The following is a 57671-nucleotide window of genomic DNA, read 5'->3' on the forward strand; positions in this document are numbered from 1 at the left end:
GATAAACGAAAATATAACTGTTCGTCAAAGTTTGCGAAGATTATATAACAGAAAAGCAGTTATTGAAACCAAAGTCGTAAAAAAGAAAGCTGAAGAAGAAGAGGCTCAAAAATTTAAACAATATTTTGATTGGTCAGAACCTTTGTCAAAAGCGCCATCACACCGATTATTAGCAATGCTTCGTGCCGAAAACGAAGGTTTTATAAAACTGAAAATTGAAACCGATATTGATGAAACTTATGATTTGATTGATGAAATCGTAATCAAAAATGCGAATAGTCCATCGATTTCTCATTTGCAATTAGCTATTGAAGACAGTTACAAAAGATTACTTCATCCAGCAATTTCTAACGAAACGTTACAAGAAGCTAAGGCCAAAGCCGATATCAAAGCTATTGACGTTTTCGCAGGAAATTTAAGTCAGTTGTTACTTGCGCCACCATTAGGAGAAAAAAGAATTTTAGCCATTGATCCAGGTTATAGAAGTGGTTGCAAAATCGTCTGTTTAGATGAAAAAGGCGATTTGTTATATAACGAAACTATTTACCCACATCAGCCACAAAATGAAACTGCAATGGCGATGAAAAAGATAAAATCGATGGTAAATGCTTATAATATTGAAGCCATTTCTATTGGAAACGGAACTGCAAGTCGCGAAACTGAATTTTTTATCAAGAAAATTGCTTTCGATAAACCCGTTCAGGTTTTTGTGGTTTCAGAAGCTGGCGCATCGGTTTATTCTGCTAGTAAAATTGCGCGAGACGAATTTCCAAATTATGATGTAACGGTTCGTGGTTCGGTTTCTATTGGAAGAAGACTTTCTGATCCATTGGCAGAATTGGTAAAAATTGATGCAAAATCCATTGGAGTTGGACAATACCAACACGATGTAGATCAAATGAAATTGAAAGAAGAATTAGATACAGTTGTTGTTCGTTGTGTGAATTCGGTTGGAATAAATATCAATACAGCGAGTAAATCGTTGTTGAGTTATGTCAGCGGAATAGGAGAGAAGATGGCCGAAAATATAATTGCTTTTCGTTCAGAAAATGGTCCGTTTGAAGACAGAAAACAACTTAAAAAAGTACCAAGATTAGGTGAAAAAGCTTATCAACAAGCTGCGGCTTTCATTAGAATTCACAATGGGAAAAATCCTTTAGATAATTCTGCTGTTCACCCAGAAGCTTATCCAATTGTGGAGAAAATGGCAAAAGATTTAAAGATTTCAGTTAACGAATTAATTGCCAATAAAGAAAAAATTGCTTTAATAAAACCTGAAAATTATACCAATGAAACCATAGGAATTCTTGGTATAAAAGACATTTTAAAAGAATTAGTAAAACCGGGATTGGATCCAAGAAAAGCAGCTAAAGTTTTTGAATTTGACCCAAATGTAAAAACCATAAAAGACGTTCGTACGGGCATGATTTTACCAGGTATTGTAAACAACATTACTGCTTTTGGATGTTTTGTAGATATTGGTGTAAAGGAAAGTGGTTTGGTTCACATTTCGCAACTTAAAGCAGGTTTTGTCTCGGATGTCAATGAAGTAGTAAAACTCCACCAACACGTTCAAGTAAAAGTCGTTGAGGTTGATGAAGATAGAAAGCGTATTCAGTTGACGATGATTATATAAAAAAAGCAACTATTAAAGTTGCTTTTTTTATATCTACATTAAATTTTTCTTGTTTCTTCTTAAAAAAAGGATGACTAAAACTACTATAATAGGTATTCCAATTACTGCAAGAACAATCAAAATTTCCATAATACCTAATCTACCCATAACATAAGATTATTATTTAGTTTCTTCTTTTTTAGAATCTGCAGGTTGATCTTCACCTTTTGCTGCATTTTTAAATTCTTTAACTCCAGAACCTAATCCTTTCATTAATTCTGGAATTTTTTTACCTCCAAAAAGTAGTAAAACAATCACCAAGATTACTATTATTTCTGTTGTTCCTAATCTTCCCATGATATATAATTTTTTTGCTTTCGCAGATTTTAATTAAAAATAATATGCAAATGTAAAAAGAAAAAATAGGAATATTAATTTTCATTAAAATATTTACATTTTAACTACGTTAAATCTTTCACAAAGAAAACAATCACAAATTTTCTATATTTGTATGATAATATAAAAACATGTCTGAAAAACGCCTCAAAAAGGAAAAACTAAAGAAACACTTGTTTACCAAAAATCGTTTGGTAATTCTCAATGATGATACTTTTGAAGAAGTTTTTTCGCTTAGATTAACTTTAATGAATGTGTTTGTTTTTGCAACTCTTGGAGCAATTATAATCATTTTTTTAACGACATTATTTATTGCATTTACTCCTTTAAGAGAATATATTCCAGGTTATCCTTCAGGAAAACTTAAAAAAGAAGCTACTGAATTAGCTTTAAAATCGGATTCATTAGAATTTGCTATCAAAAAAAACGAAGCATATCTGGAATCTATAAAAAAAGTTTTGACCGGAAATTTAGAATATGCTAAAGTCAACAAAGACTCCATTTTAGCAATTTCTGTCGATACCTTACCCGATCTTGAACTAACAGCAACAGAGTCCGAAATGAATTTAAGAAAACAAGTTGCTGAAGAGGAAAAAAAGAAAATAGAGAAAAGAAAATAGAGAAAAGAAAAAACCTTTGCGACTTAGTGTCTTTGTGGCAAAAAAGCAAAATAGTGTCTTAACAATATGTCAATAAAATCAATTGCAGCTAAAATATTTGCAAAGAAAATTCATAAGCAAACTCAAAAGTGGGCTTCTAATCCTGTTGAAACGCAACAAAAAGTTTTTAATGATTTAATTCGTCAAGCGAAAGAAACACAGTTTGGAAAAGACCACAATTTCAATTCAATAAAAACTTTTGAAGATTTTGCTAAGCAAGTTCCTATAAGAGATTATGAGGAATTAAAACCTTACGTTGACCGCGTTGTAAAAGGTGAAGAAAATATTCTTTGGAAAGGAAAACCGCTTTATTTTGCTAAAACATCAGGCACAACATCAGGCGCAAAATACATTCCGCTGACGAAAGAATCAATGCCTTTTCATATTCAAGCGGCACGAAATGCTATTTTAAGTTACATTCACGAAACAGGAAAAGCCGATTTTGTTGATGGCAAAATGATTTTTTTACAAGGAAGTCCGATATTAGAAGAAAAAAACGGAATTAAATTAGGACGTCTTTCAGGAATTGTAGCGCACTTTGTTCCTAAATATTTACAAAAAAATAGAATGCCAAGTTGGGAAACTAATTGCATTGACGATTGGGAAACTAAAGTTGATGCTATTGTTCAAGAAACCTTCAAGGAAGACATGGCGGTGATTTCAGGAATTCCTTCTTGGGTGCAAATGTATTTCGAAAAATTGCATCAAAAAGCACAAAAACCTGTAGGAGAAATTTTTAAAAACTTTAGTTTATTTATTTATGGTGGCGTAAATTATGAACCCTATCGTGCCAAATTTGAAAATCTAATTGGACAAAAAGTAGATTCTATAGAGTTATTTCCAGCTTCAGAAGGATTTTTTGCTTACCAGTCCCGAAATTTCGGGATCAAGAATGAAGAAGGAATGTTGCTTTTGTTGAATTCAGGAATTTTCTACGAATTTGTAAAAGCCGACGAATTTTTTAAGGAAAATCCTAAACGATATACCATTGGCGAAGTGGAATTGAATGTGAATTACGTTTTAATTCTTTCTACCAACGCCGGACTTTGGGCTTATAATATTGGCGACACCATTCAATTTACAAGTTTAAAACCTTATCGAGTTATCGTTTCAGGTCGAATTAAACATTATATTTCTGCTTTTGGCGAACATGTAATAGGTAAGGAAGTGGAAACCGCTTTGCAAGAAGCTATGGAAAACACCGATATTCAGGTGAATGAATTTACAGTTGCGCCACAAATTGCACCACAATCAGGATTGCCTTATCACGAATGGTTTATAGAATTTGAAAACGAACCCAATAATCTCGAAGAATTTGCGTTAAAAATCGATAACGCTATGCGCAAGCAAAATGTGTATTACGATGATTTAATCGTTGGAAAAGTATTGCGAACATTAGTAATTACTAAAGTTTCTAAAAATGGATTCCAAGAATACATGAAATCCATAGGGAAATTAGGCGGTCAAAATAAATTACCGAGACTTTCTAATGATAGAAAGATTGCAGATTTTTTTGAAAAAACAGAGCAAAGATGATAGAGAAAAGACTAATTTGGGTTTTAATTTTAATTTCACAATTTACTTTTTCTCAAATCAAAGGAGTTGTAAAAGACAGTATTTCTGGTAAACCAGTATCTTTTGCTAATATTTGGATAGAAAACGAAAACAATGGCACAACAACCGAGGAAAATGGAGAATTTAATATCTCAATTTTAGAAAAAAGCAAAAATTTTATCGTTTCAGCCATTGGATATAAAAAGAAAACAATAAAAATTTCTGAAGCAAAACAAATTTTCCTCTCGCCATCAGATGTTCAAATTAAAGAGGTAATAATTTCCAATAGAAAAAATACTAAAGAGATTGAAATTGGAAAAACAAAGAGTTTGATTTCACAAGCATTTGAAAATGGTCCCAAAATTGACGTGAAATATTTTCCTTATTTGACATCATATAAAAAAACGAAATATTTAAAAAAAATCATTTTAAATACAGATAATAGAAAAGAGGAAGCAACCATCAGAATACATTTGTTTAGCGTTGGCAATGATGGTTTACCAGATAAAGAACTCTTGAATAAAGATTTAATAATCACAATAAAAAACGGAGTTAGAAACAATAAAATCGATATTACTTCATTTGATATAAAAATGCCTATAAACGGGGTTTTTGTTGGTTTTGAAAAACTAATGATTGAAAGTAACAGACTTGAAAAAACGTCATTTGATACCAATTCTCAAACCACAAAAATTCACAGAACCTATTGTCCTTACATTTTATATAACAATGTTGAAAGAGACACTAAGTTTATTTTTCAAGGAGGAAAATGGATAAAGAAAATGACAGATTCTTCATTAAAAACAACCATCGACGAACCTTCAATTAACCTAATCCTAACCAACTAAACCATAAAATCAGTATATTTGCAGGTTAGAAAACAAAATTTAATGAAAGAAATTAAAAACATTTCGCGTTCTCGAGCGCAAGAATCGTCGGCTGCTATCGAACGATTGTACATTACCATGAGGCATTTATTTAACAGAGGTTTTTATAAACCAATGGGTGTTTCAGGAGAAACTTTAAGAGAAGCATTATTAGAGCTTCGACCAGAAATTTATGGAAGTATTGCAGAAGAAAAAGTTGAGCTTAACGGTTTACTTTATGTAATTGAAAGACTTCCTGTAGGAATTGAAGAATGCCGTTACATTAACTTAACTTCAGATGAGGGTTATTCGAAATCACATTTTCAAGCTATTGTTCCGCCAAAAAGAAGAAGAAATTGCTATCGAATTGATGAAGAACAAATGAATGTTGAAATCACTCGTGGACGTTCTGACATTTATGACATTTTAACGCATCTTACCTTTATCTTTATAGAATCTCATAAAATTAAAGATAGAATTTTGATTGATGAAGAAGGAAGAATTTCACGCGATTGGCAAAAATTAGAACAAGCCGCTTTACAATCTAAAAAACTAACTCAAATAGAAAAAGAGAAAGCCATTTCTCACGCTGCAAACGTACTAGGAAGAACGTTTGTTGAGGTTTTAGATATTTATGATTCTTTTGGAACTAAAGAAAAGCCAGACAGATTTCTTCACATAATTTATTGGTTAGGGAAACTTGCCATTGAAGAAGTGCTTGATAACAACAAAAGAACAATTACATTCAGTCCGATATTAAGAGAACGTCTTGGACATCATATTCACGGTGAAATTTGGGCAACAAATATCAAAGAAGTTTTAAAAGAAAACAATTTATTAGGAAGGCCAATTCATATAATTAGTGCAAACATGCATAGTGTTATGAATTCAATTTTTGCAACACATGTTTTGGGTCCAAAATTTAAAGGTAAATCAGATTTTGATATTTTTGAAGAATTGAGTCGTCAAGGTGCGCATGATGTTCGTGATAAAGTAGAAGAATTTGCTTTAAAACACGGAATGATTTCACTACCAGATCAATCAGGAACTAATATTGACGTTCAAATATTTGATACTTCAAAAATTGATTGGATAAAATCGGCGTTTCCAAATGCTAAAGTTGGAAAAGATAATCCCGTAATTATTGTAATGGATTATGCTTTTGGAGAACAAGCTTATGAAACAATTGATGAATTATTAAAACCATATAAAAACGGGAAAGATAAAATTTTACTTAATGTAGAATCGGTTTCCATTATGGGTAAAGCAGGAATTCTTGAAGGAGGAAAAGGTGATATTATGATTCCAAATGCTCATATCAATGAAGGAACTGCCGACAATTATTTCTTCGAAAATGAATTAACTGCAGAAATGCTTGAAGGAAACGGAATACCGGTTTTTGCAGGACCAATGATAACCGTTTTAGGAACATCACTTCAAAATAAAGATTTGTTGAAATTCTTTCACGAATCAACTTGGAGTGTAATTGGTTTAGAAATGGAAGGTGCTTATTATCAAAAAGCAATTCAATCGGCATCAAAAATTAGAAAAAGCATTAATCCAAATGTAAAAGTTCGTTATGCATATTATGCTTCTGATAATCCTCTTGAAACAGGAAGTACTCTTGCATCTGGTGGACTTGGAACAACAGGAGTAAAGCCAACGTATTTAATTACTATCAAAATATTAGAACAAATTTTCAACGTAAAATAATATATTTTTATGAGTACAAATTCTCAAAACAATGATAATCAAGAAATTGATTTATCTGAAATTTCAAATAAAATAGGAGGATTATTTGATTCTGTTTTAATGTCTATTTTCAATGTAATCTTATTTTTAAAAAGAAAGGCCATAATTCTATTGATATTGCTTATTGTTGGAGCTGGATTAGGTTTCTTTTTAGATTCAAATAAAAGTTACAATAGTCAAATAATTGTATCTCCAAGTGGAGGAGTTGATTATTTATATTCTAAAATAGATTTGGTTAAATCAAGACTAACAGAAAAAGACAGAGCTTTTTTTAAGAGTATTGGAATAAATAATTCTGAAAAAATTGAAAATATAAAAATAGAACCAATAGTTGATTTGTATAATTTTGTTAATAATAACACTGCTATCGCAACAAATGCTCAAAACACTCAAAACTTTGAAGTAATAAAATTATTAGCTGAAAGCAATGATATTAATAAGGTAATAGAAGATGAACTTACAAGTAAAAATTATCCTTATCATTCAATTCTTATATCATCAAAAGGAAGAATCGCTTCAAAAGATGTAATTGAACCGTTGCTTAAATATTTAAACACGGATGATTACATGAACGAAATTTCAAAAATAAACAAAGAAAATATTTTAATAAAACTAAAAAAAAGTGAAGAGGAAATTGCTCAAATCGATTCACTCATAAATGTGATTTCAAAAAATATTTCACAAAACAATAAAAGCAACAATTTAATATACAATAATGAGAATAGTGAAATAAATGGATTATTTGATTTGAAAAATAAATTGATAAATGAAATTGCTTATCAAAAAATTCAATTAGTAAAAATTGATGTTTTCGTTAAAGACATTAGTATTACACCAAATGTTATAAATACTAAAGGAATAAAAGGTAAAATGAAATTGGTTTTACCAATTTTATTCATTTCTCTATTCGTGTTAATATCTTTATTTTTGTCTTTTTATAAAAATCAATTAGCTAAAACAAAATAGAAGGTTATGAAAGGAATTATATTAGCTGGAGGTTCAGGAACAAGATTGCATCCATTAACCCTTGCAGTTAGCAAACAGTTAATGCCAATCTATGATAAACCAATGATTTATTATCCATTATCAACATTGATGTGGGCAGGAATTAATGAAATATTAATTATTTCAACACCACACGATTTACCACTATTTAGACAATTATTGGGCGATGGTAAAAAATTTGGATGTCGTTTTGAATATGCTGTTCAAGAAAACCCAAATGGTCTTGCTGAAGCTTTTATTATTGGTAAAGAATTCATAGGAAATGATAAAGCAGCTCTAATTCTTGGTGATAATATTTTCTACGGAACAGGTTTAGCAGAATTATTACAAGCCAATAGTAATCCTGATGGTGGAATAATTTATGCCTATCATGTTCATGATCCTGAACGATATGGTGTTGTTGATTTTGATAAAGAAGGAAATGTTCTATCTATTGAAGAAAAACCTGAAAAACCAAAATCAAATTATGCAGTTCCAGGAATTTATTTCTATGATAATTCCATTATTGAAGTAGCCGCAAACATAAAACCAAGTCATAGAGGTGAACTTGAAATCACAGATGTTAATAAGGAATATTTGAAAAGAGGAAATCTAAAAGTTAGTATTTTAGACAGAGGAACAGCATGGCTTGACACAGGAACTTTCCAATCGTTGATGCAAGCGGGACAATTTGTTCAAGTTATTGAGGAACGCCAAGGATTAAAAATTGGAGCTATTGAAGAAGCTGCATATAAAATGGGCTTCATTGATGCAGCACAATTAAAAGAACTTGCATCACCTTTATTAAAAAGCGGATACGGATTACATTTAATGAGTTTATTAGAAGAATAAAAAAATAATTAAAGTTAAAATCAAGTTTATTTTTTTTGAAATTAACTTTGATTTTTGCTACTGAAATTGCTTTAGAATATGAATTTTATTGAAACCAAACTCAAAGGATGTTTTATAATTGAGCCAAAAATTATAAATGATGAACGTGGTTATTTTATGGAAAGTTTTAATGAATTAACATTCCAAAAAGGCGTTGGTCAAGAGGTTCACTTTGTTCAAGACAATCAGTCGTTTTCCTCTCGAGGAGTTTTAAGAGGATTACACTATCAAACAGGAGAAAATGCTCAGGCAAAATTAGTTAGAGTTATTCAAGGTGAAGTTTTAGATATAGCAGTTGATATAAGACCAAATTCTGAAACTTTTGGTCAATATGAATCCATTATACTTTCTTCAGAAAATAAAACACAATTTTTTATTCCTCGAGGTTTTGCTCATGGTTTTCTTGTGTTGTCTGAAACAGCAACTTTTTTTTATAAATGTGATAATTTTTACAATAAAGAAAGCGAAGGCGGAATAATTTTCAACGATAAAACAATCGATATTAACTGGCAATTTGATATAGAAAAGTTGATAATTTCAGAAAAAGATCAATTTTTACCAACATTAGAAAACTCCAAAAAAGTATGGTAGTCCTAGTATCAGGTGCAGCCGGACAATTAGGTCAAGCATTAAAATTAATATCTGATAAATATATTGATATAAATTTTATTTTTTGTTCTTCATCTGAATTAGATATTACTTCAAAGCAGAATTGTGATTCTGTTTTTAAAAAACACCAACCAAATTATTGTATCAACGCAGCAGCATATACAGCAGTTGACAAAGCAGAAAGCGAACCTGAAAAAGCACATTTAATTAATGTTATTGGTGCTAAAAATTTAGCTGAGGTTTGCAAAGAATATGATACTATTTTACTTCATATTTCTACTGATTTTGTTTTTGATGGCACTTCGACAAACTTTAGTAAAACAAACGGATATACAGAAGAAGACCAACCAAATCCAACAGGAGTATATGGTTTGACCAAATTACAAGGCGAAAAAGTCATTCAGGAAACTTTTGAAAATTATTTTATTATAAGAACATCTTGGGTTTATTCGCAATTTGGAAATAATTTCATGAAAACCATGCTTCGTTTAGCTTCAGAAAGAGAAAATCTATCTGTTGTTAATGACCAAATCGGAACTCCAACAAACGCAGTAGATTTAGCCGAAGTTTTGATAAAGATAATATGTCACACTGAGCATCTCACACTGAGCGTAGTCGATAGACCAAGTGCTACCAACTTCCAACTTCCAACTTCCAACCGTCAGACTGAGCTTGTCGAAGTCTTTGGAATCTATAACTTTTCAAACGAAGGACAATGTTCATGGTATGATTTTGCAAAGGAAATATTCAAAATCAATAATGTCAATATAACTTTAAACCCAATTACAACAACAAGTTTTCCAACACCTGCAAAACGACCTGCTTATAGTGTATTAGATAAAACTAAAATAAAAAGTGTTTTTCAAATTAAAATTAAGGATTGGAAAGAAAGTTTAAAAACAGTCAAAATATAATTTAATTTTTTTTTAGGAGTATATCAGTAGATAAAATATAAATTTACCAAAAAAAAATAAGTTTTGAGAAAGAATATATTCATATTGAGTTTGTTATTGATTAATACAGTATTTGTTTTTGCACAAAAAACAAATAAAGATGCTGTTAAGAATTCTGAATTTGGACAAAAAGCAAATAAAATTGTTATTGAAAATTCTGATTTTGCAGATATTAATCAAGTTGAAGTTCCAGACGCTGTACTCCTAACAGGTAATGTAAGAGTAAGTCATGATGGCGCGACGATGACTTGTAATAAAGCGTACTATTATCAAAGTGAAAATTATATTAAAGCTTTTGGAGATGTTCAAATGGTACAAGGCGATACGCTTTATTTAAATAGTAAATATGCCGAATATAACGGAAATATTAAAAAGGCATTTGCATCTGGAAACGTAGTAATGACTTCGCCAGAGTCAACAATGACAACCGATACGATTCATTTTGACCGAAACACGCAAGAAGCTTATTTCAATTCGAACGGAACCATTGTAAATAAAAACAATACGCTAAAAAGTAAAGCGGGACGTTATTATTTAAAGGATAAAAAATACCAATTTTTATCAGCAGTTGAATTAAAAAACCCAGAATATACTATAAAAACTAATCATTTAGATTATAAAACAACTCAAGGAAATTCTGACTTAAAAGGACCATCAACAATTGTTGGTAAAGAAACATTTATCTACACAGAAAACGGACATTATAATAGCAAGAATAACACTGGACATTTTCTCCAAAAGTCTTACATAAAATATAAAGACCGATTAATTGAAGGTGATAGTTTGTATTATGATAGAAAAATTGAATATGCCTCAGGAACTAATAATGTAAAAATTACAGATTCCATCAATAAAGCAATTATCAAAGGACATTATGGTGAAGTTTTTAAACAAAAAGATTCGGTTTATATAACGAAACACGCGTCAATTCGATATAAAATTGAAAACGATTCCATGTTTGTTCATGCTAAAAAAATATTTTTAACAGGTAAAGCAGGCGACAGAATTATTAGAGGACAAAGGAACGTTCGTTTTTTCAAAACCGATTTAAGTGGTAAATGTGATTCTATTCATTCTGATGAAAAGAGAGCATTAACACAAATGATAGGAAAACCAATTCTTTGGAATTTTGAAAACCAATTAACAGGCGATTTGATGCATTTAATTGGAAATAATAAAACTGAAAAATTGGACTCTTTAAAAGTTTTAAATAATGCTTTTATAATTTCAAAAGACACTATTGGATCGGGATTCAATCAAGTAAAAGGACAAAATTTATACGGTAAATTTAAGGACAACAAATTATACGAAGTTGATGTTGTTAAAAATACCGAAGTCATTTATTTCATGCGAAATGACAAACAAGAACTCATAGGAATTAACAAAAATAAAAGCAGTAGTATCAACATGACTATGGAAGAAAATGTAATTAACACTATTACATTTTTTAAAGAAGTTGATGGCGAAATTTATCCCGAAAAAGACTTACCCGAAAACGCCCGGAAGCTCCGTGGATTTGTATGGCGTGGCGATGAACGAATAAAAACCAAAGAGGATATTTTCCCAGAAGATGAGGTAGAATTGGATAAAATTATCACCAAAGAAAGTAAGGAAAAATATTTAGAAAAAAACAGCAAACAAGAAGCATCAGAAATCAATCAAATAATTTCGAGAATAAAACCAAATGAAACTTTTAAAGGTCAAGGTTTCATGAGTAATATCGAGACAATTGGTAACAGTAATAATTTAATTAAAGTATCTGGATGGGCATATTTTAGTGATCAATCACCAAATAAAACAAGAATAATAATATTGTTACTAAAAGATGGGATTACAACAAGATTAAATGTTCAAAAAATTGTAAGAACTGATGTTACAACCTATTTTAAACTGAGTTATAATGTTGATAATTGCGGATTTGATGCAACTATCAATAGTTCAGATTTAAAAAAAGGAACTTACCAAGTAGCAATTTATCTAAAAAATGAGGAAACAAATAAAGAAGGATTATTGATAACGGATAAAAAAATTGATATCAAATAAATCATAAAACCAGTTAAATTTAATTATGTTTGCAATTATGAGTTAATTTATATGAAACTCTCTAATGACAAAACAACATTTAAAATTATAAAAATTGGAATTAGACAAAACAAAAAAAGTTTATTGTTTGACACCCGTTTTTAACGATTGGGATAGTTTGAATGTTTTGACAACTCAAATAGAGAAAATACAAACTAAAAATTTTAACATTAGTTTCTCTATAATTGTAGTCAATGATGGCTCAACGGAAGAAAATAAATTTGTTATAAAAAACAAATTTGTTGACCAAACGATTTTAAATTTAAAGATAAATATAGGACATCAACGCGCAATTGCAGTTGGACTTCAGTATATTTATAATGAAACAAAGGATTATGACTATGTTGTTGTAATGGATTGTGATGGAGAAGACAAGCCTGAAGATATACTTTTGCTCTTAGAAAAAGGCATAGTAGAAGACTCAAAGAAAATTATTTTTGCACAAAGAAAAAAAAGGCAAGAATCAGTACTATTTAAAACAGGATATTTTTTTTATAAATACTTATTTTATTTTTTAACAGGACAAAAAATAAATTTCGGAAACTTCAGCTTAATTCCAAAAACACTTTTAGGTAAAGTAGTACATCAAAATAATATTTGGAATCATTATTCAGGCGGCATTATACAATCAAAAATATCCTTCGATAAAGTTTTGTTAGACAGAGGAAAACGATATCATGGAGTTTCAAAAATGAACTTCAATAACTTAATTATCCATGGATTAAGCTCTATTGCTGTTTATTTTGATTTTTTATCATTAAGAATTTTAAGATATTCTTTGTATGGAATTGGGTTATGTTTTATATCTGTTATGTATATTTTTTATCAAAAAATGTTTACTAATAATGCTATTCCTGGTTGGGCTTCAAGTTTAATATTAATCATTTCAGGAATTATACTTCAACTTTTTTCAGTAACATTAATTGTATTGTTGTTACAATTAAGTTCTAGAAAAAACATTAACGCTCCAAACCCAAAAATTTATTTAGATTTTATAGAAAATAAAGAAGAACTAAAATAAAAAACATTATGATTCAAAAAATAAAAGAAAACTATTTACTAATTACAATATTAGTATTTGCAGCAATATTAAGATTTTACCATATTGATTTTCAAAGTATTTGGTTAGATGAAATTCATACAATGAATGAAGCAAATCCAAACGTAGGATTTTTTGATTTGTATGATATAATTATGGCTGGAGAACAAATGCCACCATTATATTTTTATTCATTATATTTTTTATTTAAAATTTTTGGCTATACAACATTTGTTGCAAGAGTTTATTCAGCAATTGTTGGTGTTATCAGCGTGTTTTCTATCTTTTTATTAGGTAAAGAAATATTTAATAAAAAAACGGGAATATTTGCAGCTTTAATAATTACAATTAATCCATTCCATTTGTATTATTCTCAAGATGCAAGACCTTATATGTTCTTGTTTCTTTTTACAACATTAGCATTTTATTATTTAATAAAGTTCATAAAAAATAACAATCAAAAGAGTGCAATTTTATATGGTTTAGCTTCTGCATTGATGATTTATTCTCACTTTTTTGGTTTGTTTGTTTTGTTTACACAATATTTACTGATGTTGTTTTTTATTGTTATTTCAAAAACAGAAAACAGAAAAAAATTCTTTATAAATTCATTTCTTTCAGGAGTAATAACATTAATTCTTTTTATTCCTGCCATAAAAATATTTATAAAAGTAACTCAAATAAAAGAGTTTTGGATTCCAGCACCTACACTGGATGTTTATACACTTATCTTTAAAGAATTTTTTGGAAACTCAGAACTTGTTTTAACACTAATAGGATTATTAATTTTTGTTTATTTTATAAAATTATTCAAAGAAAAAGATTCTAAAGTTTCTTATGAATCAATTATTGAAAACAAAACCATTTTTAGTTTTATAATATTAATTCCTTGGATTGTTATTGTAACACTAATACCATTAATACGTTCTTATTTATCAATACCAATGATAATTAGCAGGTATTTTATTACAGTACTTCCTGCTGTTATTTTGATAATTGCGATAGCTTTTTATTATTTTAAAAATAGAATTTTTCAAACAAGTATTTTAGTATTATTAGTAATTTTTTCAATTACAGATATTGTTGTAGTTAAAAAATATTATTCAAGCATTAATAAGGCACAATTTAGAGAAGCAACAAATTTTATAATTCAAAATAACACCAAAAATGAAAAAGTAGTTAGTAGTTTGGGCTGGTATATGCCTTATTTTTTAAAGAATGACAAAGTTAATTATGAAATTATTGACAAGCCACTTGATGCATTTATCGTAGAGATGCAACAGGATTCAACTAAGATAAAACCTTTTTGGTATATTGATGGATTTGGTAGAGAATATAAACCAAGTGAGGCAACATTAGCCTTTATTAGTGCAAATTTTTACATTGAGAATAATTATGATGGTTTTCAAGCGTGGACAAAGCATTTTATTTTATTGAAAGACGTTCCAATGACCATTGACATATCAAAATTTAAAGAATTAAGTCAATATAATGGTGATGGATTTATGTTTAATGTTGAAACTTTTGAAACGGTAAACAATATTGTAAATACTTCAGGTTGGGCATATTTTGAAAAACAAGTAGCCGCTAAAACAGAAATGGAAATTATATTTATAAAAGATGGAAAAGCAAATAGATTAATGACAGAAAAAGTTATTAGACCTGACGTAACAACCTATTTTAAAAATGACTTTAATGTGGATAATTGCGGATTTAAATCAACTTATGATATTTCTAAGCTAGAATCAGGAAAACATCAATTAGCTATTTATTTAGTTGATAAAGAAACAAAAAAAGAAGGCCTTGTGTTAACAGATAAATATGTTACAAAGCCATAATTATGGTAAAACCATTTTTAAATACTCTAAAATATATATATTTGTAAAAAAATTAAATTAACATGAAAAAAATTATTTTAGCATTCATATTGTTCGCTTTTATTGGCTGTAAAGAAGAAAAAAAAGAAGAAAAAAAAGAAGAAAAAAAAGTTGAAATACCAACGTTTAATGTTTCGTTTAATCTAATTTTACAAAAAGATGATAAAATACATTTATATTATACCCAAGACGGAACAGTAAATTTTAATGAAGATAATTCTTCATGGTTAGATTTAAAGGGTAGTAGTACGCCGCAAACAATAACTTTTAAACTCCCTCAAGATGTTTTTCCAACTAATTTGAGAGTTGATTTTGGATCAGGAGTTAATGAATTACAATCAGATGTTGATTTAAAATCGTTTACTATGGAGTATGCGGGTAAAAAAGTGCTTGCAGAAGGCAATAAAATTTTCGAGTTCTTTTATATAAATGAGTCTAATACTAAAAGATTAGAAGGAACTACAATACTAAAAAAATTAGATAAAAAACAAGCTGTAGGTCCAATGTTATATCCTCATGCATTGCTTACTGAAAAGGCAAAAGAACTAGTTAAAAAATAAAAATTAAATTCCAATAAACAAAAAAAGCAAATCAATTTGATTTGTTTTTTTGTTTATAAAAACATCAAATATTGAAAACAAAAGTTCATAAACAACTCATTTATAGTCTAATTTTTAAATTTATTTCAATGGTTTTGGTTTTCTTAACCACTTCCATAACATTTAAATTTTTAGGCAATAATGAATATGGTCTTTGGGTTACAATATATTCTATAATATCTTGGGCATATTTATTGGATTTTGGATTTTCAAATGTTGTTAAAACAAAATTGCCAACACTATTAGACAAAAGTGAAAAAGAAGTAAGTACTTTAATTTCAACAATATATATAGGCATCATTATTATTTCTTTAGTAATTATAATTATTGCATTTTTATTACAGTTCTTTATTTCATATTCAGATTTTTTAAATATTGATGAATCGTTTTCAGGATTTAATACACTTCTCTTTTTAAATTTATTTTTTTCAGTATTGATACTAATAATAGGTAACTATAAAGCACTATATGCTGGAGCGATAAAAACACATGTTGTGGAGTTTTCAATGATGTTGATTCAGCTTCTAGTTTTTGTATTATTATTTATATTTTATTATTTTAATTTTTTATCAGATACTTCAAGAATTTGGATTGTATCGTTGGTTTTTGGAGTTGTTAATCTTTCAGTTGGAATTGGATTTACTTTGTTTTTTTTATACAGGCATCCAAAAATTAAAATTTCTCATAAATATTTTGATTTCAGCATTTTAAAAAAAAATACGTCGCTTGGGCTAAAATATTTCATTATACAAATTTGTATGATTATAATATATTCAACAGATTATGTTTTAATCACAAAATATTTTGGATCAAAAGAAGTTGCAAATTATGATGTTGTATTAAAACTTTTTCAAGCACCAATGTTATTAGTAATAGCAGGATTATCTCCATTTTGGTCTATATTTTCAAAAACATTTGAAGAAAAAAAATTTCATTGGATAAAAAAGACATTAACTATTTATAATTTTTTGTTTATTCTTTTTATCATTGGAATAATGATTTTAACATTAATAATTGACAAATTAATTTTTTGGTGGTTAAACGAAAATACACACACATCAAAGTTTCTATTACTAGTAATATCAATCTATATTATAATGAGAACCTATACAGCAATGTATAACTATTTTTTGAATGGAATTAATAAAATAAATTTATCTTTGTTACTTACAATTTTTGGGGCGATAATAAACATTCCAATTTGTATAATTTTGATAAAATTAGGTTATGGGGTTTCAGGAATTGTAATTGGAACATGTATAAGCATATTACCAACTACAATAGCACTACCAATTCAATCTTTTAGAATAATTAATAGTAAATTATAAAACACAATAATGATTAGATTTATTAAAGACAAAATAAAGCATCGCCTTAACAGACCACTACATAGAAGAAAAAAATTATTAAATCATTTTGGAATTACAAAAATTTTAGATGTTGGAGCTAATACAGGTCAATATGCTCAAGAAATAAGAAAAATAAAATTCGAAGGAGAAATTGTGTCTTTTGAACCTATTAGCAGTATTTTTGAAGTTTTAAAAAGTAACTTAAAAAACGAATCAAAATGTAAAGTAAAGAATTTTGCACTTGGAGATAAAAATGAGACGAAAACAATAAATATTGCTAAAAATTTAGCTTCGAGTTCATTTTTTTCAAGGACAAAATATTTTGAAGAAATAGCATCGCAAACTGACTATATAAGTGAAGAGCAAGTAGAAATAAAATGTTTAGATTCAATTTTTGATTCAATTTGTGAAGAAAACGATGTAGTATTTTTAAAACTTGACACACAAGGATATGAAAAAAATATTCTTGAAGGAGCAAAGGAGTCATTAAAAAAAATCAAAGGTGTTCAAATTGAATTAGCATTAAAGCCAACTTATGAGAATGCTCCAAATTTTAAGGAAATTTTTACAATTTTAGAAGAGGCTGGTTTTACTTTATATTCGTTGGAAGAAGGTTTTGAAAATGAAAAGACAGGTCAACTAATAGAAGTCGATGGACTATTTTTTAGAGAGTAAAATTTATGAGATTAAAATTTTCAATAATAATTGCAACATATAATTCTGATAAAACATTTAAAGCAACTCTTGATTCATTATTAGCACAAACCTATAAAGAGTTTGAGGTGATTGTAATTGATGGATTATCAAAAGACAACACAGTAACAATAATTAAGGAATATGAAAAGATTTTTTCAGATATAAACATTCCTTTTTATTGGATTTCGGAAAAAGATTCAGGTATTTATGATGCGTGGAATAAAGGATTAAAAAGAGTAAACACAAGTTGGATTGCATTTTTAGGCTCAGATGATACCTATTATCCTAATGCCTTAGAATTGTATAATAATGAAATTAATAAAAATCCTGTAATAAATTATATTTCTAGCCAAGTAGAATATATAGATAGCAATGGTAAAGTACTTAAAATTTTAGGTAATCCATATAAGTACAATCAAATGATTCGTTATATGAACATTGCTCACGTTGGTTCATTTCATAAAAAAGAGCTTTTCGATAATTTTGGAAATTATAATACAGATTATAAAATAGTTTCAGATTATGATTTTTTTATGAAATGTGGCAAAAGTATTAATTCGAGCTATTTTAAAACCATTACTGCTAGAATGTTAAATTCAGGAATTAGTAATAATAATACTAAAGTAGTTTACAATGAAATTTTAAAAATTCAATTATTTCATAAAAGAATACCAGAGTTACAGGCCTATTTTGAATATTATTTTGCATTTGTAAGAATTGCAAAAAATAAAATTACTCACAAATTATTAGGCAAAATGTAAAACAAAATGTATGAAAATAAATGCAACAAAATTTTATACCCTACTTTTCATAATTATAGTTTTTTTACAGTTATACGTATATTCATTTCGTTTTAACATTTTCTTACAATTTATCATATTATCATTTTTTTTAATATTAGAAAAACCAAGAATTTCAACAAAATTTTTAAAATTTTTATCACCGGTTGTTTATATTTTCATAATTGGTTTTTTCGGAACATTATTATATAAATATAATTGGTACAATATCGTTAAAGATATTTTTCATTTTATAAAACCTGTTCTAGGTCTCTTAATAGGGTATTGTTTTTATCGAAAAATTAATAATTTTAAATTATTTGTACAAGCTATCGTTTTAACAGGGCTTGTTTCAGCATTAGTACATTTTGGATTAATTATATCAATATCAAACATTTCAACTGTTGCCGACATTAGACAACATGGTACAGATAATTTTATTGAATTAGTTGCTGTTTTATTTCTTTCTTTTTATAAAAAATTTGAAAATGAAAACTTATTTCAAAAAAGGGCAAATCATAGAATCTTGTTTTGGACTATATTAATTTCTAGTATACTTTATTTTTCAAGAACAATGATTGTAACAGGTTTTATATCTTTACTTTCAATTTATGGTTATACCGTAATAAAACCAAAAACGATTAAAATTGCATCGATTTTATTACTCTCAATTGTACTTTTATATACAGTTTTATTTTCTGTTAATATAAGACGAGATAAGGATGGAATTACTTCGTTTTTATATAAAATAAAAAATGCACCTGCGGAAGTTTTTAAAACAAAAATTGACAGAGAAGACCATACTGATTTATGGGATCATTGGAGAGGATATGAAGCAAAAAGGGCAATTGAACTTATAAAAGAAAACCCAGAAGGAATAGTTTTTGGTCTAGGTTATGGTTCTTTGGTAAATTTAAAATTTTTCGCACCTTTATCAGATGATGAAAAAGGGATGAAATACATTTCTGAACTTCATAATGGTTATGCATATATTTTATATAAAGTTGGGATAGTTGGTTTATTTTTGTACTTGTTTTTTTTAAACAAATTATATAAAAAGATATATCAAAACAAGAATTTTAAGAATGTATTTATTTCTGCATTTGGATTATCTTTGTTTGTCTCTACTCTTGTAACAGTAGGTATTAATAATAGTAATGAAATTTTAATGTTTATAGTTGGAGCACTATTATTTTTTAGTGAGAAAAATGATTTTAAAACCCAAGAAATATGCTAAAAACAATATTTCAAAAACTCCTTAACAAATCTGGTAAAAAATATGAAATTGATAGTAGAATACCTAATCTGCTAATTTTTTATACTCTTTCAACTAGATTTTTTATGTTAATAAGAGGATTTTTAAAAACAGGAAAAAAAGTATTTGTCGGAAATAATACAAAAATATATAATACAAGAAATATTGTTTTTGGTAAGAATATAACTATAGGTAAAGAATGTGAAATTGATGGATTTTCATATGAGAAAATAATATTAGGAGATTGTGTTAAAATTGGTTCATTTTCAACATTAACTTCAACAAGCCATTTCTCAAAATATGGAAAAGGATTAAAAATGGGCAATAATTCCGCTATTGGAGATTATACTCATTTTGGCGCTTCAGGAGGAATATCAATAGGAGACGATGTAATTATGGGTTCTTATATTAGTTTTCATTCAGAAAATCATAATTTTAATGATGTTACAAAATTAATAAGAGAACAAGGTGTAACTTCTAAGGGAATTATTTTAGGGAATAATATTTGGGTAGGAGCAAAGGTCACTTTTCTTGACGGAAGTAAAGTTGGTAATAATTGTGTTGTCGCAGCAGGAGCTGTTGTCAATAACATTTTTCCAGATAATGTTGTTATTGGAGGTGTTCCTGCAAAAATTTTAAAACATATTGAATAGTGAAAAATATACTTTTCATACATCAATCAGCTGAACTTTATGGTTCTGATAAAACATTACTTTTATTATTAAAGCATATTGATAAATCAAAGTTTAATCCAATTGTTATTTTACCATTTGAAGGACCTTTGAAAGTTGAATTAGAAAACAACAGAATAAAAGTTGTTATAGCTCCTGTTTTAAAATTATATAGAAAAATGTTTACCCCAAAAAATATTTTTCAGTTTTTCAAGGACATAAAAAAAAGTTTTAATGTAATTAATGATTTAAATGAGCAATATAACTTTGATTTAATTTACTCTAATACATTAGCTGTTTTATTAGGTGTTTTTTATGCTAAAAAAAGTGGTATAAAACATCTTTGGCATGTTCATGAGATTATTGAATCTCCTAAATTTTTTACAAAGATATTTTGTAAAATGTTATCATTAAACTCTAATTCTAAAATTGTTTACAATTCTATTGCAACAAAGAAATTTTGGGATGTGACCAAAAAAATTTCTTTAAAATCTGAAGTAGTTTGGAATGGTTTAGAGGTGAATCAAAACAATATTTCAAAAGAGGAAAAAGAAGATGTTAGAAAACTAATTTTCAAATGTAATTCTTCAGAAATAATTATTGCTTTAGTAGGAAGAATAAGTCGATGGAAAGGACAAAAAATACTTTTAAATTCCTTTAATGAAGTTTTAAAGACACATCAAAATATTAAACTCGCATTAATAGGTTCAACACCACCTAATCAAGAATTTTTTCTTTATGAACTTGAAAAGATTATTATTGAATTAAATATTTCAGATAAAGTCATTCATATTCCTTTTACAAAAGAAATTGCGAAAATTTGGCAATGCATAGACATTGCAGTTGTTCCATCAATAGAACCAGAACCATTTGGATTAGTAGCTGTAGAAGCAATGTTAGCAAAAAAACCTGTTATTGGTTCTAATCATGGTGGTTTAACAGAAATTATTTTAAATAACGAAACAGGGTTTTTAGTAAAGCCTAAAGATGAAATAGAGTTAGAAAACGCAATTTCAAAACTTATTGAAGATCCAAAATTAAGACAAGAATTTGGAGAAAACGGATACAATCGCGCTGTAGAAAACTTTTCGATTTCAAATTATGTATCTAGTTTCGAAAAAATATTTATAAATATTTAATTAAAACGATTAAAATTAGTTTCTTCTAACCACATAATTGTTTTTAAAATACCTTGTTTTACATCATTTTCATGTTTCCACCCTAGTTTATTAATTTTCGAAACATCCAATAGTTTACGTGGTGTCCCATCAGGCTTTGAACTATCGAAAACAAGATTTCCACTAAAACCAACAATTTCTTTAATTAAAATTGATAATTCTTTAATTGATAAATCCTCTCCAGTTCCAATATTAATTATTTCAGGACTATTGTAATTTTGCATCAAAAACAAACAAGCTTTTGCTAAATCATCAACATATAAAAATTCTCTTTTGGGCAAACCGCTTCCCCAAATAGTTACTGATTCAGAGTTATTATTTTTTGCTTCAATTACTTTTCTTAATAATGCAGGAAGAACATGAGAATTATTTAAATCAAAATTATCATTTATACCATATAAATTTGTAGGCATTGCAGAAATAAAGTTTGAACCATATTGTCTATTGTAAAACTTACACATTTCTATTCCTGAAATTTTAGCAACTGCATATGCTTCATTTGTTGGTTCTAAACTACCTGTTAACAAACTATCTTCATTGATAGGTTGTTGAGAAAATTTAGGATAAATACATGAACTTCCTAAAAACAGTAGTTTTTCAACCTTATTCAAATAAGATTGATGAATTACATTATTTTGAATCATCATATTGTCATATAAAAACTCAGCAGGATAAGTATTATTAGCATGAATTCCGCCAACTTTTGCAGCAACTAAAAAAACAAATTCTGGTTTATTTGTTTCAAAAAAACTTGAAACTTCAGCTTGATTTCTTAAGTCTAGTTCTTTTGAACTAGGAGTTAGTAAATTATTAAATCCATTCTTTTTTAATTCTCTAATTATAGCAGAACCAACCATTCCATTTGCTCCTGCAACAAATATTTTAGAATTATTATTCATAATTAATATTTTTTTACAAATTCTAAATCATGTTGCATCATGATTTTCACTAATTCTTCTAATGAAGTTTTATTTGGATTCCAACCAAGATTTTGTTTTGCTTTTGTTGGGTTTCCTAATAAAGTTTCTACTTCTGCTGGTCTATAATAATTTGAATCTACTTCTATTATAGTTTTACCTGTTTGTTTACAAATTCCTTTTTCATTTTCATCTTTTCCTTCCCAAATTATTTCAAATCCAGCTTCTTTAAAAGCCAACTCACAAAATGTTCTCACAGAATGTTGAATCCCTGTTGCAATTACATAGTCTTCGGGCTTTTCTTGTTGTAACATTAACCACATACACTCTACATAATCTTTAGCATAACCCCAATCCCTTAAAGAGTTTAAATTACCTAAATACAATTTTTCTTGTAAACCATGTTTAATTCTTGCTGCTGCAAGAGTAATCTTTCTAGTAACGAAGGTTTCTCCTCTCCTTTCAGATTCATGATTAAAAAGAATACCATTTACTGCAAAAATACCATACGACTCTCTGTAATTTTTTGTTATCCAAAAAGCATAAATCTTAGCAACACCATATGGACTTCTTGGGTAAAATGGTGTTGTTTCTGATTGAGGTATTTCTTGTACTTTCCCAAATAATTCAGAAGTTGAAGCTTGATATATTTTTGTTTTAGATTCTAGCTCACAAATTCTAACAGCTTCAAGAAGTCTCAAGGTTCCAATACCATCTGTCTCAGCTGTATATTCAGGTAATTCAAAAGAAACTTTTACATGCGATTGTGCTGCAAGATTATATATTTCATCTGGTTTTATTTGTTGAACTAATCGAATTAAATTTGTTGAATCTGTCATATCACCATAATGCAATTTAATTTTTTGCTTATTATGTAAATCTTTTATCAAAGATTCAATATATAGATGTTCAATCCTTTCAGTATTAAAAGTCGAACTACGTCTTATAATTCCATGAACTTCGTATCCTTTATCTAATAATAATTCGGCTAAGTATGATCCATCTTGGCCATTTATTCCTGTAATTAATGCAACTTTCATCTAAAAAATTTAATATTCACAAAGATAAAACTATAATTATACTAATAAACGTTTTTTAAAACAATTATTTTAATTAAAAAATAGAATAAACAAGACTAGGGCAATATCTTGAAACCCTAAATAGAATTAATTAAATTTGGAATTAATTATAAAAATAAGAAAAGTTGACAAATTTCTGTATTTTTGCAATCCTAAAACCAATTAAATCTCTATGAAAATTGCTATTCTCGGAACTAGAGGAATTCCAAACTATTATGGAGGTTTTGAACAATTTGCCGAATTTTTTTCGGTGTACCTTGTAGAAAAAGGGCATGAAGTATATTGCTATAATTCTCATAATCATAAGTTTCAAGAAAAAACTTTTCACGGCGTAAACATTATTCACCAACACGATCCTGAGTATAAATATGGAACTTTTGGGCAGTTTATTTATGATTACAATTGCATCATGGATTCTCGCAAAAGAGATTTTGATATTATTCTTCAGTTAGGTTATACAAGTAATTCAATATGGTTTTTTCTACTTCCAAAAAAACCAATCATTATAACAAATATGGATGGTTTAGAGTGGAAAAGGACTAAATATTCTAGACCAGTTCAACAATTTCTAAAATTTGCCGAGAGACTTGCCGCAATTTCAAGTGACTATTTAGTTTCAGATTCTCTTGGAATTGAAAAATTTTTAAAAGAAAAATATAATAAAAATTCAACATACATTGCTTACGGAGCATATCCTTTTGATTCGCCTAATGAAGATTTTCTAAAAGAATACAATGTTGAAAAGGAAAATTTCAACATGATTATGGCTCGTTTTGAGCCTGAAAATAATCTTGACATGGTTCTTGAAGGTGTTGCTCAATCAAACGATGAAACACCAATTTTGGTCATTGGAAAACACGAAACAAAATATGGTGAATATTTAAAAAATAAATTCAAAAATAAAGAAAACATTAGATTTTTAGGAGGTATTTATAACCTTGAACACCTAAATAATCTTCGGTATTTTTCAAAATTATATTTCCATGGTCACTCAGTAGGTGGAACAAACCCATCTCTTTTAGAAGCTATGGCTTCACAAGCATTAGTTATTGCTCATAATAACGATTTCAATAAAGGAATTTTAAAAGAAAACGGCATCTATTTTTCTAATCCTTCAGAAGTGAAAAATATTTTAGAATCTGTCAAAAAAATTGATAACTTGCAAAAGGTTCAAAACAACTATCAAGCAATAATTAAAGATTTTAATTGGGAGAAAATAAATGGTCAATATTTACAACTTTTCGAAGAGTGTTTTTCAAGACATAAAACAAGAAAGTAAAAATAATATTTCTTTTCTTTTCGTTCTATTATTGCTTGTAACAATTCCTCTGCCATTTGCAGTAAACAACATTGCTTTAGGACTTTTAATTATCTCAGTTTTTGTTAATTTTAGAAAAACAGAATTTAATCAAAAACAGATTTTGTTACTACCAATAATGATGTTTTTATTAATGGCAGTTTCATATTTTTGGAGCATTAATAAACAAGAAACCCTCAGTGCTATTCCAAAAGAAATTGTTCTATTGTTACTACCACTTGTGTTTATGAAAATTCAAATTTCAAAATCACAAAAAGATAAACTATTAAAATATTATAGTTATTCAATGGTTATTCTTGTTGTTGTTTTTCTTTTAAGAGCAATTATTAGATACGCAATCAATCAAGACAGCCGCGCTTTTTTCTATCATGGAGAAGATTATAATGATTTCGGTTTGGTGCCAAAATTATTAAATGCAATTCATGTTTCTGTTTTTGTTGCACTAGCATTTTTTTATTTTTTTACAAAAGAAATCAAATCTAAAATTGATATAATTCTTTCTTTTCTTTTAGCAGCATTCATTGTTTTATTGTCTTCAAAAAATGTAATTTTAGTTTTTATATTTTTGATTTTAATCTATTATTTCTACTATTCAAAAGCATCTCATAAAATGAGATTAAGAAATCTTATAATTTTTGGAGGAATTATTGTAATTGGACTTTCTTTTGGCAAGATTAAGCAACGTTTTCAAGAGGAGTTTAGAAATAATGCACCAAATAGTTTAAGTCCAAATGTTACGTCAACACTAGAGAATGGAGTTCACAATATTAGTATTTATGAAGCTTGGAACAATGAAACATTTTCTCCAAATGACTTTTTTCCTGGAACGGCTTTTCGTGTATATCAAGCAAGAGTTTTCTTTGAACTTCTAAAAGAAGAACCAATTTTTTTAAATGGTTTTGGATTAAATGCATCAACAGAAAAACTTATAGAAAAAGAAAAAAAATATAACTTATATAATGGTTACGGAACTTTTAATTTTCACAATCAATATATTCAGAATTTTGCAGAAATTGGTGTAGTTGGATTTCTACTTTTAGTAATAATGCTTTTTATATCTCTAAAAAATGCAATAAATAACAAAGATTTTATACATTTTTCTTTTACAATTCTAATGATAAGTTTATTTTTGACAGAATCTTTTCTTTGGAGACAAAGAGGCGTTGTCTTTTTTACCTTATTGTTTTGTATTTTCAATTCAATAAATCACAAAGAAATATCTAACACAGAAACAAAATAATGAAAAGAATATTAATAACAGGTGCTGCGGGTTTTTTAGGTTCACATCTTTGTGATCGTTTTATAAAAGAGGGATATTTTGTAATTGGAATGGACAATCTCATAACAGGAGATTTAAAAAATATCGAACATTTATTCAAACTTGAAAATTTTGAGTTTTATCATCATGATGTTACAAAATTTGTTCATATTCCAGGAAAGTTAGATTATATTTTACATTTTGCTTCTCCAGCATCACCAATTGATTATCTGAAAATTCCTATTCAAACACTTAAAGTTGGTTCTTTAGGAACTCATAATCTTCTTGGTCTTGCAAGAGTAAAAAAAGCAAGAATTTTAATTGCATCAACATCAGAAATTTATGGTGATCCATTAGTTCATCCACAAACCGAAGAATATTATGGAAATGTAAACACTATTGGTCCACGAGGTGTTTATGACGAGGCAAAACGCTTTCAAGAATCAATAACAATGGCTTACCACACATTTCATGGTGTAGAAACAAGAATTGTTAGAATTTTTAATACTTACGGACCAAGAATGCGATTAAATGATGGACGTGTAATTCCGGCTTTTATAGGTCAAGCACTTCGTGGTGAGGACCTAACTATTTTTGGAGATGGAAGTCAAACACGCTCTTTCTGCTATGTTACTGATCAAGTTGAAGGAATTTTTAGATTACTACATTCTGACTATATTTATCCTGTGAATATTGGAAATCCTGATGAGATTACGATCAAAGATTTCGCCGATGAAATTATAAAACTTACTGGAACGAATCAAAAAGTAGTTTATCATCCGTTACCAATTAACGATCCTTTACAAAGACAACCAGACACTACTAAAGCCAAAGAAATTCTTGGTTGGGAAGCAAAAGTTAATAGAGAGGAAGGAATGAAATTGACTTATGATTATTTCAAATCTCTTTCATCTGAAGAGTTATTAAAAGAAGAGCACAAAGATTTCAAAGGATACATCCATTAATATATGGTTGCACAACAAACAGGTAGATATTCTAAATATATTAGACCCATAAGCATCATTCTTGATCTTTTGGTCATTACTTTTTTAAGTTTATTTTTCTTTAGAAATTTAAAACTTGATATGGTTTATTATATTGCATATCAAACTGTTGCTTGGGTTTTTATTGCTTTTTTGGTAAAGTTTTATGAAGTATATAGATTTACAACACCAGTTGAAATTATTACTAAATTAATTAAACAAGCGTCATTATTCCTTTTAGTTGTTATTGCTTTCTTTCCTTTTGTTAAAACAGCAATATTTAGTGGAAAAGCTATAGCACTTTTTATGTCTGTTAGTTTTTTAATAATAATTTCTTTAAAATATTTTTTCTTTTATTATCTTAAAAGGTATAGAATTACTACTAAAAATAATTTCAGAAATGCCGTAATTATTGGATACACACCTGAAGCTATTCGATTAAAAGAAGTTTTCGAAAACAGACAAGATTATGGATATCGTTTTCAAGGATTTTTTTCTGATAAAAAACAAAATGCCGAAGTTAAAGGGAAAATAGAAGATTTGAAGAAATTTGCGATAGATCAAAATATTGATGAAATCTATTGTTCTTTAAACGAAATTTCAAATGAAAAATTAAAGGATTTGGTTGAGTTCGCAGACGATAATAACAAGGCAATAAAGTTCATACCTGATACAAAAGAGATTTTTTCTAAAAACATGCGTATAGATTATTATGAGCTTTTTCCTGTTTTATCACTTCAAAAAACACAACTTCATAACCCAACAATAAAGGCAATAAAAAGAGCTTTTGATTTTATTTTTTCATTATTTATAATTGTTTTTATTCTTTCATGGCTAATACCAATAGTTGCTTTATTGATAAAACTTGAATCTAAAGGCCCAATTTTCTTTAAACAAGGAAGACCAGGAATTGATGAAAATGAATTCTTTTGCTATAAGTTTCGTTCGATGCAAGTTAATCAAACTACTGAAAAAGAAGCTTCTAAAAATGACCCAAGAGTTACAAAAATGGGAAGATTTATGCGTAAAACGAGTATTGATGAATTACCACAATTTTTCAATGTCTTACTTGGAGACATGTCAGTTGTTGGACCAAGACCTCACTTGTGGTCACAAAATAAATCGTATGCTAGTAAAGTAAAAAAATACATGGTTCGTCATTATGTAAAACCAGGAATTACAGGACTTGCTCAAGTAAAAGGATATCGTGGTGAAATAGAAACCGATGAAGACATGATAAACCGAATCAAATTTGATGTTTTCTACATTGAAAATTGGTCTTTAGTTATGGATATAAAAATTATCATTCAAACAGTTGTAAATATTTTTAAAGGAGAAGATAAAGCTTACTAAAACACATCCTCATTAATAAGTGACTTCATTTGAAGATCTAAATTAAAATTGATTTGAGATTCCCTGAAAATTCTTTCTTTCATTCCAAATAATTCCAATTTACTCGTTTTTGAAATTAATTGTATTTTGTTATTTAATTCAGTATAATCTTCAACAGAAGCAACCCAACCCATTTTGTTTTCCTCTACAATACTTTCTCCTTCACCACCACCAAAGTATAAAATAGGAAATCCAAGTGCTCCATATTCAAAAATTTTAGAAGGAACTGAACCATAAATTCTTGTTTTTAATGGTACGATAGCAATGTCAAATGTTTTTAAAGTTTCATGCAAATCTTTACGTTCCATCATGCCGTGAAAGAATATTTTATGTTGTTTTTTAGACGAAATTAATGCTTCTATTTCACTTTTTTCTGCTCCATCACCAAATATGTGTAATTCTATTTTGTCATTCTCCAAGGAATTAAAATCTATTTTTTCACACAATTCTAAAACACCTTGAGCAATTCCTAAAAGACCAGCATAAAATATTTTTATTGGTTGATTCTCTTCAAATTTCAAATCAAAATTTTCAACTTTATGGTCAGGAAAATTTCTGTATAAATAGCATTTTTTATTCGGAAATAAAGATTTTACATGAGTTATAATTTCATTTGATTGACCAATTATTAATGTTGATTTTTTATAGATAAATCGTTCTAAAAACAAAGAGAATTTATGAGAAAGTGAACCCTTTTTTAATGCCTTCAATTCAATTGCAGCTAATGGCCAAAGGTCTGAAATATTTAAAATAATCTTTTTATTTTTTAACGATAGTACAAAAATTGAAATAAAAGAAAGTAATAATGGTGGCGATTGAACTACAACTTTTTTAGGCGTTTTTTTAAACAATAAATAAAAAAATAAACTCATCGAAAAAGACAAAACAGAGAGTATTCTGACAATCAAATTTTTACTAACACTAGGGTAAATCCAAAGACGTTTTACAATTATATTATCCCGATTTTCAGTCACCGAAAATTTGCCTTTATATTCAGGAAACAATTCTCCTTTTGGGTAATTTCCAAGCGGACAAAGAACAGAAACTTTATAATTATTTTGATGCAATTTCAACGCTAACTGCTCAATTCTATTAGCAGCAGCGCCTTTTTCTGGCGGATAATAATTAGATATGATTAGGATTTCTTTCATTTTTTTCACACGAATTTCACAAATTTACACGAATTCTAAATATTTATATTTACACGAATATTGATTCCATTTTATCATTTTTGTTGCTTTAATTTTCAAATGAATTTTACGAAACCTCATGAATTTGTGAAATTTGAAGCAGTCAATATTCGTGCTAATTCGTGAAATTTGTGTCTAATAAAACAGCAATAATTCGTTCCGATGCTTTCCCGTCCCAAAGTTCAGGAATTCCAGCTTTTCTTGCACCATTTTGAAGAAATTCTCCAAATAAATTCTCTAGTTTTTCAATAGAAATTCCAACTAAATTATTTGTTCCAATTTCAATTGTTTCTGGTCTTTCCGTTGTGGTTCGCATGGTAAAGCAAGGAATTCCTAAAACCGTAGTTTCTTCAGAAATTCCACCAGAATCAGTAATTACAGCAAAGCTATTTTTTATTAAATACATAAAATTCAAATAGCCTTGAGGTTCTACAAATAATATGTTTTTTAAATTCAAATTAGTTTTCCCCAAAATTGCCTTAGTTCGCGGATGAATAGGAAAGATTATTTTTTTATCACCAACCATTTTATCAATGCCTTTCAATAAATCAATTAACGATTTTTCTTCATCAACATTGGATGGACGATGTAAAGTTAAGATGATATAATTTTTAGTTTCTAAACCAAATTCATCCCAAAAACTCGGAGCTGAAATTCTATCTAAATTTTGATATAATGTATCAATCATCACATTTCCAACAAAATGAACATTATTTGAATCAACACCATTTTTCAATAAATTTTCAGACGCAGATGTTGAAGTTGTAAAGAAATAATCGGTAATACTATCAGTTACAATTCTATTGATTTCTTCGGGCATAGTCATGTCTCCAGAACGAATTCCAGCTTCAACATGAGCTACTTTTATATTCATTTTCTTTGCTACAATGGCACAAGCCATAGTCGAATTAACATCACCAACAACCAAAACTAAATCACATGGATTTTGAAGTAATTCCTTTTCAAAAGCAATCATTATTGCTGCTGTTTGCTCTGCTTGCGAACCACTTTTTACTTCTAAGTTAGCATTTGGATGTGGAATATTCAATTCCTCAAAAAAAGTATCACTCAGGTTTTTATCATAATGCTGACCTGTGTGAACTAATCTATAAGAAATTTTTTTTCCTTCAGATAGCTTTTTTTCAATCGCTTTAATGATGGGTGCGATTTTAATAAAATTTGGTCTTGCACCTGCAATTATGGTTATTTTCATAATTTATTTTTTGTAACCAATTTTTGTTCTTGGTTTTTCATCTTCTTTTTTCTCTGTCAATTCATCCAAATAACTAAAAACCAATTCAATATTTTTATCGTGATTTTCAAGTTTTTTCTGAATTTGCATAATATCAATTTTCAAATCAGTTGTATCTAAAAGCATTTGACGCACTTTTGTAAATATCCTCATAATTTGAATATTGGTTTGAATAGCTTTATCACTATTTAAAACACTTGATAACATTAAAACGCCGTGTTCAGTAAAAGCCATTGGAACATAACGTAAACCCATTTTATCTGAATTGGAGGTCGCAAATTGCGACCTCCAATTTGCAAATTCATCCTTTGTTAATTCAAACATAAAATCTTCAGGAAATCTTGAAATATTTCGTTTAACTTGTTCTTTTAATCTTTTAGTTTCAATCCCATAAAGCATCGCTAAATCTCTGTCTAACATCACTTTTTGATTTCTAATAAAGTAAATTTTATCTGAAATCGTTTCTTCTGAAATAATTAAATTTTGGCTCATATAGTTATTTTAATGGTTTATATTTTATTTCATCATCGAAACAAATTGCTTCAATTTTCCGCTTTTACTTCTCGTTAATTTTTCTTTTCGGATAAAGCTAAAGTTTAAACCACTTTCTAAATAAGCAGTAATTGCTTTTTCAATATCACGAATTTGAATTTCAGTTAATGCATTTTTACTTACATATTCCACTTCAAAAGTATCGATTTTTGTTTGTTTAATAACAAATTCTTTTACATTTCCGTCGTCTTCAATAATACTTTTGGTTACATAGTAAAATGTCAATCCAGGCGATTTTTTTCCGCTTGGAAGAATAGCAATATCGTTAGTTCTGCCAATTAATTTTTTCAGAATTGGTTTTTTAAACGTGCTTTTTTCGTCAAGAATTCCAACATCACCAATATCATATCTAATAAATGGATGTGCTTTATTATATAAGGAAGTAATCACAATTCGACCTTCTTTTCCGTTGGGTAGAACGTTATTATTTTCATCTAATATTTCAACAAATAAAGTTTCAGAATTTACTTGCCATTCATCTTTTGTCCCGACATTTCGGGATTGAAAAGCAATTAAATCCAGCTCGGAAGCACCATATTCATTGACAATTGGAACTCCAAATTGTTTTTCCATCAAAATTTTATCTTCTTCAAATAACATTTCGGAAGTAACAACACAACATTTTAACGATGGACAAACTGAAGTTAAAACAATGTTTTTCTTTTGAAGGAATTTGGCAAATAAAACTATAGAAGATGTATAACCGTTGATATAATCAAATTTCTTACTTTGAAATTTAAGTAGTACTCTTTCAAGAACTTCATCAGATAAATCAAAGATGGTGAATCGGTAACTATTTTTAAAAAAGTCTTTTAATCGTTCTTTTTTATTTCCAATAAAATCAAGTGGAATTCCATAAAACCGTGCTTGTTTAGATGTATTAAAATCAATTCCAAACCATCCAAATCGGTTAATAATATTTGCCCAAGTCAAGGCATGACAAAATTTATCTTTAGCAAAAATAAATGGATCGCCACTCGAACCAGAAGTTTTATTGACGTAAACATTTTTAATTGTAAATCCATTTGAAAGTCTCTCAGATAAAGGTTTCTGAAAATCCTTTTTGGTCATAATTGGAAGTTCATTCCATCCAGAAGATTCTGGATTGGAATTTGATTTTCCAACAAATTCTTGATAGGATTTATTGTTTTTTAAATGATAGTCAACAATTTCCTTTCGTTTTAAATGTATGTAATTTTCATAATCAGCATCAGAAACGGCTTGAATTTTTTCAAATTCAGTAGTTGCTTCCTTCATTGGAAAACCATTTAACTTGAGCGATAAATTGAAAAGATGGAACACAAAAATCTATTTTGCTCAAAAATACTAAAAACAAAAACTTTTCTATCAATTAGCTTTAAATTCTTTTGAAAACAAACTATTTTTGCACAACAATTTACCCTAAGCTAGTTTATACTGAGTATATCGAAGTAAAGGGCACAACACAACACACAATGACAATTTTACTACTTGGTTCTGGCGGAAGAGAGCACGCACTTGCATGGAAAATGTTACAATCTGACAAATGTTCTAAACTTTTTGTAGCGCCAGGAAATGCTGGAACTTCTCAAATTGCAACGAATGTTTCTTTAAATATTTTAGATTTTGAAGCGATAAAAATATTTGCTTTAGCTGAAAAAGTAGATATGGTTGTTGTTGGTCCAGAAGATCCATTGGTTCACGGAATTTATGATTTTTTCAAAAACGATTCGCAACTAAATCATATACCTGTTATTGGTCCATCAAAAGTTGGTGCGCAATTAGAAGGAAGTAAAGAATTTGCTAAAGAATTTCTTATAAAACATAAAATTCCAACAGCAGCTTATGATAGTTTTACAAAAGAAACTGTTGAAAAAGGTTGCAAATTTTTAGAAACGTTACAACCACCATATGTTTTAAAAGCAGACGGTTTGGCTGCTGGAAAAGGCGTTTTAATTATTCAAGATTTAGAAGAAGCTAAAGCGGAATTAAGAAATATGTTGGTTCATGAAAAATTCGGTTCAGCAAGCGCAAAAGTAGTTATTGAAGAATTCCTTGATGGAATTGAACTAAGTTGTTTCGTTTTAACCGACGGAAAAAACTACAAAATTCTTCCAACGGCTAAAGATTATAAAAGAATAGGTGAAGGTGATACGGGTTTAAATACTGGCGGAATGGGAGCAGTTTCTCCAGTTCCATTTGCAGATGAAGTTTTGTTGGAAAAAATTGAAACTCGAATTGTAAAACCAACAATTGCTGGTTTGCAAAGCGACGGAATTGAATATAAAGGTTTCGTTTTTATTGGATTGATAAACGTAAAAGGCGAACCAATTGTTATAGAATACAACGTTAGAATGGGCGATCCTGAAACGGAAGTTGTAATTCCAAGATTGAAAAGTGATTTGGTAGAACTTTTTCAAGCGGTTGGAAATCAAACATTAGATCAAGTTTCTTTAGAAGTTGACGAAAGAAGCGCCACAACAATCATGGTAGTCTCTGGAGGTTATCCTGAAGATTATGGTAAAGGTTTTGAAATTTCGGGCATAGAAAAAATTGAAGATTCTGTTGTTTTCCACGCTGGTACAAAATTAGAAAACGGAAAAGTAGTTACTAATGGCGGTCGTGTTATTGCTATTACGTCATTTGGCGAAAGCTTTCAAGAAGCCATAAAAAAATCTTATCAAAACATAGACAAGCTACATTTTGATAAGATGTATTTTAGAAAAGATATCGGTTTCGACTTACTTTAAGAAAGAGTGAGCCGTTGTATCTTGGTTTTCAGTTCCTGCTTCGTCGAAAATACGTAATTGTTTAATCCAATAAACCATATAATAAGCACAAATTCCCATTAGAATCCAACTTACACTATTAGCTAACCACCAATTATCTAATTCTAATGCACGTAACCAATCAAGAGGTTTAAATAAAAAATCTACAAAAAGAGACTGTATTGCTTCGAAAAATGCTTTCATTTTTAAACAAGTGTTATATTTACATCCACAAAAGTATAAAATATCTTTATGATAACAAGCGTTTTTAAAAAATCTACACCAATAAATTACACATTAGTAGTAATTGCCGTCTTGTGCTTTTTTTTAATTTACCAATTTAAGCAACCAAATTGGACAGATTCCTTATTTACTATTGCGCAAAAAACAGGTTTGTTAGTGATTATTGTGGCTTCTTTTTTTCTAACAAATTTTATTGCAAAAAAGAATGCATTGACTAAAGATAGTTCATATTCATTGCTTTTTTTCTTATTAATGCTTTGTTTTTTTCCTTCAGTTTGGGATAACTATAACTTAATAATCTCAAACTTTTTTATTTTACTTGCATCAAGAAGACTGGTTTCATTACAAACATTGAAAGCTCCAAAAGAGAAAATATTTGATGCCTCTCTTTGGATTTTTATTGCTTCCCTTTTTCATTTTTGGGCAATACTTTTTATTTTATTGGTTTACATTTCAATAATTTTTCACGTTTCAAGAGATTACAGAAATTGGTTAATTCCTTTTGTTTCCTTTTTTTTCACCTCAATTGTATTTGTTTTTTATTCGTTGTTGATAGATAAAACAGCAATTGATTATTATTTGAGTGAGCAAGTAATCAACACGGGTATTGATTATTTTCAAAATGATTTTCAGAATATTGCCTTATCTATTTTTGTGGTTTTTGTAGTATTTTTTGGTTTTTCTTCTGTTTTTACATTGACAAGCAAACCATTAAATATGCAGGCTTCTTACAAGAAAATTATATTTTCACTTTTAATTGGTGGGGTAATTTATTTTATCTCTCCAAATAAAAATAATGATGTTTTAATTTTTACTTTTTTCTCTTTAGCAATAATGGCTACTAATTTTATTGAGAATTCACAAAATAAAATTCAGCAAGAAATTGTTCTTGCTGTTTCAATTATTTTAAGTTTTTTCTGTTTCTTTTCGCAGTTATAATTTACTTCCGTAAGCTAAATCTCCAGCGTCTCCAAGTCCAGGAATGATGTAGTTTTTTTCATTTAGTTTTTCATCTAAAGCTGCAACCCACAAATGACAATTATTAGGAAGATTTTCTTCAAGATAAGCGATGCCTTCTGGCGCAGCAATAACAACTGCAAGGTGAATTTCTTTTGGTTTTTGTTCTAAATGGAGTTTGTTTAAAACAGCAACTATCGATTGACCTGTTGCTAACATAGGATCAATTAGAATTAAGTTTTTATTTTCAAACGATGGTGCTGCTTGATATTCAACCAAAATTTCAAAAGAATCATCATTGTTTGGATGATGTCTGTAAGCAGAGACAAATCCGTTTTCGGCATTGTCAAAAATATTCATAAATCCTTGATGCAAAGCTAATCCTGCTCGAAGAATAGAACATAAAACGACATTATCTGCAATAGTTGTTGTGTGTTTTATACCAAGTGGAGTTTGAACATCAATAGCTTTATACTCTAACGTTTTACTCAATTCATACGCCATAATTTCTCCAATACGTTCGATGTTTTTTCTAAAACGCATACTATCTTTTTGAATGTTGACATCACGAATTTCTGCCAAAAAATGATTAAGAATACTATTATTTTCAGAGATGTAATGAATTTGCATGATAATGAATTAAAGTTTCAATTTTAAAGTTTCAAGTCAAAAGTATAAAAACTATATTTGTAAAAAAATTATAATAGTATGTTTTCAAAATTTGCCTATTCTATATTTGAACAAAGTATCAAGGATTATCACGTTTACGACAATGTAAACCAACCTATTAACAATCCCTATCCAAAGGATAAGATAGAGCATTTATTATATTTTAAAAATTGGATTGACACGGTTCAATGGCATTATGAAGACATTATTCGTGATCCAAATATCGATCCTGTAGCGGCATTAACTTTGAAAAGAAAAATCGACGCTTCTAATCAAGAACGTACCGATATGGTAGAATATATTGATAGTTATTTTCTTCAAAAATATGCTCATGTTGAGGTAAAACCAACAGCTAAAATCAATTCAGAATCACCAGCTTGGACAATTGACAGATTGTCTATTTTGGCTTTGAAAATTTATCACATGAATGAAGAGGCAACTCGTGCAGAAGCTTCACAAGAACACAGAGATAAATGTCAAGAGAAATTAAACGTACTTCTTGAACAAAGAACCGATTTATCAACTGCTATCGACGATTTATTAACGGATATTGAAAGTGGTGATAAATTCATGAAAGTGTACAAACAAATGAAAATGTACAACGACGATGATTTGAATCCTGTTTTATATCAGAATAAAAAGTAAGCTAACCTATATTTGAACCATTAAGGTATTAAGTTGCATTAAGTTTTTTCTTAATTTTTCTTAATACCTTAATGATTTAAAAAAATATATTAATTGTCACACAAACTTGAACATATCGCCGTCATTCGTCTCTCAGCAATGGGCGATGTTGCTATGACAGTTCCTGTTATTAGAGCTTTTGTGGAACAAAATAAAAATGTAAAAATCACTATAGTTTCTCGTCCGTTTTTCAAACCTTTTTTTGATGGAATCGACAATGTAAACTTTTTTGCAGTAGATGTAAAAGAACGTCACAAAGGTTTCGTTGGATTATTGAAATTATATTCTGATTTGAAACAATTGAATATCGATGCCATTGCCGATTTACACAATGTTTTACGTTCTAAAGTGATCAGAGCGCTATTTGCCTTGAGCGGGAAAAAAGTAGCATTTACAGATAAAGGAAGAAAAGAGAAGAAGCAACTTACTCGATCTGAAAACAAGATTTTCAAACCTTTAAAATCTATGTTTGAAAGACACGTTAATACGTTTTCTAAACTTGGTTTTTCTATTGATTTATCGTCGACTAATTTCCCTAAAAAAGCTATTTTATCAAATGAGATTGTAACGATTTCAGAAGAAAAACAAAATTCAAGTTGGATAGGAATTGCACCTTTTGCTCAATACGAGTCGAAAGTGTATCCAAAGGATTTAATGCAACAAGTAATCGATGAATTGGCATTAAATAATAACAATAAAATCTTTCTTTTTGGTGGAGGAAACAAAGAAATTGAAATATTAAATCAATTTGCTTCAAATAAAAATAATGTAATTGTTGTAGCTGGAAAACTAAACTTGCAACAAGAATTACAACTCATTTCAAATCTAGATGTAATGCTTTCTATGGATTCTGGAAATGCCCATATTGCTGCAATGTTGGGCATAAAAGTGATCACGCTTTGGGGCGCAACACATCCGTATGCGGGATTTTCCCCGTTTAATCAACCTTTAGAAAATTGTTTGGTTTCGGATAGAAATCAATTTCCATTATTACCAACTTCGGTTTATGGAAATAAAAAAATTGCTGGTTATGAAGATGTGATGCGAAGTATTTCTGTTGAAAAAGTAGTTTTCAGTATTCAGTCGCAGTTGGCAGAAGAATAATTTTTCACACGAATTTCACCAATTCACACAAATTCTTAATAGTTAATTATTTCAAGAATTTATTTTTGTTGGAATTTTTAATTCGTGAAAATTCGTGCAATTCGTGTCAACTTTTTCACAAATAAATCTGATTATCTCTACAAATCTCTAAAATATAGCTTTTTAAATTAGAAATAGTTGCTTGATAATTTGGAGCTTCGTAGCCAAAACGCTCGTGTTCCATTTGTTCTTTTTCGATAGCGTTGCAACCTTTTACAACTTCCTTAATCATATCGAGCAAGATTAATTCTTTGTTTTTATTTTTCTCAAATTTGAAATCAACCAACTCGTCTTCTAACTTTTCACAATATTCTAAAAGCTCTTGAACTTCTGGTTCGTCCAAAAGATCTTGAGCTTTTTTAAATATTTCGAGTTTGTTTTTCAAAGTTTGATTCTATAAAAATTTAACACAATCTACGTAACTGAACACTGAAAACTGAACACTGCTAACGGAATTACACATCATCAAAGTCAACAAATATTTCACTACTTGTTGGATGTGCTTGACAAGTTAAAATTAATCCATCGGCAACTTCTTTATCAGTCAAAATGGAGTTCTTTTTCATTTCTGCTGTTCCTTTTGAAATTCGTGCTAAACAACTGCTACAAATTCCTCCTTGGCAAGAATAAGGTGCGTCGATACCTTGTTTTAAAGCAGCTTCTAGCAAAGTTTGCTTCTGACTCATTTCAAATGTTGCTTCATCGCCATCAACTAAAACCGTGATTTTTGTGTGACCATTTTCTGATGTAATAATTTCTTTTTCTTCTGAGGTTGAGGTTGAAAACAATTCAAATTTGATGTTTTTATCAGCAACATTATGTTCTTTTAAAACATTGGAAACCAAATTAATCATTTCTTCTGGACCACATAAATAGAATTTTGAGAATTCTTTTTCTTTATGTTTATTGTTCAAAACAAAGTTTACATTGGCTTTGTCAATTCTGCCAAAAAGTTCGTTTTCAACCTTAATTTGCGTGTAAGCATAATGTACAAAAAGTCTTCCAACATATTGTTGTTGCAAATCGTGCAATTCTTGATGAAATATCGTTTCGACGTTATTTTTATTTCCGTAAACCAACACAAAAGTGCTGTCTTTCTCGTTGTGTAAAACCGATTTTAGAATTGACATCACTGGTGTAATTCCACTTCCGGCTACGAAAGCTGCATAGTTTCTTTGTCTGTCAATTTGCGGTTCGAAAGTAAATTTACCTTCGGGTTGCCCCACTTCAATAATATCGCCAACTTTCAAGTTTTCGTTTGCAAATTTTGAAAAATGCCCATTTTTAACCGATTTGATAGCGATACGCAATTCACCACTTTCTGGCGAAGAACATATTGAATAAGCACGACGTATTTCTTGTCCGTCAAGTGTAAGTTTTAAATTAATATATTGACCTGCAATAAATTGATAAGCTGATTGTAATTCAGATGGAACATTAAAAACTACAGAAACTGCATTAGGAGTTTCACGTTTTACTTCTTTAATATGTAATTTATAGAATTGTGACATGATGTTTAATAATTTTTACAAATGTAATAAATAGCAATTATTTACTTTTATTTAAAGTTTGAAAATGTTTGTAACAAATTTTTATATTTATCATCTAATACTTCATCCAAAACAATCAACTATGTTCAAACATTTTATTATGCTCGAATGGAAGTCATTTCTCCGTTCAGCGTCTTTAGGAACTAATATTGCAATGAAAATCTTTATTGGTTTTTTTGCAGTTTATTTTATGGTGATTTTTATTGCTGCTGGTGTTGGAGTTTTCTTCATTCTAAAAAAAGCAGAACTTGAACCACTTTCAACGGTAAATAAATTCATGATTTATTATTTGGTAATGGATTTGGTGGTTAGGTATTTTCTACAAAAAATGCCTGTAATGAATATTCGTCCATTATTGACTTTACCAATAAAAAGAAATACGATTGTTCATTTTACTCTAGGAAAAACAGCTTTGTCTTTTTTCAATTGGTCACATGCGTTGTTTTTCATTCCGTTTTCTATAGTTTTAATGATGAATGGCTATTCCGTTTTGAATGTAATTTTGTGGCATTTAGGAATTATGGCACTTTTTTATTTAAACAATTTTGTAAATGTTTTAATCAATAATAAGGACAGTGTTTTCTACTCGGTTTTGGCTGTAGTTGCAGGTTTAGGATTGGCGCATTATTATCAATTATTCGACATTACACTTTACACTCAACCTTTTTTTCAAGGTATGTACGAAACGGTTTTTGTGTTTTTGATTCCAATACTTTTAGTTGTTGCAACTTATTATTTTGCTTTTAATTATTTTAAAAGTAATCTTAATTTAGACGAAGGTTTGGCGAAGAAAAGTGACATTGCTAAAACCCAAAATTTTACTTTTCTTGACCAATTTGGAGTTTTAGGAACATTCTTAAAAAACGATCTTCGCTTACTAACGAGAAACAAACGCTCTAAAACTACATTGACAATGAGTTTTTTATTCATTTTTTATGGATTGTTGTTTTTCACTAACTCAATTGAAGCCTACAGAAGTCCAATGTTTCAGATTTTTGCAGGAATTTTTGTTTCTGGTGGATTTCTTTTCACTTTCGGACAATTTATACCAAGTTGGGACAGTGCTTATTATCAATTGATGATGAGTCAAAATATCCAATACAGAGAATACATCAGTTCAAAATGGTGGTTAATGGTTATCGGAACTTTAATTTCAACAATTTTAGCATCGTTTTATTTATTCTTTGGAGTTCATACGTACTTATTAATTGTTGTTGGTGCTATTTTCAATATTGGTGTAAACTCACATTTGGTAATGCTTGGCGGTGCATTTGTTAAGACACCAATCGATTTAACTACAGGAAAAGGAGCTTTTGGCGATAAACAAGCGTTTAATTTTAAAACGATGTTAATTGCTATACCTAAAATGCTTGTTCCAATGGCACTTTATGCAATAGGATATTATATTTTCTCACCAAACATAGGATTATTATTTGTGGCTTTGGCAGGAATTCTCGGATTTGCTTTTAGAAATTACGTTTTTAATCAAATCGAGAAAATCTACAAAAGAGAAAAATACGCCACTATCGCTGCATACAAGCAAAAGAATTAATATTAGATGTTAGATTTAAAATATTAGATATTTCACAACAATACAATATAAAGAAACTATGATACAAGTAAACAATCTTTCAAAAACATATAACAACGGAGTTAAAGTATTAAACATCACTAATCTTGAAATCCCAAAAGGACAAAGCTTTGGTTTAGTAGGAAATAATGGCGCAGGAAAAACTACTTTTTTTAGTTTATTATTAGATTTAATTCAACCTTCAACAGGTTATATAATGAACAATGACGTTCAAGTGAATAAAAGTGAAGCATGGAAACCTTTTACAGCAGCATTTATCGACGAAAGTTTCCTTATTGGATATTTAACTGCAGAAGAATATTTTTATTTTATTGGTGATTTGCGTGGACAGAACAAAGCAGATGTCGATGCACTTTTAGCAAAACATGAAGAATTTTTTAACGGAGAAATCTTAAAAAGTAAAAAATATCTAAGAGATTTGTCCAAAGGAAATATGAAAAAAGTGGGAATCATTGCTACTTTAATAGGAAGTCCAGAAGTTGTAATTCTTGACGAACCTTTTGCTAATTTAGATCCAACTACAGTAAATAGATTGAAAAAAATCATCAAAGAATTATCTGATAATCCAGAAGTTACTGTTTTAGTTTCTTCGCACGATTTGGTTCACACTGTTGAGGTTTGCAATAGAATTGTAGCTTTAAACAAAGGCGAAATTGTAAAAGACATTGAAACGTCGCCAGAAACATTGAGAGAATTAGAAGCATTTTTTGCAGTATAATTTTAAAATTTAAAAACGCATGAATCCGAAGTCCAAATTGATGTTCTTCGGATTTCTTTTTTTAAAAAAACCATCAATTTATTTTCACTTATCAAAAAGAAACGTATTTTTACCAGTTAGTTATACTAAAATTAACCTTTTAGAGTTAATTATTAAAACGTTTTACATTGAAATCAAACACTATTAAATACACATTTATAGCTGGATTATTAGTTTTTTTTGTGGCTTGTTCTACAAAGAAGAATACCTTTCTAACTAGAAATTACCATGCTGTAACTACAGAATATAATATTCTTTATAATGGCGGAATTGCATTAGATAAAGGAATTACAAATCTGAAATTGCAATACAAAGATAATTTTTGGGAAGTGCTTCCTGTAGAGAGAATGCAGATTTCTGATAAATCATTAGAAACTTCTGAAAAAAAGAATGCTGATTTTGAAAAAGCTGAAGATAAAGCTACAAAAGCCATTCAAAAACATTCTATGAATATTGATGGTGGCGAAAAAAATCCGCAAATGGATGAGGCGCACTTATTGTTAGGAAAAGCACGTTATTATGATCAACGTTTTGTTCCTGCATTAGAAGCCTTTAATTATGTTTTGTACAAATATCCTAACAGTGATAAAATTTATGAAGTAAAAATTTGGCGTGAAAAAACCAATATGCGAATGGACAACGATGCACTTGCGGTTACCAATCTTCGTAAATTATTGAGTGAAATCAAATTTAAAGATCAAATTTTTGCTGATGCCAATGCAACTCTTGCTCAAGCATTTTTAAATTTAAAAGAAAATGATAGTGCTATTGCAAAAATTAAAATTGCAAGAGAATTTACTAAAGAAAATGAAGAAGTTGCTCGATATAATTTTATTTTAGGGCAAATCTATGATGCTCAAAATCATAAAGATAGTGCTTTTGCTGCATATCAAGAAGTAATTGATATGAAAAGAAGATCACCACGTCTATATGTTATTCAAGCACATGCTCGTCAGGCGCAACAATTTGATTATGAAAAAGGAGATACTATTGCGTTTTTGAAAAAATATAAAGATTTATTAGAAGACAGAGAAAACCGTCCATATCTTGATGTTTTGAACCATCAAATGGGATTGTTTTATGACAAAAAGAAAGATATTACTAAAGCAAAAAAATATTATAATGCATCATTAAAGAACGCTTCTTATGATGAATATTTGATTGCTTCAAATTATAGAAATTTAGCAGAAATTAATTTCAATGATGCTAAATATGTTACTTCTGGAAAATATTTTGATAGTACAATGGTTTATTTAAATGACAAAAGTCGTGAGTATAAATCCATTTCTAAAAAGAGAGATAATCTTGAAGATGTAATTAAATTTGAAGGTATCGCACAACGAAATGATAGTATTTTAAAAGTTGCAGCATTATCGCCTCTTGAAAGAGAAAATTATTACAAACAACATATTGAAAATCTCAAAAAAGAAGAAGAAAAAGCAAAAGAACTCCTTGAAAAACAAAAACGTATTGAAGAAAACGCTTCTAGTTCAAAAATGAATGAACCATTAGCTTTGAAAGATAATAAACCAAAAACACCTACATCAACTACTTCAAAGCCTGGCGATTTTTATTTCTATAATCCAACTACTGTGGCGTATGGAAAGAGTGAATTTGTAAAAAAATGGGGAAAAAGGAGATATGGTCCAAATTGGAGATTATCTTCTAGCGATGACAATATTGATACAAAAGAAGAAGAAAGTCAAGAAGAAGTTGCAGAAAATGTTGAAAAAGTAGAAGAACGATTTACTACAGAATTTTACACTAAAGATATACCAACAAATCAAGTTGTTTTAGATAGTATTTCTAAAGAAAGAAACTTTGCTTACTATCAATTAGGAGTTATTTATAAAGAGAAGTTTAAAGAATATAAAAGAGCTTCAAGCAAATTAGAAACACTCTTAGATAATAATCCTGAAGAAAGATTAGTATTGCCATCACTTTATAATTTGTATAAAATTTATCAAATTATTGAGCCAAGCAAAGCAGATGGAATGAAAAACAGAATCATATCTAAATATCCAAGTTCAAGATATGCACAACTTTTAAGTGATAATAAAATTGAACTAGAATTAGGTTCACCAGAAGTAGTTTACAGTAATCTATATAAAGACTATGAGTTAGGAATTTATAGAGAAACTTTAAATAAAACAGATATGGCAATTGTTCAATTTGCAGGTGAAGAAATGTTGCCAAAATTCGAATTATTGAAAGCTAATTTAATTGGAAAATTATACGGATTAAAAGAATATAAAAAGTCATTAAATTTTGTGGCATTGACGTATCCAAATTCTCAAGAAGGAAAAGAAACAGAAACGTTTATTGCAACAAAAATTCCATTACTTGAAGCTTTATATTTTAATGGAGAAATTCCAGTAAGTTGGAAAATTCTATACGCACCAAGCAATAGTTTGGATGAAAAAAGCTTAAAGCCATTACTTGATAAGTTGAATAAATTTGCAAAAGAGAGAACAATTGAAAAACTTTCGGTTTCAATAGATACTTATACAATTGACAAAAATTTAATTGTTATTCATGGAATAAAATCGGAAGAAAACGCAAAAGGAATCGCTCAAGTTTTAAAAGAATTTAAAGAATATAAAATTGCCGAGCCATCAACTGTAATTTCAAGTGAAAATTACAAAGTAGTTCAAATTTATAAAAATCTTGATGAATATATTTCAGGAAAAGGACCAAACTTTGAACCAAAATCAAAACCAGTAATTACTTTACCTTCACCAGAAGCTCCAAAGCAAAAAATTCAAAAGCCACAAAGAACAGATAGAAGTAATAACGTTGAAAGTAAAGCAAAATCTTTAAGCAATGATAGTCCATTACGATTGCCAAACAGTGGTAATAACGGAATGGAATCTAACGACAGAGAACCAACAAACAGTTTGTTGCCTCCAGCATCATCACCAACACCAAGATCTAAAGGATAAAATTATGTTTGATAAAAAACCCAAATCTTACACAGACCTTTTAGGAAAAACGAATAGAATAGTTGAAGGAACTATTATAACAGGAGACATTTCATCTCCATCTGATTTTCGTCTTGACGGACATTTAATTGGTAATTTTCAAACTAAAGGAAAAATAGTAATTGGTCCAGCAGGAAGTATAAAAGGTGATATTATTTGTAAAAATTGCGACATTGAAGGTAAATTTGAAGGCAAAATACAAGTTGTAGAAGTTTTAAATCTAAAAGCAAAAGCCATAGTTCACGGTGACGTTGTATGCGGAAAACTTTCTGTTGAACCTGGAGCAGAGTTTACAGCAACGTGCACTATGAAACCTAATGTAAAAAATCTTTTACCAAGTGGACAATCAGCCGAAGAAAAAACAGCGTAACAAATGGTTGGCTTTGATAAATATTCCTATCCAAATGGGTATTGTTATTTTTTTATTTGCCTACTTAGGGCGATGGTTAGATGAAAAATACCCAAACCCAAACGAAATTTATGTAAAAATTTTTGTTTTAATTGGTGTTGCATTGGCTTTCTATAATTTGAATAGACAGTTAAAACAAATAAACGAATCGGAGCAAAAATAGCATAATGAAACTTTCCATGTTCAAGCCACTTTTATTGGTTGTAGTCTTTTCAATTCTATTTTTTTGCATTCAGTATTACAGTCTTGTATATTTAATAGGTGAAAGTAATCTCAATACTTTTCGTTTTTCAATAGTTGAAATTTATTCCTTCTTTACAATTTGTTCTCTGCTAATAGTAACAATATTAATTTTTGTCCGAAAAAAAAATTTAGATATTGTTGGGTATTTTTATCTAATACTAACAATGGTCAAAATGGCGATTGCTTATTTTTTTCTTCACCAAATAAATCAAAATCCATCAATTTTCTTGACATACGAAAAGAAGAGTTTTTTTATATCGTTTATTCTTTTTTTAGCAATAGAGACGTTAATAACCATTAGATTATTAAATAAAAATCAGTAAATCCGAAAAATATCTATAAAATCGATTATTTTTTTTTCTTATCCACTTGGAATATTAATAAAAATTGTACTTTTGCACCAAATTTTAGAAACCTTAAAATTTAAGAAAAATAAAGTTATGGTGATTTCAAAAAAACCACTCCATTTTATCGTAGCATTGTTAGTAGCTTTTATGCCACTAATTAGTATTGCAAACCCAACAAATGACTCTACAAAAGTTGAAGCTCATGCTGTAGAAGCAACTCATGAAAAAACTGATGCTCACGCGGAATCAACTCATGAAGGTGAAACTCATGCTGAACCTACAGATATTAAGTCTCAAGTAAAAGCTTTTACAAAACATCACGTTTTAGATTCTCATGATTTCACTTTTTTTTCTGACAACAAAGAGGGTAAACACTACGGATTTTCATTACCAATTATTTTATGGGATAATGGATTGCAGTTTTTTTCATCATCAAAATTTCACCACGGAGAAGCAGTTGCAGAATCTAATGGAAATTATTATGTTTTAAATCACCATGACGGAAAAATATACAAAACAGATGCATCTGGAACATTAACGGAAGATGAAAAATCAGGTCACCCGACAAATGTTAGACCAATTGATTTTTCAATAACTAAAAGTGTTTTGTTTATAATAATAACAGCTATTGTAATGTTTTTCTTATTTACATCTTTAGCAAAATCATATGCGAAAAATGGCGGTATTGCAAAAGGTGCAGGAAGAATATTTGAGCCTCTTGTAGTATACATAAGAGATGAAATTGCTATTCCAAATATTGGTGAGAAAAACTACAAAAAATATATGAGTTATTTGTTAACTATATTTTTCTTTATATTATTCCTAAATCTTTTTGGTTTGACACCACTTGGGGTTAATGTAACAGGAAATTTAACTATAACATTTTCATTAGCTATTTTAACATTTTTAATTACAAATTTAACAGCTAATAAGAACTATTGGGGTCACATTTTTTGGATGCCTGGAGTTCCAAAATTGATGCGAATCGTTTTAGCTCCTATTGAGTTGTTAGGAATTATTATTAAACCATTTTCATTAATGATTCGTTTGTATGCAAATATTTTTGCAGGACATATTGTATTGATGAGTATCATAGGTTTAATGTTTATTTTTAAAAGTTGGATTGGAAGTTCATTGTCATTTGGATTGTCATTTGTACTTTCTATCCTTGAAATATTAGTTGCTTTTTTACAAGCCTATATTTTCACAATGTTATCAGCACTTTATTTTGGTTCTGCCAATGAAGAGCACCATCACGAAGAAGCACATCATTAATAGAAGTGCATTTCAAAAAAGAATGTTTAATTTTTAATATATATATTATGCAAATTCCAACTATTGTAGGAGCAGGATTAATTGTAATCGGAGCAGGTTTAGGTATTGGTAAAATTGGTGGTTCAGCTATGGAAGCTATCGCTCGTCAACCAGAAGCTTCAGGAAAAATCCAAACAGCTATGCTTATTGCTGCTGCGTTAATTGAAGGTATTGGTTTCGCTGCATTATTTGCTGCTTAATTAAAACTAAAAAAAACAATAGTTGCAACGGTTGGTTGTGACTATTGTTTCATTAATTCAAAAAAAGTTAAATACATATATAATGGATAAATTAATAAATCAGTTTGAATTTGGATTATTCTTTTGGCAAATAGTAATATTTGTTGGATTGATTCTATTATTAAAAAAATTCGCTTGGAAACCAATTCTTGATGCGGTTAACGAAAGAGAAGAAGGAATCAAAAATGCATTGCTTTCTGCTGAAAATGCTAAAAAAGAAATGCAAAATCTTAAATCTGATAACGAGAAATTGTTAGCAGATGCAAGAGCTGAGCGTGATGCAATGATAAAAGAAGCTCGTGAAATCAAAGAAAAGATGATTAACGATGCTAAGCTAGAGGCACAAGCAACTGGTGAAAAAATGATTGAGCAAGCAAAAGCAGCAATCAATAGCGAGAAAAATGCAGCTATGGCAGAATTGAAAAATCAAGTTTCTTCTTTGTCTTTAGAAATTGCAGAAAAAGTATTAAGAGACGAATTATCTAACAAAGAATCTCAAGCTAAATTAGTTGAGAAAATGTTAGGTGATGCTAAATTAAACTAATCATTATGTCTAGAGCAGCGATTAGATATGCAAAAGCAATTTTAGATATTGCACAAAGTTCAGGAAAAGCTGAAGCAGTAAACAATGATATGAAATCAATTGTTAATGCTATTAGTGATAGTCCTGAATTAAAAGAATTTTTAGCAAGTCCGGTTATAAAAATGGATGTTAAAAAATCTGCGACTTCTGAAATATTTTCAAATGTTCAAAACGAAACAAATAGCTTGTTTCAATTATTATTTGAAAATAAAAGATTTGAAATTCTTGAATCTATAGCTAAAGAATACAAAAGATTATTTGACGAAAGTAATGGTATTGAAGTTGCTAAAGTAACAACAGCTATCGCAATTACTCCAGAATTAGAATCGAAAGTATTGGCTAAAATTGCAGAATTTTCAAATAAGAAAATTACAATTGAAAACACAATAGATCCATCAATTATTGGAGGATTTATTTTGAGAGTAGGCGACCAGCAGTATAATGCTTCTGTAGCTAATAAATTAGGTGAATTAAAAAGAGAGTTTAGTAATTAGAATTCCATTAAAGATATATCAAAATGGCGGAAATTAAACCAGCTGAAATTACAGCAATATTAAAAAAACAATTATCTGGTTTTGAATCAGGTGCAACTTTAGAAGAAGTAGGAACTGTACTTCAAGTGGGTGACGGTATCGCTCGTGTTTACGGTTTATCAAATGCTCAATATGGTGAGTTAGTACAATTCGACAACGGATTAGAAGCTATCGTATTGAACTTAGAAGAAGACAATGTTGGTGTTGTACTTTTAGGACCATCTACAGGAATTAGAGAAGGTTCTACTGTAAAAAGAACACAACGTATTGCTTCTTTAAAAGTTGGTGAGCAAATTGTAGGTCGTGTGGTTGATACATTAGGTAACCCAATCGATGGTAAAGGACCAATTGGTGGTGAGTTATTTGAAATGCCATTAGAAAGAAAAGCTCCAGGAGTTATCTTCCGTCAACCAGTAACTGAACCATTACAAACAGGTGTAAAAGCAGTAGATGCAATGATTCCTGTTGGTCGTGGACAACGTGAGCTTGTTATTGGTGACCGTCAAACTGGTAAATCAACAGTTTGTATTGACACCATCTTAAATCAAAAAGAATTTTACGATGCTGGAAAACCAGTATTCTGTATATATGTAGCAATTGGTCAAAAAGCATCAACTGTAGCAGGAATTGCAAAAATGTTAGAAGAAAAAGGAGCAATGGCTTATACAGTTATTGTTGCAGCAAATGCTTCTGATCCTGCACCAATGCAAGTTTATGCACCAATGGCTGGAGCTGCAATCGGAGAATATTTCCGTGATTCAGGTCGTCCTGCATTAATTGTTTATGATGATTTATCTAAACAAGCAGTTGCATATCGTGAGGTATCACTTTTATTAAGAAGACCACCAGGTCGTGAAGCTTATCCTGGAGACGTTTTCTACTTACACTCTCGTTTATTAGAAAGAGCTTGTAAAGTTATTGCTGATGATGATATTGCTAAAAACATGAATGATTTACCAGATTCTTTAAAAGGAATTGTAAAAGGTGGTGGTTCATTAACAGCTTTACCAATTATCGAAACTCAAGCAGGTGACGTTTCTGCTTACATTCCAACAAACGTGATTTCGATTACAGATGGACAAATTTTCCTTGATGGTGATTTGTTTAACTCTGGAGTTCGTCCAGCAATTAACGTAGGTATTTCTGTATCTCGTGTTGGAGGTAATGCTCAAATTAAATCAATGAAAAAAGTAGCAGGTACATTAAAATTAGACCAAGCTCAATTCCGTGAATTGGAAGCTTTCGCTAAATTTGGTTCTGACCTTGATGCTGTAACTTTAAACGTAATTGAAAAAGGAAGAAGAAATGTTGAAATCTTAAAACAAGGTTTGAACTCTCCTTATACAGTTGAAGATCAAGTTGCAATTATTTATGCTGGTTCTAAAAATTTATTAAGAAGTGTTCCTGTAAATAAAGTAAAAGAATTCGAAAAAGATTTTATCGAATATTTAAACAACAAACACAGAGATACTCTTGATGCATTGAAAGCAGGTAAATTAGACGATAACATTACAGATGTAATCGAAAGAGCAGCTAAAGAAATTTCAGCAAAATATAATTAAGAAGGAAGTTAGAAGCTGGAAGTAGGATGTTAAATTCTTACTTCCATCTTCCATCTTCAAACTCCTAACTTTTACAAAAAAATGGCAAACTTAAAGGAAATCCGTAATAGAATTACTTCCGTTTCATCTACAATGCAGATTACTTCTGCGATGAAAATGGTTTCTGCTGCAAAACTGAAAAAAGCACAAGATGCTATAACAGCAATGCGACCTTATGCCGAAAAATTAACGGAATTATTACAAAGTTTAAGCTCAACTCTTGAAGGAGAAGTAGGCGGTCAATTTACTGCTCAACGTGAAGTTAATAAAGTTTTAATTGTTGCAATAACTTCAAACAGAGGTTTGTGTGGAGCATTCAATTCAAATGTAATTAAACAATCTAAGACTATTGCAGAATCATATCCGGGAAAACAAGTTGATGTTTTTGCAATTGGTAAAAAAGGGAATGATGCTTTAAGCAAAACAAATAAAGTTATTGGAAACAAAAGCGAAGTTTTTGATAATTTAACATTCGATAATGTTGCAGAAATTGCTCAAATTTTAACAGATAAATTCACATCTGGTGAATATGATAAAATAGAAATCGTTTATAATCAATTTAAAAATGCTGCTACACAAATTGTCCAAACAGAACAATTTTTACCATTAGCACCTGTTAAATCTGACAAACCTGTTTCAACGGGAGATTATATTTTTGAACCATCAAAAGAAGAAATTGTTTTAACATTGATTCCAAAATCATTAAAAACACAATTATATAAATCTATCAGAGATTCATTTGCATCGGAACACGGAGCGCGTATGACTGCAATGCACAAAGCAACTGACAACGCAACAGAGTTAAGAGACCAATTGAAGTTGACTTATAACAAAGCACGTCAAGCCGCAATCACTAACGAAATTTTAGAAATTGTAGGTGGAGCGGAAGCATTAAAAGGTTAAGAAAAAAATTTAATTTTTTCAAATTTTTAATAAGCAAAGCTTTTTAAACTTTAGATTTATTAAATAATACATAAAGAGGCACGAATGTTGCCTCTTTTTTTATAAATTTAACTTAAATTAGTGTATTATGAAAGCTCTATATGTTTTGATGACTTTAGTATTTATTTCCTGCTCATCACAAAAAGAAGCAAAAAGTCTTCCTTTTTCAACAGATGAAGTTTATTTTCAAAAATGGATTGGTGGACAGCGTTTGACAGGAAGCGGAACCGATTTTTATATTAGATTTAAAGAACCATTTTCAGTAAATTTTAAAATAAAAAAACTCTATTTTCACGGACGAGAATTAGAGGTTATCAAAAGAAATGATTCCGTTTTTACAGCAAGTTATTCTCAAAGGCCAAATGTTGACCAAGAATTAAATGAAACCGACGGACAAATTGAAACCCCAAAAGTTGTTAAATCAAAGTTTGAATTAAAGAATAATGAGGCAATTTTGGAATTTGAGCAAGATTGTAAAACACAGTTTTTCAAAATTACTAATATTAAAGAAAAAGAACTTTTAGCATATCCATCGGCTAAGCCAAGAAATTAATTTTTCAAATAGTATAACAAAAAACCATAGAACTCTGCAGTTTCATTTATCCTATTTTGATATGTTGATACTTTTCCATAATGTCCTGAATTTGAAAGAGTTTTTAAAAAAATTGGATTCTTTTGGTTCTCCCTGTTTTGTAATGCAGCAGTAAATTTATAGGAATTAAAAGGTGGAACACGATCATCATTTTCACTTGTAATTATTAATGTTGTTGGATAATTTACACTTTCTTTTAAATTATTATATGGGGAATAATTTAGTAAATAATTAAAATCTGTTTTATTATTTGGATCGCCAAATTCATCTAAATGATATTTCCCAACTGAATAGTCAGAATAAGTAAGCATATCAAAAACTCCCATTTTGGGTATTGCAACTTTGTATAATTCAGGACGTTGAGTTATAGCAACACCAACAACCAATCCGCCATATGAACCACCTGTAATAGCTAACTTATTAGGAGAGGTATATTTTTCTTTAATTAAAAATTCTGAAGCATCTATAAAATCATTAAAAGAATTCATCTTTTTTGATGCTTTTCCATCTTGATGCCACTTTAATCCCTTTTCTCCACCACCGCGAATCTCGGCAAATGCATAAACACCACCTTGGTCTAGAAAATATAGTAAACCTGTATCAAATCCAGGACTTGAAACTGACCCAAATCCGCCATAAGCTTTCAAAAGTGTAGGATTTGTCCCGTCTAATACCAGATCTTTTTTATGAATTATAGTTATTGGAACATCTTTATTGTCTCTACTTTTAAAAGTTATCTTTTTAGTAATAAAATGATTTAACGGAAATATTGTAGGTAATGGTTTTATATAATCATTGTAAAAATGACGAACTTCACCCGTTTCAAAATTTAGTTTAAAATTTTGTGCAGAAATAACATGAGAATAAAAAGTTACGTATAAATCTTTAGTTTCAGAATCAAAAAAACGAATTGAAAAATTCATACTTTCTGGTGAGTCAAATTTTCTTATAAAGTTTCCATTAGCATCATAAACTCTTAAAAAGTAACTTTCTATAGTTTTATATTTACAAACTATATAATTTTCATAAAAATATGTTCCAACTAAAAGATTATTATAAATCTGAGGTATAATTTGTTTAACTTCAGTTTTATTTTTTATGTCAAAACAACGAACTTCTCCCCAATCATATTCTTTTGTAGAAATATAAATTTTATTATCTAGATAACCTAAATATGTAAATCCAGTTGTGTCATTTTCATAAATAATTTCTTTTGTAAAACTTTCATCATTAAAATTAATGAAATACATACTTTTAGAAAGTTCATCTTTACTAGTTTCGGTTATAAAAAGTCTGTTTTTAGTGGTAAAAAAATCAATATACGACCCTTTTTCAGATACATCATAAATTAATTGATCATCTGTTTGATTGGTTCCAATTTTATGATAATATAGTTGATAAGTCGAATCTTTAGCGATGACGTTTTTATTTGAGTTTTTCTTATAAAAAACACCTTTATCATTATGCCAAGCAACATTTGAAAATTTAGAATCTTTAAGAATATCTTTCAATACTTCTCTTGTATCAATGTTTGAAAATCTAATCTCCATTCGATCGCTTCCGTCAATTGAAACTTTATAGGCAATTAAACTTGAGTTTTTTGAAGGGTAAAAATTATCTAAAATAACATTTTCATCTTTATATATTTTGAAAGGATTAATAAGCTCAATGGCATTTTCATTTAAAGATTTTCTGAAGTAAAGTGAGGCAGGTTGCGATTTATCTTTTCTATAGTTTGCATAAAAATATTTTCCAATTTTGATAGGTAATGAATTGCTAGATAAAAAATTATATTCTTTAATTTTAGTGGCAATTTTAGCAATATTAATTTTTTCAAATGCAGTATTCGTGTAGGCATTTTGAGCATTTACCCAATTTGATACTTCTTCAGATTTTAAATTTTCTAACCATGAATAATCATCATTTATTTTTAAATCGTGTTTTTCAAAAGTGCTTGAAACTTTTTTTGTAACAGGAATATTTTGAGAAAAAGCTGATGTAGTGACTAAAATTAGGTAAAATAAAAGAAATCGTTTCATAAAAGTGATATTTATACAAATATATAATTATCAGTTATTCTTAGGTTTCATTTTTCATATTTATTGGCTATTTTTTCATTAAATCGATTTAATAACTACTTTTGTTTCACATTTAATAAAATCACCTTGAGTTTATATAAAAATCTTTTTAAGCAAACACTAATTTACGGTTTGGCAACTGTTTTGCCTCGAATGATAAGCTTTTTATTGGTAATGGTTCATACCGGTAAATTAGAAAAAGCAGATTATGGAGAAACAACCATTCTTTTAGCTTATATGGTTTTTTTTAATGTTATTTTATCATATGGAATGGAAACTGCTTTTTTTCGTTTTTATAATTCTGAAGACAATAAGAAAGGAGTCATTCAAACTTCAACAATTTCTGTTTTTTGGTCTTCTATTGGATTTTTATTTCTAGCTTTATTTTTCAGAAAAGTAATTTCTAATTGTATAAACGTTGAAATTGAATATGTTACTTATGCTATTTGGATTTTAGTTTTAGATGCTTTAGTCATCATTCCCTTCTCTAAGCTAAGAGCAGAACAAAGACCAATTGTGTATGCAGTAATTAAAATAGGAAATGTATTGATAAATATGATTTTAAATCTATTTTTCTTGTTGTATTTACCAGATATTGTTATTCAAAACCCTGAAGGTTTCCTTGCTACATTGTACTTTGATAATTTTCAAATAGGATACATATTTTTAGCAAATCTTATAGCAAGTTTGGCAACATTTGTTGTGCTTTCACCAAATTATTTAAGCCTAAAATGGAAATTTGATGTACAACTTTGGAAAAAAATGATGTTGTATGGTTTTCCGATTCTAATTGCTGGAATTGCATTTGCAGTAAACGAACATTTAGATAAGATAATTCTTGAATATCTTTTGCCAAAAAAAATTGGAAAATCAGAAGTTGGAGCATACGCAGCATGTTACAAATTAGGTTTATTTATGGTTTTATTTGCAACAGCTTTTCGATTGGGAATAGAACCTTTTTTCTTCAGTCATTCAAAGAATGAAAATGCCAAACAAACTTATGCAACTATAACTAAGTTTTTTGTGATTTTTGGGTCACTAATTCTTCTTACGGTTATTGTTTTTGCAGATCTATTAAAAATAATAATGATTAAAGATGAATCCTATTGGGAAGCTATGAAGGTTGTACCATTAATTATTTTAGCAAATTTCTTTTTAGGAATTTATAACAATCTTTCTGTTTGGTATAAGTTAACAGATAAAACTAAAATCGGAGCATATATTTCTATTGTTGGAGCTATTTTTACTTTATTACTTAATTATCTTCTCATACCAAAATATAGTTATATGGGTTCGGCAATAGGAACTATTGTGGCTTATGGCAGCATGATGACTATTTCTTTTGTTCTTGGTAATAAGTACTATCCAATTCCTTATGATATGAAAAAAATCAGTAGCTATTTGGGAATTTCAATATTGTTTTCAACTATTTCATTTTATTTTTTCAGAGAAAATTATTTGGTAGGAATCCTATTAATAATGATATTTACCTATTTCATTTATAGAAACGAAAAGGAAACACTTTTAAGAATCATCAAAAGAAAAGCATAAATTATGACGATTAAAATTATTAATAAATCAAAACACGAACTACCTAATTACGAAACCATTGCCTCAGCAGGAATGGATTTGAGAGCTAATATTTCTGAACCAATTATACTAAAATCTTTAGAGAGAACTATTGTAAAAACAGGACTTTTCATTGAATTACCAATTGGTTACGAAGCTCAAGTTAGACCAAGAAGTGGTTTAGCTGCAAAAAAAGGAATCACCGTTTTAAATTCACCAGGAACAGTCGATGCCGATTATCGTGGAGAAATCGGTGTAATTTTAGTAAATTTATCCAATGAAGATTTCATCATTGAAAACGGAGAAAGAATTGCACAACTAATCATTGCAAAACACGAGCGTGCCGAATGGATTGAAGTTCAAGAATTATCTGAGACTTCTCGTGGAGTAGGCGGATTTGGAAGTACAGGAGTAAAGTAAAAAATATGAGTCAAGAAACTATAGTAGCAATTATAGGGATAGTTGCATCTGGATTAATTGGATTCTTTTCCTCTAAAATGGGACTGAAAGATGAAATTAACAATCTTAAAATTGAACATGAAAAGCTCAAGGCTAGAGATAATGAACAACAAATATTTATTGATAAGTTACGAAAAGAAGCAGATGAATTAATACCAATATTAGTTGACAAATTAAATAAGAAAAAGAAAAATGGCAAATAATTTTGACTATAATAGAATTTATCAACTTAAAAATAAAGTTGAGAATGGAACTGCGACTGTTATAGAAAAGGATGAATATATGTTATTTCTTTTCGAGAACGGATCAATTACAACAGAACAGTATAATAAATATAAATCAGATAAAAATTCTAATGAGATTCTAGAATTTGTTAAAGTTATTGGAGGAATTATTTTAGCTGGATATTTATTAAAAGAATTATTTAAAGAAAAATAAAAACATGAAAATAATAGTACCAATGGCAGGACGTGGTTCAAGATTACGTCCACACACATTAACAATTCCAAAACCATTAATTCCTATTGCAGGAAAACCTATCGTTCACCGTTTAGTTGAAGATATTGCTGGAGTTTTGAATCAACCAATAGAAGAAGTTGCTTTTGTAATTCACGAAAGTTTTGGAAAAAAAGTAGAAGAAGAACTAATTGCAATTGCTGAAAAACTTGGAGCAAAAGGAACGATTTATTATCAAAATGAAGCACTTGGAACTGGTCATGCCATTATGTGTGCCAAAGATTCTTTGAGTGGTCCAGCAGTAATTGCTTATGCTGATACTTTAATTCGTGCCGACTTTGACTTAGATCAAAATGCCGATAGTGTAATTTGGGTAAAACAAGTAGATCAACCAGAAGCTTTTGGAGTTGTAAATTTGAATTCCAATGGCGAAATAATCGAATTAGTTGAAAAACCAAAGGAGTTTGTTTCTGATTTAGCGGTTATTGGAATATACTATTTTAAAGATGTTGCCGTTTTAAAAAATGAGTTACAATCTGTTCTTGATAATAACATCATTCATGGTGGTGAATATCAAATTAATGATGGAATCAAACAAATGATGGCAAAGGGCATGAAATTTGTACCAGGTAAAGTTGACGAATGGATGGACTGCGGAAACAAAGATGTAACTGTTGATACCAATAATCGAATGTTGAATTTCCTTCATAATGACGGAATTCATTTAGTTGATTATGATGTTAAGCAAGAGAATTCAACCATCATTCCACCATGTTATATTGGTGAAGATGTGGTTTTAATTAATGCTACAGTTGGTCCAAATGTGTCCTTAGGAAAAGGATGTCATGTAATTGATAGTTCCATTAAAAACAGTTTGGTTCAAACGCATGCACATATTAAAAACGCTAATTTAGACAATGCTATGATAGGAAATCACGTTAGTTTTGACGGTAATTTCACAAGCATTAGTATCGGAGATTATTCCGTTTTAGAATAGAAATTTGATGAAAAAAATAGTTTTATATAGTTTTCTTTTCGGAATGTTTTTAATTCCAAATATACTTTTGGCTCAAACTGAACCAGAGGAAATTGCTTCTGTAAGTGATGATTTTGAAAATTATTTCTTTGAATCTTTGAAGCAAAAAGGAATTGAAAATTATGATAAAGCAATTGATGCATTAGAACGATGTAAAGATTTGCAACCTAAAAACGGAGTGGTTTATTTTGAGTTAGGCAAGA

The 57671-nt window shown here is 29.0% G+C and carries 57 protein-coding genes (2 of these 57 cut by a window edge); 45 read left to right on the forward strand and 12 right to left on the reverse strand.

Going from position 1 to position 57671, the window contains the following annotated elements; genetic code table 11:
• Window positions 1-1636: the 3' portion of a Tex family protein gene (locus Q0049_RS06235; RefSeq protein ID WP_298117721.1), read on the forward strand. It extends 491 nt beyond the left edge of the window; only the last 1636 of its 2127 coding nucleotides appear in the window; its start codon lies off the left edge, out of view; the stop codon is at window positions 1634-1636.
• A gap of 159 nt (window positions 1637-1795) precedes the next feature.
• Here the strand turns inward: Q0049_RS06235 and tatA are convergent, their stop codons facing one another.
• On the reverse strand, window positions 1796-1972 hold the full coding sequence (gene tatA / locus Q0049_RS06240) for a twin-arginine translocase TatA/TatE family subunit (RefSeq protein ID WP_298117723.1): 177 nt from the start codon (window positions 1970-1972) through the stop codon (window positions 1796-1798).
• A gap of 170 nt (window positions 1973-2142) precedes the next feature.
• Here tatA and Q0049_RS06245 point away from each other — a divergent pair, with 170 nt between their 5' ends.
• The 18 genes from Q0049_RS06245 to Q0049_RS06330 all read left to right on the forward strand — a co-directional run bounded on the left by Q0049_RS06245 (window position 2143) and on the right by Q0049_RS06330 (window position 21765).
• A complete protein-coding gene (locus Q0049_RS06245; protein WP_298117724.1) occupies window positions 2143-2631 on the forward strand; it encodes a peptidase in 489 nt (162 codons plus the stop codon).
• 66 nt (window positions 2632-2697) lie between these two features.
• Entirely contained in the window at window positions 2698-4206 is a 1509-nt protein-coding gene (locus Q0049_RS06250; RefSeq protein WP_298117726.1) for a GH3 auxin-responsive promoter family protein, read from the forward strand.
• Window positions 4203-5072 (forward strand): carboxypeptidase-like regulatory domain-containing protein, encoded by an 870-nt coding sequence (locus Q0049_RS06255; RefSeq protein WP_298117727.1) that lies wholly within the window; start codon window positions 4203-4205, stop codon window positions 5070-5072. Before Q0049_RS06250 ends, Q0049_RS06255 begins: the two co-directional genes overlap by 4 nt.
• Window positions 5073-5114: 42 nt before the next feature.
• Window positions 5115-6803 (forward strand): hypothetical protein, encoded by a 1689-nt coding sequence (locus Q0049_RS06260; protein WP_298117729.1) that lies wholly within the window; start codon window positions 5115-5117, stop codon window positions 6801-6803.
• A 9-nt stretch (window positions 6804-6812) separates the two neighbouring features.
• Window positions 6813-7808, forward strand: coding sequence for a hypothetical protein (locus Q0049_RS06265; RefSeq protein WP_298117731.1), 996 nt, complete (start codon window positions 6813-6815; stop codon window positions 7806-7808).
• A gap of 6 nt (window positions 7809-7814) precedes the next feature.
• On the forward strand, window positions 7815-8678 hold the full coding sequence (gene rfbA / locus Q0049_RS06270; RefSeq protein ID WP_298117733.1) for a glucose-1-phosphate thymidylyltransferase RfbA: 864 nt from the start codon (window positions 7815-7817) through the stop codon (window positions 8676-8678).
• Window positions 8679-8756: 78 nt separating this feature from the next.
• The gene (gene rfbC / locus Q0049_RS06275) at window positions 8757-9308 is read left to right on the forward strand and encodes a dTDP-4-dehydrorhamnose 3,5-epimerase (RefSeq protein ID WP_298117735.1); all 552 of its coding nucleotides are present in this window, start codon (window positions 8757-8759) and stop codon (window positions 9306-9308) included.
• Window positions 9302-10240 carry a dTDP-4-dehydrorhamnose reductase gene (gene rfbD / locus Q0049_RS06280; protein ID WP_298117737.1) on the forward strand — a complete coding sequence of 313 codons (939 nt, stop codon included), beginning with the start codon at window positions 9302-9304 and terminating at the stop codon, window positions 10238-10240. Before rfbC ends, rfbD begins: the two co-directional genes overlap by 7 nt.
• Before the next feature lie 63 nt (window positions 10241-10303).
• A complete protein-coding gene (locus Q0049_RS06285) occupies window positions 10304-12322 on the forward strand; it encodes an OstA-like protein (protein ID WP_367178954.1) in 2019 nt (672 codons plus the stop codon).
• A 94-nt stretch (window positions 12323-12416) separates the two neighbouring features.
• Entirely contained in the window at window positions 12417-13382 is a 966-nt protein-coding gene (locus Q0049_RS06290; RefSeq protein WP_298117740.1) for a glycosyltransferase, read from the forward strand.
• Window positions 13383-13390: 8 nt separating this feature from the next.
• On the forward strand, window positions 13391-15238 hold the full coding sequence (locus Q0049_RS06295) for a glycosyltransferase family 39 protein (protein ID WP_298117742.1): 1848 nt from the start codon (window positions 13391-13393) through the stop codon (window positions 15236-15238).
• A 62-nt stretch (window positions 15239-15300) separates the two neighbouring features.
• Window positions 15301-15837: a hypothetical protein gene (locus tag Q0049_RS06300; protein WP_298117744.1), complete on the forward strand. Its 537-nt coding sequence runs from the start codon at window positions 15301-15303 to the stop codon at window positions 15835-15837.
• Window positions 15838-15965: 128 nt separating this feature from the next.
• Window positions 15966-17204, forward strand: a complete 1239-nt coding sequence (locus tag Q0049_RS06305) for an MATE family efflux transporter (RefSeq protein WP_298117746.1) — start codon at window positions 15966-15968, stop codon at window positions 17202-17204.
• Between the two features lie 9 nt (window positions 17205-17213).
• Window positions 17214-17900 carry an FkbM family methyltransferase gene (locus Q0049_RS06310; protein ID WP_298117748.1) on the forward strand — a complete coding sequence of 229 codons (687 nt, stop codon included), beginning with the start codon at window positions 17214-17216 and terminating at the stop codon, window positions 17898-17900.
• A 5-nt stretch (window positions 17901-17905) separates the two neighbouring features.
• On the forward strand, window positions 17906-18682 hold the full coding sequence (locus Q0049_RS06315; protein ID WP_298117750.1) for a glycosyltransferase family 2 protein: 777 nt from the start codon (window positions 17906-17908) through the stop codon (window positions 18680-18682).
• A 10-nt stretch (window positions 18683-18692) separates the two neighbouring features.
• Window positions 18693-19937: an O-antigen ligase family protein gene (locus tag Q0049_RS06320; protein WP_298117753.1), complete on the forward strand. Its 1245-nt coding sequence runs from the start codon at window positions 18693-18695 to the stop codon at window positions 19935-19937.
• On the forward strand, window positions 19931-20608 hold the full coding sequence (locus tag Q0049_RS06325; protein WP_298117755.1) for an acyltransferase: 678 nt from the start codon (window positions 19931-19933) through the stop codon (window positions 20606-20608). The genes Q0049_RS06320 and Q0049_RS06325 overlap by 7 nt, the downstream gene beginning before the upstream one ends.
• Complete coding sequence (locus Q0049_RS06330) at window positions 20608-21765, forward strand: glycosyltransferase family 4 protein (RefSeq protein WP_298117757.1); 1158 nt, start codon at window positions 20608-20610, stop codon at window positions 21763-21765. The genes Q0049_RS06325 and Q0049_RS06330 overlap by 1 nt, the downstream gene beginning before the upstream one ends.
• On the opposite strand, the gene Q0049_RS06335 is transcribed toward Q0049_RS06330, so the two are convergent.
• Window positions 21762-22703 carry a GDP-L-fucose synthase gene (locus Q0049_RS06335; RefSeq protein WP_298117759.1) on the reverse strand — a complete coding sequence of 314 codons (942 nt, stop codon included), beginning with the start codon at window positions 22701-22703 and terminating at the stop codon, window positions 21762-21764. The two genes, Q0049_RS06330 and Q0049_RS06335, sit on opposite strands and share 4 nt — an antisense overlap.
• A gap of 2 nt (window positions 22704-22705) precedes the next feature.
• On the reverse strand, window positions 22706-23761 hold the full coding sequence (gene gmd / locus Q0049_RS06340) for a GDP-mannose 4,6-dehydratase (RefSeq protein WP_298117761.1): 1056 nt from the start codon (window positions 23759-23761) through the stop codon (window positions 22706-22708).
• A 211-nt stretch (window positions 23762-23972) separates the two neighbouring features.
• Here gmd and Q0049_RS06345 point away from each other — a divergent pair, with 211 nt between their 5' ends.
• The 4 genes from Q0049_RS06345 to Q0049_RS06360 all read left to right on the forward strand — a co-directional run bounded on the left by Q0049_RS06345 (window position 23973) and on the right by Q0049_RS06360 (window position 28712).
• The gene (locus Q0049_RS06345; protein WP_298117763.1) at window positions 23973-25079 is read left to right on the forward strand and encodes a DUF1972 domain-containing protein; all 1107 of its coding nucleotides are present in this window, start codon (window positions 23973-23975) and stop codon (window positions 25077-25079) included.
• Between the two features lie 265 nt (window positions 25080-25344).
• A complete protein-coding gene (locus Q0049_RS06350) occupies window positions 25345-26358 on the forward strand; it encodes an O-antigen ligase (protein ID WP_298117765.1) in 1014 nt (337 codons plus the stop codon).
• Complete coding sequence (locus Q0049_RS06355) at window positions 26358-27341, forward strand: UDP-glucuronic acid decarboxylase family protein (RefSeq protein WP_298117767.1); 984 nt, start codon at window positions 26358-26360, stop codon at window positions 27339-27341. Before Q0049_RS06350 ends, Q0049_RS06355 begins: the two co-directional genes overlap by 1 nt.
• Window positions 27342-27344: 3 nt before the next feature.
• The gene (locus tag Q0049_RS06360) at window positions 27345-28712 is read left to right on the forward strand and encodes an undecaprenyl-phosphate glucose phosphotransferase (protein WP_298117769.1); all 1368 of its coding nucleotides are present in this window, start codon (window positions 27345-27347) and stop codon (window positions 28710-28712) included.
• Here Q0049_RS06360 and Q0049_RS06365 read toward each other — a convergent pair.
• From Q0049_RS06365 to Q0049_RS06380, 4 genes are all read right to left on the reverse strand, one after another.
• Window positions 28709-29902 (reverse strand): glycosyltransferase family 4 protein, encoded by a 1194-nt coding sequence (locus Q0049_RS06365; protein ID WP_298117771.1) that lies wholly within the window; start codon window positions 29900-29902, stop codon window positions 28709-28711. The two genes, Q0049_RS06360 and Q0049_RS06365, sit on opposite strands and share 4 nt — an antisense overlap.
• 154 nt (window positions 29903-30056) lie before the next feature.
• Entirely contained in the window at window positions 30057-31154 is a 1098-nt protein-coding gene (gene wecB / locus Q0049_RS06370; RefSeq protein ID WP_298117773.1) for a non-hydrolyzing UDP-N-acetylglucosamine 2-epimerase, read from the reverse strand.
• A gap of 3 nt (window positions 31155-31157) precedes the next feature.
• Window positions 31158-31685 (reverse strand): ORF6N domain-containing protein, encoded by a 528-nt coding sequence (locus Q0049_RS06375; protein WP_298117775.1) that lies wholly within the window; start codon window positions 31683-31685, stop codon window positions 31158-31160.
• Between the two features lie 24 nt (window positions 31686-31709).
• On the reverse strand, window positions 31710-33047 hold the full coding sequence (locus Q0049_RS06380; protein ID WP_298117776.1) for a phenylacetate--CoA ligase family protein: 1338 nt from the start codon (window positions 33045-33047) through the stop codon (window positions 31710-31712).
• 152 nt (window positions 33048-33199) lie between these two features.
• Here Q0049_RS06380 and purD point away from each other — a divergent pair, with 152 nt between their 5' ends.
• A complete protein-coding gene (purD, locus tag Q0049_RS06385) occupies window positions 33200-34474 on the forward strand; it encodes a phosphoribosylamine--glycine ligase (protein ID WP_298117778.1) in 1275 nt (424 codons plus the stop codon).
• Here purD and Q0049_RS06390 read toward each other — a convergent pair.
• Window positions 34466-34696, reverse strand: coding sequence for a uracil phosphoribosyltransferase (locus Q0049_RS06390; protein WP_298117780.1), 231 nt, complete (start codon window positions 34694-34696; stop codon window positions 34466-34468). The genes purD and Q0049_RS06390 overlap by 9 nt on opposite strands.
• A gap of 48 nt (window positions 34697-34744) precedes the next feature.
• Between Q0049_RS06390 and Q0049_RS06395 the strand changes: the two genes are divergently transcribed.
• Window positions 34745-35674 carry a DUF6427 family protein gene (locus Q0049_RS06395; protein ID WP_298117781.1) on the forward strand — a complete coding sequence of 310 codons (930 nt, stop codon included), beginning with the start codon at window positions 34745-34747 and terminating at the stop codon, window positions 35672-35674.
• On the opposite strand, the gene upp is transcribed toward Q0049_RS06395, so the two are convergent.
• On the reverse strand, window positions 35669-36322 hold the full coding sequence (gene upp, locus Q0049_RS06400; protein WP_298117783.1) for a uracil phosphoribosyltransferase: 654 nt from the start codon (window positions 36320-36322) through the stop codon (window positions 35669-35671). The two genes, Q0049_RS06395 and upp, sit on opposite strands and share 6 nt — an antisense overlap.
• Before the next feature lie 78 nt (window positions 36323-36400).
• Here upp and Q0049_RS06405 point away from each other — a divergent pair, with 78 nt between their 5' ends.
• Window positions 36401-37006, forward strand: coding sequence for a DUF4254 domain-containing protein (locus tag Q0049_RS06405; protein WP_298117785.1), 606 nt, complete (start codon window positions 36401-36403; stop codon window positions 37004-37006).
• Window positions 37007-37144: 138 nt separating this feature from the next.
• Window positions 37145-38149, forward strand: coding sequence for a glycosyltransferase family 9 protein (locus Q0049_RS06410; protein ID WP_298118775.1), 1005 nt, complete (start codon window positions 37145-37147; stop codon window positions 38147-38149).
• 115 nt (window positions 38150-38264) lie between these two features.
• On the opposite strand, the gene Q0049_RS06415 is transcribed toward Q0049_RS06410, so the two are convergent.
• Window positions 38265-38573 (reverse strand): hypothetical protein, encoded by a 309-nt coding sequence (locus tag Q0049_RS06415; protein ID WP_298117787.1) that lies wholly within the window; start codon window positions 38571-38573, stop codon window positions 38265-38267.
• Window positions 38574-38643: 70 nt separating this feature from the next.
• A complete protein-coding gene (locus tag Q0049_RS06420; RefSeq protein ID WP_298117789.1) occupies window positions 38644-39699 on the reverse strand; it encodes a ferredoxin--NADP reductase in 1056 nt (351 codons plus the stop codon).
• A gap of 121 nt (window positions 39700-39820) precedes the next feature.
• Between Q0049_RS06420 and Q0049_RS06425 the strand changes: the two genes are divergently transcribed.
• The 12 genes from Q0049_RS06425 to Q0049_RS06480 all read left to right on the forward strand — a co-directional run bounded on the left by Q0049_RS06425 (window position 39821) and on the right by Q0049_RS06480 (window position 51831).
• Window positions 39821-41290, forward strand: a complete 1470-nt coding sequence (locus tag Q0049_RS06425; protein WP_298117791.1) for a DUF5687 family protein — start codon at window positions 39821-39823, stop codon at window positions 41288-41290.
• Between the two features lie 58 nt (window positions 41291-41348).
• On the forward strand, window positions 41349-42047 hold the full coding sequence (locus tag Q0049_RS06430; RefSeq protein ID WP_298117792.1) for an ABC transporter ATP-binding protein: 699 nt from the start codon (window positions 41349-41351) through the stop codon (window positions 42045-42047).
• 167 nt (window positions 42048-42214) lie between these two features.
• Window positions 42215-45028 carry a tetratricopeptide repeat protein gene (locus Q0049_RS06435; RefSeq protein WP_298117794.1) on the forward strand — a complete coding sequence of 938 codons (2814 nt, stop codon included), beginning with the start codon at window positions 42215-42217 and terminating at the stop codon, window positions 45026-45028.
• Window positions 45029-45032: 4 nt separating this feature from the next.
• A complete protein-coding gene (locus Q0049_RS06440) occupies window positions 45033-45437 on the forward strand; it encodes a polymer-forming cytoskeletal protein (protein ID WP_298117796.1) in 405 nt (134 codons plus the stop codon).
• Window positions 45406-45639, forward strand: coding sequence for an AtpZ/AtpI family protein (locus tag Q0049_RS06445; RefSeq protein ID WP_298117798.1), 234 nt, complete (start codon window positions 45406-45408; stop codon window positions 45637-45639). Before Q0049_RS06440 ends, Q0049_RS06445 begins: the two co-directional genes overlap by 32 nt.
• 520 nt (window positions 45640-46159) lie before the next feature.
• Window positions 46160-47341 (forward strand): F0F1 ATP synthase subunit A, encoded by a 1182-nt coding sequence (atpB, locus tag Q0049_RS06450; protein ID WP_298118778.1) that lies wholly within the window; start codon window positions 46160-46162, stop codon window positions 47339-47341.
• Between the two features lie 47 nt (window positions 47342-47388).
• Window positions 47389-47580, forward strand: coding sequence for an ATP synthase F0 subunit C (gene atpE / locus Q0049_RS06455; RefSeq protein WP_298117800.1), 192 nt, complete (start codon window positions 47389-47391; stop codon window positions 47578-47580).
• An 82-nt stretch (window positions 47581-47662) separates the two neighbouring features.
• Window positions 47663-48163, forward strand: coding sequence for a F0F1 ATP synthase subunit B (locus tag Q0049_RS06460; protein ID WP_298117802.1), 501 nt, complete (start codon window positions 47663-47665; stop codon window positions 48161-48163).
• Window positions 48163-48696: an ATP synthase F1 subunit delta gene (gene atpH / locus Q0049_RS06465; protein ID WP_298118781.1), complete on the forward strand. Its 534-nt coding sequence runs from the start codon at window positions 48163-48165 to the stop codon at window positions 48694-48696. The genes Q0049_RS06460 and atpH overlap by 1 nt, the downstream gene beginning before the upstream one ends.
• Before the next feature lie 23 nt (window positions 48697-48719).
• Window positions 48720-50297 (forward strand): F0F1 ATP synthase subunit alpha, encoded by a 1578-nt coding sequence (gene atpA / locus Q0049_RS06470; protein WP_298117804.1) that lies wholly within the window; start codon window positions 48720-48722, stop codon window positions 50295-50297.
• A gap of 81 nt (window positions 50298-50378) precedes the next feature.
• A complete protein-coding gene (gene atpG / locus Q0049_RS06475; protein ID WP_298117806.1) occupies window positions 50379-51239 on the forward strand; it encodes an ATP synthase F1 subunit gamma in 861 nt (286 codons plus the stop codon).
• A gap of 127 nt (window positions 51240-51366) precedes the next feature.
• Complete coding sequence (locus Q0049_RS06480; protein WP_298117808.1) at window positions 51367-51831, forward strand: hypothetical protein; 465 nt, start codon at window positions 51367-51369, stop codon at window positions 51829-51831.
• Here the strand turns inward: Q0049_RS06480 and Q0049_RS06485 are convergent.
• The gene (locus Q0049_RS06485) at window positions 51828-53909 is read right to left on the reverse strand and encodes a prolyl oligopeptidase family serine peptidase (RefSeq protein ID WP_298117809.1); all 2082 of its coding nucleotides are present in this window, start codon (window positions 53907-53909) and stop codon (window positions 51828-51830) included. The genes Q0049_RS06480 and Q0049_RS06485 overlap by 4 nt on opposite strands.
• 126 nt (window positions 53910-54035) lie before the next feature.
• Here Q0049_RS06485 and Q0049_RS06490 point away from each other — a divergent pair, with 126 nt between their 5' ends.
• The 6 genes in view from Q0049_RS06490 to Q0049_RS06515 are tightly spaced (at most 7 nt apart) and all read left to right on the forward strand, a layout consistent with a single transcriptional unit that may run on beyond the window.
• Window positions 54036-55499, forward strand: coding sequence for a lipopolysaccharide biosynthesis protein (locus tag Q0049_RS06490; protein ID WP_298117811.1), 1464 nt, complete (start codon window positions 54036-54038; stop codon window positions 55497-55499).
• Between the two features lie 3 nt (window positions 55500-55502).
• A complete protein-coding gene (gene dut / locus Q0049_RS06495; protein ID WP_298117813.1) occupies window positions 55503-55937 on the forward strand; it encodes a dUTP diphosphatase in 435 nt (144 codons plus the stop codon).
• 5 nt (window positions 55938-55942) lie between these two features.
• On the forward strand, window positions 55943-56179 hold the full coding sequence (locus Q0049_RS06500; protein WP_298117815.1) for a hypothetical protein: 237 nt from the start codon (window positions 55943-55945) through the stop codon (window positions 56177-56179).
• Window positions 56169-56414, forward strand: coding sequence for a hypothetical protein (locus Q0049_RS06505; RefSeq protein WP_298117817.1), 246 nt, complete (start codon window positions 56169-56171; stop codon window positions 56412-56414). The genes Q0049_RS06500 and Q0049_RS06505 overlap by 11 nt, the downstream gene beginning before the upstream one ends.
• Window positions 56415-56418: 4 nt before the next feature.
• The gene (locus Q0049_RS06510; protein ID WP_298117818.1) at window positions 56419-57429 is read left to right on the forward strand and encodes a sugar phosphate nucleotidyltransferase; all 1011 of its coding nucleotides are present in this window, start codon (window positions 56419-56421) and stop codon (window positions 57427-57429) included.
• 7 nt (window positions 57430-57436) lie between these two features.
• A protein-coding gene (locus Q0049_RS06515) for a tetratricopeptide repeat protein (protein WP_298117819.1) crosses the window boundary here: on the forward strand, window positions 57437-57671 show its 5' end (the start). Its footprint extends 1115 nt past the window's final position; the window shows 235 of its 1350 coding nt (coding positions 1-235); its start codon is at window positions 57437-57439; its stop codon lies beyond the right edge, outside the window.

The organism is Flavobacterium sp., from assembly GCF_027484205.1.
Classification (GTDB): Bacteria; Bacteroidota; Bacteroidia; order Flavobacteriales; family Flavobacteriaceae; genus Flavobacterium.

Excerpts from the sequence above, each read along its gene's own strand:
- upp (WP_298117783.1), bottom strand. The coding sequence starts at position 36,322 with ATGCAAATTCATTACATCTCTGAAAATAATAGTATTCTTAATCATTTT.
- Q0049_RS06485 (WP_298117809.1), bottom strand. The coding sequence starts at position 53,909 with ATGAAACGATTTCTTTTATTTTACCTAATTTTAGTCACTACATCAGCT.
- Q0049_RS06425 (WP_298117791.1), top strand. The coding sequence starts at position 39,821 with ATGTTCAAACATTTTATTATGCTCGAATGGAAGTCATTTCTCCGTTCA.
- Q0049_RS06360 (WP_298117769.1), top strand. The coding sequence starts at position 27,345 with ATGGTTGCACAACAAACAGGTAGATATTCTAAATATATTAGACCCATA.
- Q0049_RS06305 (WP_298117746.1), top strand. The coding sequence starts at position 15,966 with ATGGTTTTGGTTTTCTTAACCACTTCCATAACATTTAAATTTTTAGGC.
- Q0049_RS06420 (WP_298117789.1), bottom strand. The coding sequence starts at position 39,699 with ATGTCACAATTCTATAAATTACATATTAAAGAAGTAAAACGTGAAACT.
- Q0049_RS06250 (WP_298117726.1), top strand. The coding sequence starts at position 2,698 with ATGTCAATAAAATCAATTGCAGCTAAAATATTTGCAAAGAAAATTCAT.
- Q0049_RS06355 (WP_298117767.1), top strand. The coding sequence starts at position 26,358 with ATGAAAAGAATATTAATAACAGGTGCTGCGGGTTTTTTAGGTTCACAT.
- Q0049_RS06345 (WP_298117763.1), top strand. The coding sequence starts at position 23,973 with ATGAAAATTGCTATTCTCGGAACTAGAGGAATTCCAAACTATTATGGA.
- rfbC (WP_298117735.1), top strand. The coding sequence starts at position 8,757 with ATGAATTTTATTGAAACCAAACTCAAAGGATGTTTTATAATTGAGCCA.
- Q0049_RS06510 (WP_298117818.1), top strand. The coding sequence starts at position 56,419 with ATGAAAATAATAGTACCAATGGCAGGACGTGGTTCAAGATTACGTCCA.
- Q0049_RS06505 (WP_298117817.1), top strand. The coding sequence starts at position 56,169 with ATGGCAAATAATTTTGACTATAATAGAATTTATCAACTTAAAAATAAA.
- Q0049_RS06375 (WP_298117775.1), bottom strand. The coding sequence starts at position 31,685 with ATGAGCCAAAATTTAATTATTTCAGAAGAAACGATTTCAGATAAAATT.
- Q0049_RS06335 (WP_298117759.1), bottom strand. The coding sequence starts at position 22,703 with ATGAATAATAATTCTAAAATATTTGTTGCAGGAGCAAATGGAATGGTT.
- Q0049_RS06255 (WP_298117727.1), top strand. The coding sequence starts at position 4,203 with ATGATAGAGAAAAGACTAATTTGGGTTTTAATTTTAATTTCACAATTT.
- Q0049_RS06500 (WP_298117815.1), top strand. The coding sequence starts at position 55,943 with ATGAGTCAAGAAACTATAGTAGCAATTATAGGGATAGTTGCATCTGGA.
- Q0049_RS06365 (WP_298117771.1), bottom strand. The coding sequence starts at position 29,902 with ATGAAAGAAATCCTAATCATATCTAATTATTATCCGCCAGAAAAAGGC.
- Q0049_RS06245 (WP_298117724.1), top strand. The coding sequence starts at position 2,143 with ATGTCTGAAAAACGCCTCAAAAAGGAAAAACTAAAGAAACACTTGTTT.
- Q0049_RS06395 (WP_298117781.1), top strand. The coding sequence starts at position 34,745 with ATGATAACAAGCGTTTTTAAAAAATCTACACCAATAAATTACACATTA.
- Q0049_RS06430 (WP_298117792.1), top strand. The coding sequence starts at position 41,349 with ATGATACAAGTAAACAATCTTTCAAAAACATATAACAACGGAGTTAAA.
- purD (WP_298117778.1), top strand. The coding sequence starts at position 33,200 with ATGACAATTTTACTACTTGGTTCTGGCGGAAGAGAGCACGCACTTGCA.
- Q0049_RS06440 (WP_298117796.1), top strand. The coding sequence starts at position 45,033 with ATGTTTGATAAAAAACCCAAATCTTACACAGACCTTTTAGGAAAAACG.
- Q0049_RS06265 (WP_298117731.1), top strand. The coding sequence starts at position 6,813 with ATGAGTACAAATTCTCAAAACAATGATAATCAAGAAATTGATTTATCT.
- rfbD (WP_298117737.1), top strand. The coding sequence starts at position 9,302 with ATGGTAGTCCTAGTATCAGGTGCAGCCGGACAATTAGGTCAAGCATTA.
- Q0049_RS06260 (WP_298117729.1), top strand. The coding sequence starts at position 5,115 with ATGAAAGAAATTAAAAACATTTCGCGTTCTCGAGCGCAAGAATCGTCG.
- gmd (WP_298117761.1), bottom strand. The coding sequence starts at position 23,761 with ATGAAAGTTGCATTAATTACAGGAATAAATGGCCAAGATGGATCATAC.
- Q0049_RS06315 (WP_298117750.1), top strand. The coding sequence starts at position 17,906 with ATGAGATTAAAATTTTCAATAATAATTGCAACATATAATTCTGATAAA.
- atpE (WP_298117800.1), top strand. The coding sequence starts at position 47,389 with ATGCAAATTCCAACTATTGTAGGAGCAGGATTAATTGTAATCGGAGCA.
- Q0049_RS06350 (WP_298117765.1), top strand. The coding sequence starts at position 25,345 with ATGAAAATTCAAATTTCAAAATCACAAAAAGATAAACTATTAAAATAT.
- atpG (WP_298117806.1), top strand. The coding sequence starts at position 50,379 with ATGGCAAACTTAAAGGAAATCCGTAATAGAATTACTTCCGTTTCATCT.
- Q0049_RS06325 (WP_298117755.1), top strand. The coding sequence starts at position 19,931 with ATGCTAAAAACAATATTTCAAAAACTCCTTAACAAATCTGGTAAAAAA.
- Q0049_RS06480 (WP_298117808.1), top strand. The coding sequence starts at position 51,367 with ATGAAAGCTCTATATGTTTTGATGACTTTAGTATTTATTTCCTGCTCA.
- Q0049_RS06320 (WP_298117753.1), top strand. The coding sequence starts at position 18,693 with ATGAAAATAAATGCAACAAAATTTTATACCCTACTTTTCATAATTATA.
- Q0049_RS06295 (WP_298117742.1), top strand. The coding sequence starts at position 13,391 with ATGATTCAAAAAATAAAAGAAAACTATTTACTAATTACAATATTAGTA.
- Q0049_RS06405 (WP_298117785.1), top strand. The coding sequence starts at position 36,401 with ATGTTTTCAAAATTTGCCTATTCTATATTTGAACAAAGTATCAAGGAT.
- atpB (WP_298118778.1), top strand. The coding sequence starts at position 46,160 with ATGGTGATTTCAAAAAAACCACTCCATTTTATCGTAGCATTGTTAGTA.
- atpA (WP_298117804.1), top strand. The coding sequence starts at position 48,720 with ATGGCGGAAATTAAACCAGCTGAAATTACAGCAATATTAAAAAAACAA.
- rfbA (WP_298117733.1), top strand. The coding sequence starts at position 7,815 with ATGAAAGGAATTATATTAGCTGGAGGTTCAGGAACAAGATTGCATCCA.
- wecB (WP_298117773.1), bottom strand. The coding sequence starts at position 31,154 with ATGAAAATAACCATAATTGCAGGTGCAAGACCAAATTTTATTAAAATC.
- Q0049_RS06390 (WP_298117780.1), bottom strand. The coding sequence starts at position 34,696 with ATGAAAGCATTTTTCGAAGCAATACAGTCTCTTTTTGTAGATTTTTTA.
- Q0049_RS06300 (WP_298117744.1), top strand. The coding sequence starts at position 15,301 with ATGAAAAAAATTATTTTAGCATTCATATTGTTCGCTTTTATTGGCTGT.
- Q0049_RS06460 (WP_298117802.1), top strand. The coding sequence starts at position 47,663 with ATGGATAAATTAATAAATCAGTTTGAATTTGGATTATTCTTTTGGCAA.
- dut (WP_298117813.1), top strand. The coding sequence starts at position 55,503 with ATGACGATTAAAATTATTAATAAATCAAAACACGAACTACCTAATTAC.
- tatA (WP_298117723.1), bottom strand. The coding sequence starts at position 1,972 with ATGGGAAGATTAGGAACAACAGAAATAATAGTAATCTTGGTGATTGTT.
- Q0049_RS06410 (WP_298118775.1), top strand. The coding sequence starts at position 37,145 with ATGGGCGATGTTGCTATGACAGTTCCTGTTATTAGAGCTTTTGTGGAA.
- Q0049_RS06310 (WP_298117748.1), top strand. The coding sequence starts at position 17,214 with ATGATTAGATTTATTAAAGACAAAATAAAGCATCGCCTTAACAGACCA.